This window comes from Nitrospirota bacterium, from assembly GCA_026387665.1.
Classification (GTDB): Bacteria; Nitrospirota; Nitrospiria; order Nitrospirales; family Nitrospiraceae; genus Palsa-1315.
Map to the genome: position 1 here is coordinate 1 of JAPLLG010000005.1, position 57,671 is coordinate 57,671.

At 57.7% G+C, this 57,671-nt stretch carries 52 protein-coding genes, 1 tRNA gene and 1 pseudogene (1 of these 54 running past the window's edge); 22 read left to right on the plus strand and 32 right to left on the minus strand.

What is annotated here, in order from left to right; all coding sequences use genetic code 11:
- From NT179_03285 to NT179_03295, 3 genes are all read right to left on the minus strand, one after another.
- Nucleotides 1-2,028, minus strand: a 2,028-nt coding sequence (locus tag NT179_03285) for a tetratricopeptide repeat protein (protein ID MCX5721039.1), incomplete at its 3' end; no start/stop codon positions are given.
- A 340-nt stretch (nucleotides 2,029-2,368) separates the two neighbouring features.
- Nucleotides 2,369-3,787: a sigma-54 dependent transcriptional regulator gene (locus NT179_03290; protein MCX5721040.1), complete on the minus strand. Its 1,419-nt coding sequence runs from the start codon at nucleotides 3,785-3,787 to the stop codon at nucleotides 2,369-2,371.
- A gap of 583 nt (nucleotides 3,788-4,370) precedes the next feature.
- The gene (locus tag NT179_03295) at nucleotides 4,371-5,078 is read right to left on the minus strand and encodes a response regulator transcription factor (GenBank protein MCX5721041.1); all 708 of its coding nucleotides are present in this window, start codon (nucleotides 5,076-5,078) and stop codon (nucleotides 4,371-4,373) included.
- A 515-nt stretch (nucleotides 5,079-5,593) separates the two neighbouring features.
- Here NT179_03295 and NT179_03300 point away from each other — a divergent pair.
- Both NT179_03300 and sthA read left to right on the plus strand, forming a co-directional pair.
- Nucleotides 5,594-6,463, plus strand: coding sequence for an HDOD domain-containing protein (locus tag NT179_03300; GenBank protein MCX5721042.1), 870 nt, complete (start codon nucleotides 5,594-5,596; stop codon nucleotides 6,461-6,463).
- Complete coding sequence (gene sthA / locus NT179_03305) at nucleotides 6,460-7,872, plus strand: Si-specific NAD(P)(+) transhydrogenase (protein MCX5721043.1); 1,413 nt, start codon at nucleotides 6,460-6,462, stop codon at nucleotides 7,870-7,872. The genes NT179_03300 and sthA overlap by 4 nt, the downstream gene beginning before the upstream one ends.
- A gap of 141 nt (nucleotides 7,873-8,013) precedes the next feature.
- On the opposite strand, the gene NT179_03310 is transcribed toward sthA, so the two are convergent.
- The 12 genes from NT179_03310 to NT179_03365 form a co-directional block, all read right to left on the minus strand.
- Nucleotides 8,014-8,610, minus strand: coding sequence for a ferritin-like domain-containing protein (locus tag NT179_03310; protein ID MCX5721044.1), 597 nt, complete (start codon nucleotides 8,608-8,610; stop codon nucleotides 8,014-8,016).
- Between the two features lie 108 nt (nucleotides 8,611-8,718).
- Nucleotides 8,719-8,794, minus strand: a tRNA-Met gene (locus NT179_03315).
- 251 nt (nucleotides 8,795-9,045) lie between these two features.
- Complete coding sequence (locus NT179_03320; GenBank protein ID MCX5721045.1) at nucleotides 9,046-9,297, minus strand: hypothetical protein; 252 nt, start codon at nucleotides 9,295-9,297, stop codon at nucleotides 9,046-9,048.
- Between the two features lie 20 nt (nucleotides 9,298-9,317).
- Nucleotides 9,318-9,863 (minus strand): transcriptional repressor LexA, encoded by a 546-nt coding sequence (gene lexA, locus NT179_03325; protein ID MCX5721046.1) that lies wholly within the window; start codon nucleotides 9,861-9,863, stop codon nucleotides 9,318-9,320.
- Between the two features lie 416 nt (nucleotides 9,864-10,279).
- Entirely contained in the window at nucleotides 10,280-11,374 is a 1,095-nt protein-coding gene (locus NT179_03330) for an ABC transporter ATP-binding protein (protein ID MCX5721047.1), read from the minus strand.
- Nucleotides 11,359-12,033: a molybdate ABC transporter permease subunit gene (modB, locus tag NT179_03335; GenBank protein ID MCX5721048.1), complete on the minus strand. Its 675-nt coding sequence runs from the start codon at nucleotides 12,031-12,033 to the stop codon at nucleotides 11,359-11,361. Before modB ends, NT179_03330 begins: the two co-directional genes overlap by 16 nt.
- A 68-nt stretch (nucleotides 12,034-12,101) precedes the next feature.
- Nucleotides 12,102-12,431: a hypothetical protein gene (locus tag NT179_03340; protein MCX5721049.1), complete on the minus strand. Its 330-nt coding sequence runs from the start codon at nucleotides 12,429-12,431 to the stop codon at nucleotides 12,102-12,104.
- Complete coding sequence (gene modA, locus NT179_03345) at nucleotides 12,409-13,185, minus strand: molybdate ABC transporter substrate-binding protein (protein MCX5721050.1); 777 nt, start codon at nucleotides 13,183-13,185, stop codon at nucleotides 12,409-12,411. Before modA (NT179_03345) ends, NT179_03340 begins: the two co-directional genes overlap by 23 nt.
- 30 nt (nucleotides 13,186-13,215) lie before the next feature.
- Entirely contained in the window at nucleotides 13,216-15,012 is a 1,797-nt protein-coding gene (locus tag NT179_03350; protein MCX5721051.1) for a porin, read from the minus strand.
- Nucleotides 15,013-15,056: 44 nt separating this feature from the next.
- Nucleotides 15,057-15,713 (minus strand): hypothetical protein, encoded by a 657-nt coding sequence (locus tag NT179_03355; protein ID MCX5721052.1) that lies wholly within the window; start codon nucleotides 15,711-15,713, stop codon nucleotides 15,057-15,059.
- Between the two features lie 47 nt (nucleotides 15,714-15,760).
- The gene (modA, locus tag NT179_03360; protein ID MCX5721053.1) at nucleotides 15,761-16,615 is read right to left on the minus strand and encodes a molybdate ABC transporter substrate-binding protein; all 855 of its coding nucleotides are present in this window, start codon (nucleotides 16,613-16,615) and stop codon (nucleotides 15,761-15,763) included.
- A 17-nt stretch (nucleotides 16,616-16,632) separates the two neighbouring features.
- A complete protein-coding gene (locus tag NT179_03365; GenBank protein ID MCX5721054.1) occupies nucleotides 16,633-17,832 on the minus strand; it encodes a helix-turn-helix domain-containing protein in 1,200 nt (399 codons plus the stop codon).
- Between the two features lie 219 nt (nucleotides 17,833-18,051).
- On the opposite strand from NT179_03365, the gene NT179_03370 reads away from it, so the two are divergent.
- From NT179_03370 to NT179_03410, 9 genes are all read left to right on the plus strand, one after another.
- Nucleotides 18,052-19,098: a hypothetical protein gene (locus NT179_03370; GenBank protein MCX5721055.1), complete on the plus strand. Its 1,047-nt coding sequence runs from the start codon at nucleotides 18,052-18,054 to the stop codon at nucleotides 19,096-19,098.
- A gap of 33 nt (nucleotides 19,099-19,131) precedes the next feature.
- Entirely contained in the window at nucleotides 19,132-19,311 is a 180-nt protein-coding gene (locus NT179_03375) for a DUF2292 domain-containing protein (protein ID MCX5721056.1), read from the plus strand.
- A 149-nt stretch (nucleotides 19,312-19,460) separates the two neighbouring features.
- Nucleotides 19,461-21,098, plus strand: coding sequence for a hypothetical protein (locus tag NT179_03380; GenBank protein MCX5721057.1), 1,638 nt, complete (start codon nucleotides 19,461-19,463; stop codon nucleotides 21,096-21,098).
- Between the two features lie 36 nt (nucleotides 21,099-21,134).
- Complete coding sequence (modA, locus tag NT179_03385; GenBank protein MCX5721058.1) at nucleotides 21,135-21,953, plus strand: molybdate ABC transporter substrate-binding protein; 819 nt, start codon at nucleotides 21,135-21,137, stop codon at nucleotides 21,951-21,953.
- Complete coding sequence (locus NT179_03390; GenBank protein MCX5721059.1) at nucleotides 21,950-22,666, plus strand: hypothetical protein; 717 nt, start codon at nucleotides 21,950-21,952, stop codon at nucleotides 22,664-22,666. Before modA (NT179_03385) ends, NT179_03390 begins: the two co-directional genes overlap by 4 nt.
- A 181-nt stretch (nucleotides 22,667-22,847) precedes the next feature.
- Nucleotides 22,848-24,407, plus strand: coding sequence for an ATP-binding protein (locus tag NT179_03395; GenBank protein ID MCX5721060.1), 1,560 nt, complete (start codon nucleotides 22,848-22,850; stop codon nucleotides 24,405-24,407).
- Nucleotides 24,404-25,762 carry a sigma-54 dependent transcriptional regulator gene (locus NT179_03400; protein ID MCX5721061.1) on the plus strand — a complete coding sequence of 453 codons (1,359 nt, stop codon included), beginning with the start codon at nucleotides 24,404-24,406 and terminating at the stop codon, nucleotides 25,760-25,762. The genes NT179_03395 and NT179_03400 overlap by 4 nt, the downstream gene beginning before the upstream one ends.
- 92 nt (nucleotides 25,763-25,854) lie before the next feature.
- Nucleotides 25,855-26,472: a pyridoxamine 5'-phosphate oxidase family protein gene (locus tag NT179_03405; GenBank protein ID MCX5721062.1), complete on the plus strand. Its 618-nt coding sequence runs from the start codon at nucleotides 25,855-25,857 to the stop codon at nucleotides 26,470-26,472.
- Between the two features lie 162 nt (nucleotides 26,473-26,634).
- The gene (locus tag NT179_03410) at nucleotides 26,635-27,237 is read left to right on the plus strand and encodes a GPR1/FUN34/YaaH family transporter (GenBank protein ID MCX5721063.1); all 603 of its coding nucleotides are present in this window, start codon (nucleotides 26,635-26,637) and stop codon (nucleotides 27,235-27,237) included.
- A gap of 24 nt (nucleotides 27,238-27,261) precedes the next feature.
- Here the strand turns inward: NT179_03410 and NT179_03415 are convergent, their stop codons facing one another.
- Complete coding sequence (locus NT179_03415; GenBank protein MCX5721064.1) at nucleotides 27,262-29,682, minus strand: Tex family protein; 2,421 nt, start codon at nucleotides 29,680-29,682, stop codon at nucleotides 27,262-27,264.
- A gap of 266 nt (nucleotides 29,683-29,948) precedes the next feature.
- Between NT179_03415 and NT179_03420 the strand changes: the two genes are divergently transcribed.
- A complete protein-coding gene (locus NT179_03420; protein ID MCX5721065.1) occupies nucleotides 29,949-30,848 on the plus strand; it encodes a DnaJ domain-containing protein in 900 nt (299 codons plus the stop codon).
- Nucleotides 30,849-30,950: 102 nt separating this feature from the next.
- Here the strand turns inward: NT179_03420 and NT179_03425 are convergent, their stop codons facing one another.
- A complete protein-coding gene (locus NT179_03425) occupies nucleotides 30,951-31,421 on the minus strand; it encodes a tRNA (cytidine(34)-2'-O)-methyltransferase (GenBank protein MCX5721066.1) in 471 nt (156 codons plus the stop codon).
- 398 nt (nucleotides 31,422-31,819) lie between these two features.
- Between NT179_03425 and NT179_03430 the strand changes: the two genes are divergently transcribed.
- Together NT179_03430 and NT179_03435 are read left to right on the plus strand one after the other, a co-directional pair.
- Nucleotides 31,820-33,445 (plus strand): radical SAM protein, encoded by a 1,626-nt coding sequence (locus NT179_03430; GenBank protein MCX5721067.1) that lies wholly within the window; start codon nucleotides 31,820-31,822, stop codon nucleotides 33,443-33,445.
- Between the two features lie 665 nt (nucleotides 33,446-34,110).
- Nucleotides 34,111-35,847, plus strand: a complete 1,737-nt coding sequence (locus NT179_03435) for a tetratricopeptide repeat protein (GenBank protein ID MCX5721068.1) — start codon at nucleotides 34,111-34,113, stop codon at nucleotides 35,845-35,847.
- A gap of 53 nt (nucleotides 35,848-35,900) precedes the next feature.
- Here the strand turns inward: NT179_03435 and NT179_03440 are convergent, their stop codons facing one another.
- The 4 genes from NT179_03440 to NT179_03455 form a co-directional block, all read right to left on the minus strand.
- Nucleotides 35,901-36,344, minus strand: a complete 444-nt coding sequence (locus NT179_03440; protein MCX5721069.1) for a phage tail protein — start codon at nucleotides 36,342-36,344, stop codon at nucleotides 35,901-35,903.
- A 10-nt stretch (nucleotides 36,345-36,354) separates the two neighbouring features.
- Nucleotides 36,355-37,851 carry a phage tail sheath subtilisin-like domain-containing protein gene (locus NT179_03445; protein MCX5721070.1) on the minus strand — a complete coding sequence of 499 codons (1,497 nt, stop codon included), beginning with the start codon at nucleotides 37,849-37,851 and terminating at the stop codon, nucleotides 36,355-36,357.
- A gap of 27 nt (nucleotides 37,852-37,878) precedes the next feature.
- Nucleotides 37,879-38,676: a peptidoglycan-binding protein gene (locus NT179_03450; GenBank protein MCX5721071.1), complete on the minus strand. Its 798-nt coding sequence runs from the start codon at nucleotides 38,674-38,676 to the stop codon at nucleotides 37,879-37,881.
- Nucleotides 38,677-38,924: 248 nt separating this feature from the next.
- The gene (locus NT179_03455; protein ID MCX5721072.1) at nucleotides 38,925-39,338 is read right to left on the minus strand and encodes a PilZ domain-containing protein; all 414 of its coding nucleotides are present in this window, start codon (nucleotides 39,336-39,338) and stop codon (nucleotides 38,925-38,927) included.
- A 239-nt stretch (nucleotides 39,339-39,577) separates the two neighbouring features.
- Here NT179_03455 and NT179_03460 point away from each other — a divergent pair, with 239 nt between their 5' ends.
- From NT179_03460 to NT179_03475, 4 genes are all read left to right on the plus strand, one after another.
- The gene (locus NT179_03460; protein MCX5721073.1) at nucleotides 39,578-39,781 is read left to right on the plus strand and encodes a hypothetical protein; all 204 of its coding nucleotides are present in this window, start codon (nucleotides 39,578-39,580) and stop codon (nucleotides 39,779-39,781) included.
- Between the two features lie 6 nt (nucleotides 39,782-39,787).
- Nucleotides 39,788-40,066 (plus strand): hypothetical protein, encoded by a 279-nt coding sequence (locus NT179_03465; GenBank protein ID MCX5721074.1) that lies wholly within the window; start codon nucleotides 39,788-39,790, stop codon nucleotides 40,064-40,066.
- A 14-nt stretch (nucleotides 40,067-40,080) separates the two neighbouring features.
- The gene (locus tag NT179_03470; protein MCX5721075.1) at nucleotides 40,081-40,293 is read left to right on the plus strand and encodes a type II toxin-antitoxin system HicB family antitoxin; all 213 of its coding nucleotides are present in this window, start codon (nucleotides 40,081-40,083) and stop codon (nucleotides 40,291-40,293) included.
- A 516-nt stretch (nucleotides 40,294-40,809) separates the two neighbouring features.
- The gene (locus NT179_03475) at nucleotides 40,810-41,100 is read left to right on the plus strand and encodes a hypothetical protein (protein ID MCX5721076.1); all 291 of its coding nucleotides are present in this window, start codon (nucleotides 40,810-40,812) and stop codon (nucleotides 41,098-41,100) included.
- 225 nt (nucleotides 41,101-41,325) lie between these two features.
- Here NT179_03475 and NT179_03480 read toward each other — a convergent pair whose 3' ends face one another.
- The 3 genes and pseudogenes from NT179_03480 to NT179_03490 all read right to left on the minus strand — a co-directional run bounded on the left by NT179_03480 (nucleotide 41,326) and on the right by NT179_03490 (nucleotide 44,932).
- On the minus strand, nucleotides 41,326-42,279 hold the full coding sequence (locus NT179_03480; GenBank protein ID MCX5721077.1) for an ATP-binding domain-containing protein: 954 nt from the start codon (nucleotides 42,277-42,279) through the stop codon (nucleotides 41,326-41,328).
- Nucleotides 42,280-42,327: 48 nt separating this feature from the next.
- Nucleotides 42,328-43,137, minus strand: a pseudogene (locus NT179_03485) (UvrD-helicase domain-containing protein).
- Complete coding sequence (locus NT179_03490; GenBank protein MCX5721078.1) at nucleotides 43,109-44,932, minus strand: AAA family ATPase; 1,824 nt, start codon at nucleotides 44,930-44,932, stop codon at nucleotides 43,109-43,111. The pseudogene NT179_03485 and the gene NT179_03490 overlap by 29 nt, the downstream one beginning before the upstream one ends.
- 455 nt (nucleotides 44,933-45,387) lie before the next feature.
- Here NT179_03490 and NT179_03495 point away from each other — a divergent pair, with 455 nt between their 5' ends.
- The 4 genes from NT179_03495 to NT179_03510 are packed head-to-tail and all read left to right on the plus strand — an operon-like array spanning nucleotide 45,388 to nucleotide 51,910.
- A complete protein-coding gene (locus NT179_03495) occupies nucleotides 45,388-45,957 on the plus strand; it encodes a response regulator (GenBank protein ID MCX5721079.1) in 570 nt (189 codons plus the stop codon).
- On the plus strand, nucleotides 45,951-49,220 hold the full coding sequence (locus NT179_03500; protein ID MCX5721080.1) for an efflux RND transporter permease subunit: 3,270 nt from the start codon (nucleotides 45,951-45,953) through the stop codon (nucleotides 49,218-49,220). The genes NT179_03495 and NT179_03500 overlap by 7 nt, the downstream gene beginning before the upstream one ends.
- The gene (locus tag NT179_03505) at nucleotides 49,220-50,485 is read left to right on the plus strand and encodes an efflux RND transporter periplasmic adaptor subunit (protein ID MCX5721081.1); all 1,266 of its coding nucleotides are present in this window, start codon (nucleotides 49,220-49,222) and stop codon (nucleotides 50,483-50,485) included. The genes NT179_03500 and NT179_03505 overlap by 1 nt, the downstream gene beginning before the upstream one ends.
- 42 nt (nucleotides 50,486-50,527) lie before the next feature.
- Nucleotides 50,528-51,910 carry a TolC family protein gene (locus NT179_03510; protein ID MCX5721082.1) on the plus strand — a complete coding sequence of 461 codons (1,383 nt, stop codon included), beginning with the start codon at nucleotides 50,528-50,530 and terminating at the stop codon, nucleotides 51,908-51,910.
- Here NT179_03510 and NT179_03515 read toward each other — a convergent pair.
- The 8 genes from NT179_03515 to NT179_03550 form a co-directional block, all read right to left on the minus strand.
- On the minus strand, nucleotides 51,896-52,603 hold the full coding sequence (locus tag NT179_03515; protein MCX5721083.1) for a hypothetical protein: 708 nt from the start codon (nucleotides 52,601-52,603) through the stop codon (nucleotides 51,896-51,898). The genes NT179_03510 and NT179_03515 overlap by 15 nt on opposite strands.
- Nucleotides 52,604-52,632: 29 nt before the next feature.
- A complete protein-coding gene (locus NT179_03520) occupies nucleotides 52,633-53,145 on the minus strand; it encodes a peptidylprolyl isomerase (protein ID MCX5721084.1) in 513 nt (170 codons plus the stop codon).
- A 20-nt stretch (nucleotides 53,146-53,165) separates the two neighbouring features.
- The gene (locus NT179_03525) at nucleotides 53,166-54,194 is read right to left on the minus strand and encodes a hypothetical protein (GenBank protein MCX5721085.1); all 1,029 of its coding nucleotides are present in this window, start codon (nucleotides 54,192-54,194) and stop codon (nucleotides 53,166-53,168) included.
- Between the two features lie 269 nt (nucleotides 54,195-54,463).
- On the minus strand, nucleotides 54,464-55,237 hold the full coding sequence (tatC, locus tag NT179_03530; GenBank protein ID MCX5721086.1) for a twin-arginine translocase subunit TatC: 774 nt from the start codon (nucleotides 55,235-55,237) through the stop codon (nucleotides 54,464-54,466).
- 48 nt (nucleotides 55,238-55,285) lie between these two features.
- Nucleotides 55,286-55,528, minus strand: a complete 243-nt coding sequence (locus tag NT179_03535; GenBank protein MCX5721087.1) for a DUF465 domain-containing protein — start codon at nucleotides 55,526-55,528, stop codon at nucleotides 55,286-55,288.
- 22 nt (nucleotides 55,529-55,550) lie between these two features.
- Nucleotides 55,551-56,093, minus strand: a complete 543-nt coding sequence (rimI, locus tag NT179_03540) for a ribosomal protein S18-alanine N-acetyltransferase (GenBank protein ID MCX5721088.1) — start codon at nucleotides 56,091-56,093, stop codon at nucleotides 55,551-55,553.
- On the minus strand, nucleotides 56,090-56,920 hold the full coding sequence (gene tsaB, locus NT179_03545) for a tRNA (adenosine(37)-N6)-threonylcarbamoyltransferase complex dimerization subunit type 1 TsaB (GenBank protein ID MCX5721089.1): 831 nt from the start codon (nucleotides 56,918-56,920) through the stop codon (nucleotides 56,090-56,092). Before tsaB ends, rimI begins: the two co-directional genes overlap by 4 nt.
- A gap of 165 nt (nucleotides 56,921-57,085) precedes the next feature.
- On the minus strand, nucleotides 57,086-57,671 hold the 3' portion of the coding sequence (locus tag NT179_03550) for a hypothetical protein (GenBank protein MCX5721090.1). The gene runs 197 nt beyond the window's last position; 586 of the gene's 783 nt are visible here — the last part of the coding sequence; the start codon falls outside the window, past its right edge — the gene reads right to left on this strand; it ends in the stop codon at nucleotides 57,086-57,088.

The window sequence follows — 57,671 nt, forward strand, 5'->3', positions numbered from 1 at the left end:
CGCGAGGGTTCGGAGAATCTGCAGGCGCGCCCATTCTGCCTGATCCGGCTCCGGGTTCGAGGCCAGGATCCGTTGATAGAGCTCCACGGCCTGCTGCGGTTTCTTCAGCGTCGTCAAAAGGTCCGCAAATATGAGCCGATCGCTCGGCGACTGTATGAACTTGTGGCGTTCGGCCTCTTCGAATGCCGCCACGGCTTCTCCACGTTGGTGATCGTCCGCCAACGTTTTCGCCAATGTCAGCTGCATCCAGCCTCTCTCCGGTTCGCGGGGGTGCGCACTGAGCCACCGCCGCATGAGCCGGATGGCGCTGCGGCGGTCTTCCTGCTCCAGCATGGCCGTGATCAAGTGCCGCAACACCAGCATCGATCGGGGACTCTGCGGATGCTGGAGACGGAAGCTCTCAAATACGTTCCGCGCAGCCGAGGAATCATGGTGGTCCAAATAACTCTCGCCCAGCCCGATGAGCGCGGCTTCGTGGAACTTGCCCGCCTTCCGATCCCGCACCAAGATTTGATAGAGGCGCGCCGCTTCGACGGAAAACCCCAGACGTTGATGCGCCTCGGCTACCTCCAATAACAGATGCGTACCGGCGTAGTGTTGCTCCGGAACCTGTCCGTGGCTATGAAAGAGCGTCACCACCTGCATATCGTTCTTGGCCTTGAGCGCAGCCTCAACCCGCGGTTTCAGCATCGCGGCAAGACGAACTCTGGCCACCTGAGGCCACGGATCATGTGCTGCGACACCGGCCCGCTGCGTCACCGCGAGATAGGCCTGTAGGGCGCGTGCGGTCGCACCTTGTAATTCGTAATAGGCGGCCACCTGAAAGAGCGCCTCGCTGCCGAGGAAGTCACGTGGATGGTCCTTGGCGATTTTTTTATAAAGGGCCTCTCCACGGGACGACTCCAGATAGGAGACGCGCGAGCCCCGCATCATGTCTCCCACCATTTTCTTCAAGGTAAAACTGCCTGCCGACGCCGCCGACGCCTCCTGATCCATCCGTGCCAGATGCATACTGGCGATCCCCGCTTCCTGCGAGCCTGAATACTGGGTCAGAGCGGCGATGTAGAACATCTCCGCCTGTTTGTACAAACCCAGCCGCTGGTGGTTCTTCCCAAGGCGAACGAGTGCCGCGCCTGCATAGGGGGAGGACGGATAGAGGTTATACAGGAGCGTATCGATGGCACGGGCCCGCTGCATCTGGTCCGTATCCGCCAGGAGTTCGCCATACTGCTGCAAGATCTGAGGGTCGTGCCGAAGGAGGTCCGGCCAGCGCTGATAGAGCAGGTCATACAGTGGTTGCGCCTCGCGCTTGCGCTGGAGCGTGCACAGGGCGTTGGCCTGGCCCAATGTCGCCCGCATCATGAGCTGGTCGTCGGTCGCGCGTTTCCTGACCGTTTCAAACGCCTGTTCCGCTTCCGCCACACGGCCACGAAAATCGAGGATGACGCCAAAGCTGAGCAGGGATCGGTCGGCATCGGCGCGAGCGATCACACGTGATGTGGCATATTCATAGGCGACGATGGCTTCCTGGAACCATCCCATTTCGACATAGAGGTCACCAATCCGCCAGAGCGCGCGGGACGCATTCGGGTCATTCGGGTGCAGACGAATGAGGGCACGATATTGCGCAATGGCTTCCGCCTGGCCACGGCCGGCCGGATTCTCGAGCAGCGGCAGTTCGGCCAAGAAGGCCTTCGCCGATGCCAACAATGCGCGGTCCTGCTCCTGTTTTACGATCGCGCTAAAACCTGCGTGAGCCAGGGCATGTTGCCCATGCTTGAATGCCTCAACCGCATCCTGGAACGGCAAGGTGACTGATCCCTCCGCAAGATGCCCGTAGCGGGGTCCCTCATCAGCCAACATCAGCCGTGTTGAGGAAACGGGCAAACTGGCACGAACCGGTCCGACCTGGATGGGCGATGTCGCGGGGGGTACCGGTCGCAGGTCAGCCGCAATGGCGACGTCCAGCGGGAGACCCTGCGCCAGCAGACAGGCGAGTAACCAATGGCAAGAGGTAGTGACTTTCATAGACAGGTGAGGGATTGAGCAATTCCCGTGCCCTTCGCAAGATGAGGGCAAATACTCATTCTGCGAGGGAAACCGTGACCTTGTCCGCGGCGCCTTCGTGACGTTCGTCAAATCTTCAACGCGTCGCCCATGGGACTGGTCAAACGATTGACAGGAAGAACGGGAGGAGGAAGGAATGAGAAATTCGGCGGGAGCGATTCAGACGTACAGGGAACGCACGAAACATCTGCCGGCATTCTTCAGGGCGCCAGGCGCTGCCCTTCCAGGCTCACACAATGGGCCGCCAGGCCAGAGGGGGCGCACCGGAAAGAAGATTTCATCAAGCAATCAGGAGCCCTCGCTAGAAGGACAGGCAGCCCTGGTCCTTGGTGGCCAACCCTTTTCGCTTCATTTTCTCCACCAGCGTAGTCCGGTTCACCTGAAGCAACTGGGCGGCTTTGCTCGTAATCCCGTTGGCTCGTCGAAGTGCACCGACGATGAGGCGGTTCTCAAGCTGTTCGAGTTCCCGTGACAGACTGACCCCCTGATCCGTAAATCCGATGAAATGCGTTTCCAGCTGTTCTGCCGGCGCCGCTGCCGCTGGCCGAGGAAACACACGCTCGGGAAGATCGGAGACTTCGATCGCTCCTGATTGTTTCAACACCACGAGACGCTCGATCATGTTTTCGAGTTCCCGAATATTGCCGGGCCATTGATGTTCCATCAAACAGGTCATCGCATCCGGGGAGCAGCCGGTAATGGCGGTCTGCTTCGTGTGATTTAACCGTTCCATGAAATAGTTCACCAATTGCGGAATATCACTCCTCCGCTCCTTCAGCGAGGGCGTGGTAATGGGAATCACGTTCAGGCGATAGTACAGGTCCTGCCGGAACCGCTTCTGCTGGACAGCTTGCTCCAAGTCTTGATTGGTGGCGGCTACGACGCGGACGTCCACCTCGATCGTTTTCGTCCCCCCCACCCGTTCGAACGAACGCTCTTGCAGCACGCGAAGCAGCTTCACTTGCAGCCCGAGGCTCAACTCGCCGATTTCGTCGAGGAAGAGCGTCCCCCCATGCGCCAATTCAAAGCGCCCGATTCGCGTCTGGGCGGCGCCGGTAAACGCGCCCTTCTCGTGGCCGAACAATTCGGACTCCAGCAGGTTCTCCGGAATGGCCCCGCAGTTGACGGGCACGAACGGACGGTCTTTGCGTACGCTGTTGAAATGCAGCATCCGCGCGACCAGCTCCTTGCCGGTTCCGCTCTCTCCCTGAATCAACACGGTGCTGTCGTGATCCGCAACCTTCGAGACAAAATCCAGGACGCGCTGCACCGGTTCACTCGTGCCGACCAACTGCTCCGCCCGATAGGGTGTCCGCGCAGATTTCCGCGGCCCGCGAGAATCCTGGCGGCGGCGATGCGTCTCCATGGCTTTATTGATGACAAGGGCCACCGCCTCGTTATCGAACGGTTTCGTGAGGAAGTCGAACGCGCCGAGCTTCATGGCCTTGACGGCGCCGTCGATCGAGCCGTAGCCGGTCATCACAATGCCCAGCACCTTGGAATCGATCTGAAAGATGCGCTCCAGGACGGCCAGGCCATCGATGTCGGGCAACTTCAAATCTGTCAGCAGCACATGCACGGGAATCTCTTGGGCCACTCGAATGGCATCTTGGCCATTCCCGACGATCGTGGCCTGATGGCCTTCTTGCGTCAACAATCTCCGGAGCAGGCTCTGCACCCCTTCATCGTCCTCTACCACAAGAATAGACAAGAGACTCATAGATGTGCTCCTCATGAAAAATGCTGATAGGTGACGACAACGGCCAATGCCTGCATGGGGCCTGCGTAGCGATTGATCGCCCCGCCATTGAGGGACGCGGATGAACAGTTTTTATCGCATTGAATGGTCTGGCAATATATGAAGCGCATCGATACTAATCGTAGACGAGATTCCTATAACGGAAAGTGCCTAATGGCCCATGCGCAAATTGCATTATGCACATATAGGCCTGGAGCCATTTAGCGCCAAGCATGGAGCCGAACAGCTCTATGCCCTATAACGTATCTTTACTAGCTCCGCTACCCAGTCTATTTCTATCCATACGCAGCGGCACTATAAACGGTTAACTATCTGAATTGATTACCTAGATAGCTGCATCGGCCGGCCTATTTCCGCACCGGTGGAACTATGCCGTCAAGGCCCCATGACCCCGCGAGGCAAGACTTACAGAGGGGAAAAGTAGAAGAGGAAGCAATCGACTGGAAGCAGCTAAGGCAGACGAATCGAGAGAGATGAGGCCCGTGGCATGAAGCCCCTCACCTGAGAGGCCTCGACAGAACAAGCTCAGCGCAGGACCGAGATCTCAGTAACCCTTCTCTGTCTTCAGCGACGATTGGAGGCTGACCCGCTTCTCGGAGGGAGACTCCCGGATGAAATAGGCAGCCGCTTGAGCGCGACGAGTCACTTTCAGTTTCTGGAAAATAAACCGGATATAGTTCTTCACGGTCTTATCGCTCAACTCAAGCGATGAGCCAATCTCCTTGTTCGTTTTCCCCTCGGCCACGAGCGCAAGGACCCGTTGCTGCTGAGAAGAAAGGGACGCGCGCTGAGGCTCCGAGGCTTCCTCTTTTTGCGACCGCATGCGGGCCAGGAGAGGCTGGGTAATGGCCGGATCCAGGATGGATTGGCCCAGGGCCACGGAATGAATGGCCCGCAGCAAGGCATCGGCATTGACTTGTTTCAACAGATAGCCATGCGCTCCCCCGATGACCGCAGCCAACACAGCCTCCTCGTCCTGGTAGGATGTGAGAAAGAGCACCCGCGTGTCGGGACAGGACTCGCGGATGGCGCGGCAGGCGTCCACCCCGCTCCCACCGCCCAAGCGGACGTCCATGAGCACCACGTCCGGCTTTAGGGCGCAGGCTTGCTGTATGGCCTCGTCGACCGTGGATGCTTCGCCGACGACATGGATACTCTCCTGCCGGCTCAGCACGGTCTGCAACCCCACCCGAACGACTTCGTGGTCGTCCACCAGCAATACTCTGACTGGCTCAGCTTTCGATCCGATCACAGGACGCCTCCTCTTCGAAATAAATACTCGCGCGACGCGCTGTTCAGAGCCACGCAGGAACCTAGGCTTCCTTCTATCTTCCTGCTCCACTGCTCCGGCGATGAGATCAAGACCATCACCACGACTCAACTTGCCCGTTATCGTAGTGGTTTCTGCCAGTTATCGCAATGCTGCCATGCAAATTTATTCCACAGGAGCAGCGTAAAGACAAGTAATCATAGATATATTTCCACATGCTCGGCCTGCCAATCGGCTACGTATCACTATCTATATTTCTGCGCCAGCGCGCACCAAAATCCTCGGCCAGCCGATATTGCCCTATTGCCGCACCAACAGACTAAGGGCATAGCGCTCTACCAGCACAAACCATCAGGCCCTCACGCAGATGCCCGTGCGACCAAGAAGTTCCCCACGATTTGCGCATACCATGCGATTAAGGTTCCACCCCAATCTACCGACAAGAGACTGTCCCCCAACACAGTGGACGCAAACCGCGCTTGAGGACTGCCTACCGCATGAATACTGAGACAGATCTATCCAAGAATATCGACATGCCTGAGCCGGTCGAGCGGGCCTTACTCCAACGGATAGACAAGGATCGAATCGAACTTCCGGTGCTGCCACAAGTCGCCGGTCGGGTCATGGCTCTGTCCAGTGATCCATCAGCGGATGCGGCCCGCTTGTCCGCCCTCATTCACCAAGACCAGGCACTGGCGGCCCATATCCTGCGAATCGCCAACTCACCGGCCTATATGCCGCGAACTCCGATTATGTCGCTCCAGCATGCCGTGGCCATGCTCGGCGTGAGTCAGCTATCGGAAATCGCCGTCACCATTTCTCTAAAGAGTGGGACCGTCCACGTTCCCGGGCACGACGCGGAAATACAGCAACTGTGGCGCCACGCACTAGCGAGCGGAGCCTACGCCAAAGAAATCGCCCGCCTGCGCCGGTATAACGTGGAAAGCGCCTACCTCTGCGGGCTCCTGCATGCCGTCGGAAAACCAGTCGTGCTTAAGACCGTCACCGCCATTGCCGCGGAGCTGCGCATCACGCTTAGACCTGATGCGATCCGCGCCTTCATTGATAGCTATCATTCCCGGATCGGCATCTTGATCGCCACGGAATGGGCCTTACCCTCGCAGGTCGCTGAGGCCATCGCCTACTACTGGGTCTATGAGCAGGCCCCGTCGCATCGACACGAAGCGATGATGACCTGCCTGGCAGACCGGCTGGCAACCTATGTACTCGTTCCCGAATCCTTCAATGACAGCACCCTGCGCGACCACAGCGTCTTTGCCGATCTCAATCTCTATCCCGACGACGTCGACACGCTGCTCGGTCTCAAGGACAAGGTCCTCTGCCTCGTGGATACGATGACACTATGAGTCCCGCAACTCACTACGACATTGTGGTGATCGGAAGCGGTCCGGCTGGCCAAAAAGCCGCCATCCAAGGCGCCAAAGCGGGTAAACGGGTGGCTGTAATCGAACGCGAACCAGGCATCGGCGGCGGGTGCGTGTACCGCGGCACGATTCCGAGCAAAACACTCCGCGAGAGCGCGCTGCAATTGGAGCGCACAAAACAATCCTCGACCACCTTGGACGTTTGCGTGCCGCCGAACATCCCGGTCGCCGCGCTGATGCGCCGTGTGGATGACGTGGTCAAGGCGCATGGCCTCTACATGGAAAATCAACTCCGGCGCAATGGCATTTCATTTTTCCATGGCCGCGCCAAGTTTTGCTCTGCCACCCTGATCGAGATGCTCTCCATCGACGGAGTCAAGCAACTCATCACCGCCGACACGATCGTCATTGCCACAGGATCCCGGCCTCGTGCGCCGGTCGGAATTCCAATCGACCACGAAAATATTCTGGACAGTGACTCCATCCTCTCCATGATCTACTTGCCACGCTCCCTCACCGTGCTCGGCGGGGGCGTGGTGGCATCGGAATATGCCTCGATCTTTGCCGCACTGGGCGTGCACGTCACGCTCGTCGATCGGGCTGATCGCCCCCTCCAATTTCTGGACGAGGAACTCGTGCGCATGTTCGTGCAGAGCTTTGAGCAGGGAGGCGGTCGCTATTGCGCGGGACAGGCCGTCAAGGACGTCCGCTGGGATGGGATCTCTCAGGTCGTGACGACGCTCCTGGACGGGCAAATGATCAGAAGCGATAAGATGCTCGTGGCCGTCGGTCGGCAGCCCAACTTAGAGGATCTCAATCTTAGCGCCACCGGATTGACGCTCACTGAAAAGGGAACCTTGGCCGTCAACGAACATTGCCAAACAGCCATTCCCCACATTTACGGGGTCGGCGACCTGCTTGGCCCCCCCGGCCTGGCCTCCTCTGCCATGGAGCAGGGCCGGCGAGCCGTGTGCCACGCCTTAGGTCTCCCGGAAGGACGTTCGTCCGACATTCCAATCGGAATTTACACCATCCCCGAGATGGCCAGTATCGGACTAGACGAAGCGGCAGGTCGAGCACGCTATCGAGAGGTCATGGTCGGCCGGGCACGCTTCGACGAAATTGCTCGCGGTCAGATCTCAGGCATTTGTAACGGCTTGCTGAAGCTAGTGGCCGATCCGACAGGAGAATACCTCCTGGGAGTCCAGATCGTCGGGGAAGGGGCAACGGAACTGATTCATGTGGGCCAAATCGCGCTGCAGCATGCAGGCACGATCGATTCATTCGTCGAAAATATCTTCAACTTTCCTACGCTGGCGGAGGGCTATCGCATCGCGGCTCTTGATATACTAGGCCAACGTCAAAAACGTCTCGCCTCGACCGCCGCATAACCATTGGGGCCCTGACCTGGGTGCGCGCCTCGCCCCTTCATCACACTCAACGGCTATTCCGTCTCGAAACAGAAAACCTTCCGAAGATTTATCCTTTTGCCACGAAACCGGAAGGCGCGCCTGCCTCCCCGACTGCAGGCGTCACAATGGGCGCACCCGCCCCTCCGACCTCGCCAACAAACCAACGGTCATAAACCGCTCGTCGATCGCATCAAGAATATGCCGTCTGAGCTCGTCGCGGAACGGTGCAAGACTCTCGTCTTCAACATAACGATCGACGGTTCCGGGCAACCGCCGCCTCCAAGCCTGTGCCGTCTGTCGCGCACCATCCGCAGCAGATCCTCCGTGAACCAGGATGGCGCGAACTTCGTCTTCGAAGAACCCCACATGCACTTCTTCATCTTCCAAAATCGAGACCAGATCCGGGCGCAACCCGATCAACAACTTGGCAAACTCCAATCCCAACGTTTCGTATCCGTAGAGATGCACGGCCAAGGCCCACCATTGGGTGGGCACACGAGGCAGCGCCGTCTTGCCGTGCGAACGTGTTCCCAGCAGCTGCTCAAACTGCTTGAGATGCTGCGCCTCTTCCTCCTCATGGCGACGCAAAAACTGCAACACCCCGGGAGGCACATCCTGCGTTTGCGCAGAGCGCACTGCCCACAAGGCCATCGCTTCCGCCTTGAGGAATCGCTCGAGGAGGGCTCGTTCGCAAGTGGAGGGAAGAGGATGGATCATGGCCCTAGTCTACCGGAGCGATGGAGTGGAACCAACCATCGCACAAGCTCATTCTCCGGCTTGAGCACGATGCGACATGGAAGGGAATGATGCGCACGAAGCGCGCGATGGTGGCGGTGTCCCGGATTGAACGGGAGACCCGCGGCTTATGAGTCCGCTGCTCTACCAACTGAGCTACACCGCCAGAACGGATGGTACGTAACCGGGCATAGAATACAGGAATGATCTGGAAAGTGTCTACAGGGCTGTAGCAGTCATTTTGCCAGGTTCCGTTAGCCGCAGCATCCGCCTGAAAAGACCTGCCGCTGCTGAGAAGCGGCCCAGCAACGCTCACAGAGTTCGACCGTTGAATGGGTCATTCCATCGACGCAGGCGATTCGTTGCATGACTACCGACCCACAGTCGGCACAGGCGCCGACGGCTGACCTCTCCGTCCTACGATCTTGAGTCAGCATGAGACACCATCTTTGTATTCGGACGAATCTGGCGATTGCAGACGGCTGACATAAACTCCTGCCCACCCTTGGGACTTACCAAGGTCCGCCACAACCGGACAGGGAGCAGATCTACTTTGGGCCGGCCCAGCTTCCATTGCACTTCGCGTAACTGCCCGTTTAAGAAATCCACCGTTCGTTCCAAATCAACCAGCCGTTCCGCCTCACAGGGTCTTCCTCCTGTATACATCATATCCTCCCTCCTCTCATGAATTAGACCGCACAATGCCGAATCACGCCGATGAGAATGCCTTCGATATGAAAAGTATCGGAAGGGGTCACGATAATCGGCTGCATCGCCTGATTCGCCGGATGCAGCTCAATGTGTGAATCCTTCTTGAAGTAGGTCTTGATCGTGGCCTCCTGATTCACCAGCGCCACGACGATTTGCCCGTTCTGCGCCGTCGCCTGCTTTCTCACCACCACGAGATCGCCCGGGAGGATGCCATCATCCTTCATGGACTCCCCTTTGACGCGGAGCGCGAAGGTATCGCCCCCCCGTAACATGCTCGGAGGCACATCGATGAGTTCGGACTGGGGGACCGGTTCGATCGGTGAACCGGCTGCCACCATTCCTGCCATGGGAATTTCCGATGCTCCACCCAACTGGTCCAGCGTGATTTGCACCATCCCGGGAATACGGCGCATCCCGGTCTCATACCGAGCAACTGATACGCGGGTTGTTCGCAAGGCATCCGCCAGCTGCTGCTGGGTCAGCCCGAGCTGTTCGCGAATTCGTTTCAGATCAGTTGGCTTCATAATGTAACCAATGGTTACATAGACAATGATGCGCCGTCAAGCCCCCTGTTCAAGATTTACGAAACAGATGAAGAAAACCCTATCCAGGAGAGTGATCTGTGCATAACTTGTCAGAAACATCGCTGCCAGTGCGGACGTTCACAATCAAAGAGGATGAAATATCGATATTTGCCTAGGTTTTGTTGTTTTTATCTTATATTTCAGCAAGTACCACTACATCTAGTGGTGGACCATCATCATGGACCAATGCCTATTTTTTAGGCAAAGACGTGTTATGAACGAAGAAATGCGCGGAATTTTGCTGGCAGGGTAATCTTATGAACAGACTTATCCACAGAAGCTGGGGAGGATGATTTTGTACACTTTCCTCTTAATCACCGGCCTGGATTTTTAAATATTTCACCGGCCCTTCCTCTTTAGACAACTGAGCAAGACACCAGATGCACAGATCCGGCCTTGATCGCTGCGATAACGGAGGCCCCAGGCGCCAGACGCAAATCCTCTACAGCGCCACGTGTAATCATCGCCGTGAGCAGAAAGCCGCAGTCGATCTTCACCTGCACCATCACGCCCTGGGGCACGATATCGACCACCCTCCCGGCAAGATGGTTCCTGGCGCTGGTCATACCGCTCCCCGCCTGTTCCAACACCACATCTTCCGCGCGGATACAGACATAGACCGACGAACCGACTCCTTCCACGGCCAGAGCCTTGATGGCCATGCCATTGACCACAACTGTAGCGAGCCCGTTCTCTGAATCACGCACCTGCCCCTGGATCACCGTCTCGACTCCCACAATCTGTGCCACCGATTCATTGGCCGGACGAGAAAAGACCTCCTGAGGAACGCCAATCTGAAGTATCTTGCCCTCGCTCATAACGGCAATGAGATCGCCCAGCGTCAGGGCTTCAGTCCAATCATGGGTGACCACGACGGTCGGGATTTTCAACCTGGTGAGCAAGGAACGTAGCTCGCTGCACAGTGCGCCTCTGGTCGGAGCATCCAAGGCTGACAGAGGCTCATCGAGCAAGAGTAGCTGCGGCTGACGGGCAATCGCGCGGGCCAAGGCCACCCGCTGCTGCTGGCCGCCGGACAACTGGCGGGGCTTCGACTGTTCCAATCCATGAAGTTGCAACAAGGCCAGCACTGCGCTGACTCGTTTACGCCGTTCTTCCTGCGGCAGATCACTCAGCCCATACTCGATATTGCCCGTCACGGTATGAGTGGGAAACAACGCATAGTCCTGCGACATATAGCCGAGATGGCGCGCTTGCGGCGGCATACTGTGATGGCGGGCGGCATCGACCCATATCTCCGATCCAAATCGGATCGTCCCCTCCTCCGGCTGTTCAAGTCCCGCCAGACAACGGAGCAGCGTCGTTTTACCGGAGCCGGACGGTCCGAACAGGATCAGCACCGATGGCGGATCAAGAGGGAGCTCCAGCTCCGCGGCGATCGTCAGCCGGCCGGGAAATATTTTCCGGCAGTTGAGGCTTAACGTTGCGGCCATACAGCCCATACCTTTCGATTCATTGCGTAGACACAAAGCAACACGAGATAGGAGACCACGAGGAGGAAGAAGGCCGTCTTCGCGGCCCCGGCATAGTTCAACGCCTGCACCTCATCGTAAATATCGATCGAGACCGTCCTCGTTTCACCCTCGATGTTGCCTCCCACCATCAACACAACACCGAACTCCCCCAACGTATGGGCAAAGCTCAAGACGACGCCGGTAATGATTCCTGTGACCGAAAGCGGCAGGATGAGCTTGAAAAATGTTTTGAACTTCGATTGCCCCAGGGTCCAGGAGGCTTCGATCAAACGACGATCTACTTGATCGAACGCCGCAGCGAAGGGCTGTACGGCAAACGGCAAACTGTAGAGGATCGACGCAAGGAGCAGACCTTCGAAGGTAAAGGGAAGCGGGTGCCCGACGAGATCGCTGTAGAATCGACCGACCGGGCTATGGGGACCGATGGCGACCAGAATATAGAAACCCAACACCGTCGGAGGCAACACAAGCGGAAGCGCCACCACCGACTCGACAAGAAACTTCCAGCGCCACTTTGAAAAGGTGAGCCAATAGGCGATGGGCATTCCGACGACCAGCAAGACACCGGCCGTCAGGCTAGCTAATTTAAATGTCACCCAGATGGCAATCCAGTTCACAATCCCACCTTCGTCATCATCGAGACCAGCGCCAACCTGACGAGAAGCCCGTCTTCGGTCGCCTGAGTTTACTTACAACGGAACTGTATGCCCCAGCGCCGTCCGCTCACTTCCCCTTCCGCTCCCTCCACGCTGGACATACTGCCGTATCCCCGCACTTCCCCATCTTTGAGGACTGTATAGCCGGAGGGACATTTTCGCTCGATGAGCGTCAGCGCCTCCCTGCGATGAGGCGACCCCATCGGGCCACCCCGGTCTTCCTTGAAGAGGTAGGTCACCACGCCTCCCTGCTCTGTTTCGTGAGTTAACAGAACTGCCTGGGAACAGCCAACGCAAGCCACAAACAGGGTCAACCAGATCGCCTGCGTCCAGGGCTTACTTGGGCGACGTAAAGCCATAGCGCTGCATAATCTCCTGTCCCTGAGGACCCTTGACGAATTCCAGAAAGTGTCTGGCGGTTTCCGGCTGTTTGGACTGTTTCAAGATCACGGCTCCCTGTTCCAGGGGCGCATGGGCCGCCGCGGGAATCTCCCAATACTGCCCCGCAGCCTTCATCGCCGGGGCAAGCGCCAAGGAGAAGGCAATAATGCCTGCGTCACAGGCGCCTGATTCAATGAATTGCGCCGCTTGCGAAATGTTCTCCCCCAAAATAAGCTTGTCTTTCACCGGCTCATAAACTTTGAAATATTCCATGGCTGCCACGGCCGCCCTGCCGTAGGGAGCATGTTTGGGATTGGCGATGGCGATCTTCTTGATCGTCGGGTCCCGCAAGAGCTCCAGCCCCTTGGAGAGATCCAGGTGCGACCCCTTGCCGGTCCACAGGACAATCCGTCCGACGGCATAGGGATAGAGGGAGCCAGGCACGACGAGGCCTGCCTCCTCCAGCTTCTTGGGGTAACCGATGTCGGCTGAAAAGTAGAGGTCGAACGGGGCGCCATTTTGGATTTGCGCATAGAAATTGCCCGAGGATCCGAGCGTCAGCTTCACATGGTTACCGGTCGTCTGTTCGTACTCCATCACCAGTTCCTTAAACGCAAAACTCAAATCTGACGCAGCGGCAATCGTGATGTCCGCGGCAAACGAGCTCGGAACGAGGCAGGCCAACAGGGCTGCACAGACCAGGACCATCGACAAACGACATTTCACTTTCATCGCAACCTCATGACACCGGTGAGCGAACGGTTAGAAAAATATTTGATATTGGAGCCGGACCGCATTTTCGATCAGCGTCCCTGCCTGGGCATCCAAGGGCACTGAGCCGGACGGGCAATTGGCCGGGCAAGCCCCCGTCGCTGGCAACGGAGCGCTTCGGCCGATCGCATAGCCACCCTGCCCCATGGCAATATTGCTATAGGTCAACATGACTTGATGGTCATAGGTTCCGCTCAAAAACCAGTTGAGGGAAAAATCCACTTCCTTGATAAGGTCTCCCCCCGAATGGGTATCGGGATCCCACCAGGCATAACGGGCGGCGAATTCCAGTTTTCGTGGAATGAGATAGTAGCCAGATTGGACATACCAGCCGGTCGTGTTGCCGAACTGATTTGGCGCATAGGTGGTGCAAGGCCCCCCGACTCCGTTCGTCACCATGCAAGGCATCCCTTTGTTATGCCGCGTCACCGTTCTAAACCAATATTCTGTTTGTAGGGAGAAGCCCCGATACTTGAAGGCATAATCCAACGTCCAGGTTGAAAAGTCGACCACGCCTTGTCCGAGGATGCGTGCGTTCCCATATTGGGCCAGCGCTCGTCGAACGGTCAAATTCGCCAGGTCGATCCCCACAAACGCATTACTTGTACTGGTATCGATCTCTGGATTGTAGGCATAGCCTCCACCGACCGCCATTTGCGGATTCTCAGAATAGGCCAAATCGCCTTCACCGTACCCGGCCCGGCCCATGATGTTTGCCTGGAGTCTGGCCACATACATCAACTGGTTGACGTTGCTTCGAACATTCGCGTTGAGGTTGCGCTGATTCGGTTGGCAGCCCCCCGGTGACGGATAGGGATTCCCACTCGTTTGTCCGCCAGGACAGCCGACCGTCGGCTCTTCGCTCGAAAATTGCGCAAAACGGTTCACAAGGGGACCGACTCCGTTGAACACGCCAACGTAATAATTGACCGGGTACACCTCTTCATCGTTCATGAAGGTGATGCCCACATCGCGACGGTTCAGACCGTTCGCCGTGAAGGCATCCATCGCGAGGGCGCGGTTCGCAAACTGCATCGAGGCCGTCGAATTGATCTGCGACCGACTGAAGTAGACCTTATACTGACCGAGCTGCACGTTCAGCCAGGGAACATGGGTGCTGGTCACGTTCATGTCGAAAACTGAGATAGCTCCCGGCGCCTGGGCATTTTCTGCCGTCTCGCCGGCAAGCTGAATGTAGTATTTCAAGTCCGGATTAAAGAGGTGCCCCATGAAATAGAGCCGGGCGGTCCTCAAGTTGAACGAGGAGGCCTCACCGATGGAGCGATTGGCCCGGTAATCGCCGAACACCCCGAGCAGTTCTGGAAAGTTTTTCGAATCGCCTGAGTTGCGATAGGCCTCATTGCGGGAACGTTGCGTAAACCGCATCGCAACGCGCGCCCGAATCTTCAACAAGAAGGCATTATCGTTCATGGAGAAATTAAAGCCCCGGTCGTACCAGGCCTTAAAGCTCGGCTGGAGCAGGTAGGCTCGCTCCTGCGACTCTCTCACGACTGCATCATATTCTTCCCGCGTGATGATGCCTTGCTTAACGGATCGCTCCAGCAGCAATTTAGTCGCCGGGTCCATGCTCTCCACGAAGACATACTTCCCATCCTTCTCCACCAGTTTCCCCGCATCAGCGGCACAAACCAGCTCTGGACCAAACCAGGCCGCACACAGCACATACAGCGCGAATCCAATATTCTTGCTCCACCGCGGCCCAACATTAAGAATGACGGATAACACCCGCTTGGACAGCACTGCCTTCCACCGGCCACTACACTTCATAGATCCCCCATCCATCAATACGTTAGGCCTACAAGAGCAAGCGATTAGGGTGACGGAATCGTTTTCAAAAACGTCAGAAAGTCCACTCCTCGACGGTCGATTGTGGGATCCATCACATAGAATCGACCCGGCTCGAAATAGAGCAGGTAGGTCTTCTCGGGAGTCCAGGGCGTTGGATAGTTGTAATCGTAAGGATCTGATTGCGTGACTGGCTGCTGAACATGAAAGTAATCGATGGTCAGATGGAGCAGTTGACCATGCACGGCCACCCATCCGCCTGTAACATCGCGCCGGTAACGAGGGTTCATGCCAGGTGCGAAAAGCTCGAAATAGACCCGCTCTTCCGGCCCGGCCTTCCTCAGCGCATCGGCCAGCTGCGGAGCCAACACTTGCAACTCGTCATCCCTGAACAACTTCTTCGGCAATGCCTCTTCGGCAAACCACCGAAGCGGCAGGCGCTGTTGCTCGCGCAGAGAAAAGCCGCGGAGTATAGCCGCCACCTGCTGCGGAGTAATCTGGACCGGATGCATATATCCAGCCAGCGTGATTTCCCGTTGCAGCATGACGGACAGCCGCTGCTCCTCATGCACCACCGTCGTCGTATAGGGCATCCGCGCACAGGCCCCCTGAGACAGGCCGCCCAAGGCCAACAGGATAAATAGCCCCCTTGCTGATTTCTTCGCCACCATCACCAGGGACATGAGCAACCTCCCCACCGTTTAGCGCACGCAACACACAACAGCTCCGACTACCGCCCTCGTTCAGGCAGACCGTACCCCAATCCTTTGAGGATGCTTCGGGCCTCAGAGGATTGGACAAAGGCCAAAAACTCTTCACAAAGTGGACGATCGGGACAATACCGTTCCATTGCCAGCGAATGGACGATCGGATGGCTAACCTGTTCAGAGGCGACAGCGACCACCCGAACTCGCTCTCGTTGTTCATAGGCGTCCGGACCAAAGATAATCCCGACATCGGCCTGTCCCTGTAACAGGTGATCCAAGACGGCGCGGGCATCCGTCGCCACATCCAAGCGACGTGTCATCGCCTCTGCGATTCCCAAGGCCTTCAACAGTTCGTCGGTCTTTTGCCCAACCACAGTCAGCAACGGATCTGCGACGGCCACTCGGATCCTGGTATCCTGGGCCAGCGCCTCAAACGACGACGGCGCATCGACAAGCGATTCCGGCACGACCAGCACCAACGAAACGGTGGCATAAGGCCGGCGCGTCTGTGGGAGCACGTAATATTTCTGTTCCAAGCGAGTGAGCAGCTCATCGCCGCCCGGCGCAATAAGGTGAATGGGGCCTGAGCCAATAAAGTATTGTCCCGTGGGATGGTTCTCCATCGCGGCGATCGTGCGACGCAGATCCAGCCCTGAGTCGAAATAGAGTCGGACCTTCACCTGTTGGTGGGACGACTCAAAGGCCCTCGCCAGCGCCTCAAGCGGTTGGGCCAGACTGGGAGAGGCAGCAATGACCAAGGGCTCAGAAGCCTGGGCGTGAGACGCGAAACATGAAGCGAGCGGTGAGACGAGGAAGGCAAGACACCAGCCGAACAGACGTGCACGAACCCCATATCCGCTGACGCGCAGCCAACCCACTCTACGCCTGAGGCCCCTCACGCCTGCCCCTTTACATCTGACGATTGACGAAGGTCATGGACCCTTCCGGTTTCCCTCGTGTCATAGCCCCCCAGCGCGTCGATCTCCGCGCGAAAAGAGCGGCTGACGATGGTCTCGAACAGGTGAGCCAATGTCGGATGGGATTTGAGATAGGCTTTGGGCACCACAAGATCGTACCGGGCTGCTTGCAGCGGCACGAAATCGAGGCCGAAGAGTTGCGCGGCGGATCGAATCCCGATCCCGATGTCGGCCTGATGGCTGGCGATGGCCCTGGCCACTTCGAAGTGAGACGACACCATCGTCTCGTATCCGCGTACGTGAGCCGAGTCGATCCCTGCTGCTCGCAGCCTCTGATCGAGCATGAGCCTGGCTCCCGCCCCCTCTTCGCGATTCACGAGAGTCACTAGAGGGTCCGCCACATCAGCGATCGTTCGAATGGACTTGGGATTGCCTGGACGGACGAGGAAACCTTCCTCCCAGGTTGCGAACGTCACCACGTCGTAGTTCGCACTCTTCAGCGCCCGTCTGAGGAAGGGCAGGTTCGATTCCCCAGTCGTCGGGTCGAAGAGATGAAGTCCTGCGACATGCACCTCGCCCTGCTGCAAGGCCCGCAACGCCGCCATGCTCCCCATCGTCCAGCCGACAATGGACGTCTGATCCTTCCCCTGCCGCAAATGCGCGCCGGCAAGAAAGATCGCGGGATCGCAGCCAGCGACGGAAATTTCCTCTTCGATCGCCTGACGGTCACGCGACAGAGCCACGCTCACCCTGGCGCCAGATTCCTGGCCCTGCACATCCGTGGCATACCCATCGGCCGGCACACTATAGGAGAGGACCTCGCCAAGTTCCGTGACCGGTCGCACGATCATACGAGCCCCGACCCTCGAGACCTTCACGCGAACTGTTGAAATCTTCTCATCGCGCCGGGGAAGATGACCGATCAGCCTCCCTTCGATGACCTCCTGTTCATCCGCCAGACTGAAGAGATCTTCCACACGACAACTCAACGCAGCTGCCAGACGAAGCGCGACCGCCGTCGTGGGTAAATAGAGATGCGATTCGATGGCAGAGATAGCCTGCCTGGTGATCCCGGCTTTTCCGGCAAGCTCACCCTGTGAAAGATCGTGAGCGATGCGGATCGCTTTCAGATGATTCTGGAAATGTTCGACAGATTCTGCTTTGTGCGGCTGCCCCATGATAAAATGTGCATAGCATGAATACTTGCTAATAGCAATAATACAATTCCATCATATTTATGGCTGGCCACATATTTCGCTGACTTAGAAAGCTGAATGATTCTCCATCATAATAATTAAATGATAATAAACAGCAACATATTCAATTGTTGACAATCTAGATTCATATACATTATACATATCTCATCATTTACGACCGGAATAATAGGAATTGAAATTATGTTTGCGTTAATCCGACAGATTCACAATCGAAAACTCTTCCTGAGCTCCCTCGCCTTCTTCCTCCTGACGGCTGCCGTTGCCCCTCCCTCATCTTCAGCGCTGGACTGGGTCCCGACCGATGAGGAGATCAAAAAGTATCGCCAGAGCTGGAATCCACTCTCCCATGGTCCAGTCCTCCTCCAGGCTGTCGATACGCAGCCGAGGGGGCAGCTCTCAATCAGAGAATTCCTGTTCTCACAAATCGGAGAGAGCAGCTTCGGCAATCGCCTCGGCGGTCCGACCGACAGCAAAAATGGGCCGGTTCATCTCTACCAACTGTCACCCTCGATCAATACCGCCTACGGATTGACCAACCACATCGAAGTAGGCGCCGCCATTTCGATCAATTCATTCTGGGCCACCCAAAACGGGCAGAGCACGAGCTCGACCGGCTTCGGCGACACCTCGCTCATCATGAAATACCGGCCCATCATCCAAGACCCTGGAGGCTGGCGCCCCTCCATTACTCATTACACGCAGATTGTGCTTCCCACCAGCCGCTGGGCCGATGCGGAGAAGCCACCAGGAGGATTCTCGCCACTTGGCCGGCTTCCCAGTACGCGATTCGGCGAATATGGGCTGACGCAAGGACTCATGACGAGAAAGAACCTCGAACCCATTCGCATCAGCGCAGCCCTGTTCTATACCTACGCCGCGCCAGGAGAGAACAACGGAAAGAACACCTACACCGGCGACATCGTCAATACGCGACTGATCTTCGAGCACATACTCAATGACCAGAACGGGTTCGGGTATAACATCGAAGTCAGCACCTTACACGGGCTCACCTGGCGGGCAGATGGACATGAAGTCAACGCAGGACAAAAAAGCGGCTTTACGATTATCGGGGTGGAGCCGGCGCTGCAATGGAACTTTTCTCAGAACTGGCTGGTCGCCGTCGGTTGCCAGTTTACCGTTGCAGGCCAAAATGCCGTTAATGCCATCTATCCGAATCTGTCCGTCTTCTGGTTCTGGGACAAGAGCGGAAAGATTGTCATGCGTTAATCCCTTCACGCGAGAGCCAACAGGACCGTCTTCATGGGAAACACCGAACGATCAGATCGACAGGACCATCAAACCATTGAGCAGGCGATTCGCCTCGCGCTCAAAGACATCCGCTTTGGATCCATTGAAATCATCGTTCACGATTCCAAAGTCGTGCAGATTGAACGCAAGGAAAAGATCCGTTTTGGCAGCGAACCTTCGACCACACGCTGAGAGCACGATGAGACGCCTTACCTGCTGTCACAACTAAAGGAGAACGACCGGCCGACCAGATGACTGGAGGCCCAAGACCGACTATTTCAATCGTCAAATTGAGAGCTGACCGGACCACCGGAAGTTCACATGTCACGGAGGGAACCGACATGAGAATTTCCGGTTTGCTGTTTGTCACACTCGCAGTCGTGCTGCCGCTCGCAGGCCTCACACCACCAGCGCTGGCCGTCGAGGAAGGCCAGCTCGTCAAGAAAGAGGGCAAGTGGGAATACTATTCCGGCGAGGACCCTGGCCTTAAATATCTCTATCTCAAAGGAATCATCACCCAAGAGGAGTACGACAAAGGCCTCAGGGTGATCGAGACGAAAGAACGTGTCTCCAAGCCGAACTTCAATATCGACGTCAACAACGGCCTGAATATTCGAGTCGGAGAGAAATTCTTTCTGAAGCTCCGGCTGCTCACCCAGGTGCGCTACACCCACAGTTCTTACAATTCAGCCTGGGGGTCGGTCGGAGACTCAAGAAATCCTGAGATTCTCGGGGGCCAGGTCGAGTTTCGGGCCATCAAGAAACAGAGCGACTCAAGTCTGTTTTCAGTCCCCCGCGCTCGCCTCCAATTCCTGGGCTATGCGTTCGATCCTGACTTCCGCTACAACTTTTCTGTGGCCCTGGATCAAACATCGACGGATCAAGAAGGTGGCAGCGGCAGGGCTAAACTTCTCGATGCCTATGTCGCCTCCTGGCATATCCCCGTGGCAACAGTGCAGGTCGGTCAACAGCGGGTTTGGTTCAATCGCGCCCAGATCAGTTCGATCGCCACGTCAACCTTCTCAGACAATATGATTGTCCAAAGAGCCTTTGCCGCCAACCAGATCGACAGTCGTGACGTCGGAATCAGCATTCTCAGCGATGAGGATCAATACAAATTCAACTACGCGATTGGTATTTGGGGAGGGGTCGGACCAAACTTGACACGGGAGGGCACTTCCGTCAGTCAACGGGTGCTGCCCCCCAGCGGCGGTGGAGGTCCCGCGTCAGGAACAACTCGAACCTATAATTATGACACCCGTTTCGCAACCGGCGAGATGTTATACACGGCCCGGCTGCTGTACAAGATCTCAGGCAATCCAGGGTATGGCCAGGGAGATATCTTGAACTCCCGTACGCCTCAGGTGGCCATTGCAGCGGGCTATGCCTACAACCCGGCCCAAAACTACTTGAGTGCCATCCGATCAGACATTGTGGACCGTGCCTATCGCCAGAGTGTCACCAAAGCGGGAAACGGCCGGCTCCTCGGTGGAGGGATCTACGACTTCCAGACCTATGCAACGGATTTCATCGCGAAGTACCAGGGGTGGTCCATCCAGTCCGAAGGATACTTCCGGCACCAGCGGGTGAGGAACAAGGACAGTGGAGCCACACCGTTCGACCTCGCCACCGTACCGGCGGCCCAATATACCGGCCCCCCAGTGGATTTGGGCCAGGCCTGGGGCTGGTATGCCCAGGTCGGGAAATATGTCATCCCCCGAAAACTCGAGCTTGCCGTCCGGTATGGGGTGATGGATCCCTCAACCAAACAGAAGCACGATCTCACGAAGGAATTCGGCACCGCCATCAACTACAGCTTCGACGGCACCTACAACAACCGGCTCGTCGTCGATTACTCCAATATCACCATGGGAAGCGGCGGGCGCGCACCGGACCGGTATCCGTTCGAGAGCCAAGCAGGATTTGGGCGCGATCTCATCGAAAACCGGATCAATGTGCAGTACCAGTTCTATTTCTAGAACGACACGAATTATTTCACTGTCAGGAGAACAATTATGAAACACGAATGGTTCAGGTCTTTACTCTTCTTCGGAGTCGCGACGGCATCGCTCTGGGTCACCCCATCCGTGCAGGCGCAACCGGAGACCCTCACCATCGCAGCCGCCAACAGCCTCAGAGAGGTGTTTCGTCACGTGCTGCCGCTTTTCGAGAAGCAGCACCCCGAAATCAACGTGCGGGTCATCTATGGCCCCTCGCAAACGCTCCGCAGTCAAATTGAACAGGGTGCGCCCGTGGACATCTTCCTGCCGTCGCTGTTTGAGGAAATTGAACAGCTCGAACAGAAGGGTCTGATCATTCAAGGCACTAAGCGGGCCTATGCCGGCACGTCGCTGGTCTTGATTACCAGTGCCACCCACCCCGCCCCCATCGGCTCCGTTCAAGATCTGCAGACAGTCCCGGTCCGACGGATCGCCGTCGGGGATCCCAAGTCCTCCTCTGTGGGAAAAGTGGCGGCACAGTTCATCAAATATACCAAGCTCGATGCCCAACTGAAGTCTCATTACGTGTTCGGCGAACATTCCCGTGCCGTGCTCGATCTGGTCGCTAACGGCGAAGCTGAAGTCGGCGTCCTGTATCGGACAGACGCCGTCGAGAATGCGAAGGTCCGCATTCTCGATACAGTCCCGGCCGGTTCCCATACTCCCATCCGCTATGGCGTTGCCGCGACCTGGACCGCCAAGAACCTTTCAGGCGCGGGAGACTTCATCACATTTTTGCTGACGCCAGAAGTGCAAACCCTCTTGCAAGAGCACGGGTTCGATCGCGCAGCACCGCAGGCAGGGTCCGCTCAAGGAAAGGAAGGGCAAAAATGAATCGCTTCAATAAGACTATGACTGAGCCGTCTGCATGGCCGCTTCGCGCCCTGTTGCTCATTGCCGGAATATCCATCATCACCGGTTGCGCGAACAAGCCCGTCCCACAGCCGAAATCCATCTATGAGTCGGGGCTGAGCACGGTCCGATTGGAACAGGACCCCGACTCGATTTCCAATTCTCACCCCGCCACGCTGACCGCCACCGAGGTGGGCACATTGCTTCGAGGGGTTCGCGCTTGGGAACGGCGGAACGTCATTCACCGGCTGTTTGCCGGTGAAGCCGATCGAACCAGAGCGTTCCGGAACGAAGAGATTGCCGTACTGGCACCTCCTCTTTCCAAAGCGCTGGCTCAGGCCGCTCCGACAGAACGTGTGTACTTCCATTTGAGTCATGCTACAGATCAGGGGGATGAGGAAACCACCACGGGCTGGATCTCCATCCGGGGACCGATTCTGCACCTGACCATCAGCGGCGTGCACGACCGACACAGCCCCGGTCCAGATATCAGCAAGTACGACCGGCAACTGCCGAACATTCCGGGAACCTCGGTATTGCACGACGTGACGTTCGAGCCGGAGGAGTTCCTGGCCAAGTCGGCGTCGAAGGCGCGTTTCTGGGCGCCAGATCAGCAGGAAGAGTTGCAGATACGATACCGGGAAGCATTGGGATCAATACCGGCTCAACCTGGTCTAGAAAAAGGCAAAAGATAACCCCGTCAATTCACGAATTGAGGTCTCCCGAAAGTCCGAGGCGGCAGGGGATTCAATCCCCCGCTGCCCTAGACGGGAATAGGCAGACTAACCGCACGAGGCCTGCGCGCTGGCATCCCACGACCGAACAATCGGAAAGAGGGACGCTGGTGTGCATCATGTCGCTATGATACCTTACGCCATGCGTCGTACCTCCGTCAGCTGGATCGCCTGCCTCTCCATCGGCAAAAAACTCGCGCTGTCGTTCAGCCTGATCCTTACCCTGCTCATCGGCAGTCTCAGCGCGTCGTTTTTCTACCTCTCCCGTGTGAATAGCTATATCGATCGCCATCAACGCATCACCATTCCCGGCGTCGTCACGGCCTCGGAAATGCTCCGCAACCTCTCCGCCATGCAGACCCACATGCACCAGCTTCTTGAACATCAACGCCCTGCAGTTCAGACCGTCAGCCTGAAGGCCCTCGCAGAGATCGAGCACCGAACGCTCACGGCACTGGACACCTATCAAACCTCCCACGCCGCCCGAACGCATCCGGTCTTGTACGGCATGTTGCAACAGCACGGACGAGGCGGCCTGGCCGACCAGGAAAACCAGACGATCGTCGCCATCGCCAATGGCCTGAGCGCCTTACGTGCGCAGCGGGAAGACTTCGAAACGGCAACCAGCCAACAGACGAAACATCTGCCTCCCGCAGAGCCCCTGTACCAACAGACGGTGACCACAACCACAGATGCGATCGCCTCACTCATCGAGCTGCATCGCAAGATCGATGTGGAAATGAAGGTCGAGGGCGATCGCCTCGTCGAACAGGCGCGGCTCATCGTCCTCAGCATCGTCGGCCTGCTAGGGCTGCTCATCCTATCGATCTCCCTCATGATGCAACGGCTCGTGGCCGGACCGCTGAAGCGACTCGCCTCCACAGCCGATCGCGTTGCCCACCATGACCTCACGACCCAGTTTGAACCCTGGCCCACACAGGATGAGGTCGGCATCCTGACGAGCTCTCTGACGACCATGCTGGCGAATCTCCGCGAGCGAGGGACCGCCCTCATCCGCAAAACCAAGGAGCTCGAAGCCTTCACCTACTCAGTCGCGCATGACCTCAAAGGGCCCCTTCGCGAAATCGAAGGCTTCTCCTCGCTCTTGAAAAAACGATTTGAGGGAACCGGAGACCCCCAGGTCACACACCAGCTCGATGTCATCCGAACGTCGGCGCTCCGGCTCACCACGATGATCGATGCGCTCCTGAAGTATTCACGATTGGAACAACAGAATCTGCCGCGATCCCGCTTCAACGTGCTGGAAATGATTGGCAGCCTCATCGTCGATCGGTTCAGCGGCGCGCAAGGCCCCAAACCGAAAATTCATGTGGACCTGCCCTTCGCCGATCTCTATGGTGAGCCGGTCGGCATCCGTCAGGCCGTGGTGAACTTGCTCGACAATGCGGCCAAGTTTTCCCGACCTGCCACGACGCCGGATATCCGCATCGGCGGCACCAGGACTGCAACGGAACGGATCATCTGGATCCGCGACAACGGGATCGGCTTCGGCCCAGAGGATCGCGAGAAAATCTTCGGCCTCTTCGAACGGCTACACCAACCGGCCGACTATGAAGGCACTGGCGTCGGATTGGCGATCGTGAAAATGGTGATGGAGAAACATAGTGGGCGGGCCTGGGCTGAATCCACCCCAGGCACAGGCAGCACATTTTATTTGGCCTTTCCGGAAACAACCGCATGATGCACATCCTGGTCATCGACGACGAGGAATATATCCGATTGGTGCTGGAGCAGGCGATCCGCGAGGAAGGCTGCGAGGTCACGACCGCCTCACGGGGACAAGAGGGCTTGGACCGGCTTACCTCCGGCACCTTCGATTGCGTGGTCAGCGATCTCCGTATGCCTGGCATCGACGGCCGCGCCGTGCTGCGCTGGATAAAAGACCATCAACCGGATGTGGATGTCATGATCCTCACCGGCCATGGAGACGTGAAGGACGCGGTCGAGGCCATCAAAGAAGGTGCCTGGGATTTCCTCATCAAAGATACCCCCTTCGACGGAACGGTCATCAAGGCCGCAATCACGAAACTCCGCACCGTTCGCGCTCTCCGACGCGAGAATATCGCAGCGAGGCTGGGTGGATTCGCGCATACCCACGATCAGATTGTGCCAGGACAGAGTCCGGCCTGGCAGAAGCTCATGGCGCAGGTCGCGCAGGTGGCGCCGGCGAACGCCCCGGTTCTGATCCAAGGTGAGACCGGATCGGGAAAAGAAGTCGTGGCCCGCACCCTCCATGCGCAGAGCCGGCGCGCCACCGGCCCCTTTCTCGCCGTGAACTGCGGCGCCGTCAGCCGGGAATTGCTGGAGAGTGAACTCTTCGGCCATGAGAAAGGCTCGTTTACCGGAGCAACCGCCGCAAAGCCAGGGCTCATTGCCGCAGCAGAAGGCGGCACCCTCTTCCTGGATGAAGTCGGAGAAATGCCGGGACCGATGCAGGTGAGCCTGCTGAGATTTCTTGACCGCAGAGAATACCGGCCAGTCGGCAGCACGCGCACCCTCCAGGCCGATGTCCGCATCGTCGGCGCCACGAATGGAGACCTCCAGGAACTCGTGCACCAGGGCCGCTTCCGGGACGATCTGCTCTACCGCATCAACACCGTCACCCTCCGGGTACCATCCCTCCGCGAGCGGACGGAAGACATCCCTCGCCTGGCAGAATACTTCCTTGCCACGGTCCGGACCCCGGGAACGGCCGCCAGATCCTTCGCACCGGACGCCATCGCGCGGCTAGTGAGCTATGCCTGGCCTGGCAATATCCGCGAATTGCGAAACGTGATCGAGCGAGTCGTCCTAATGAACCCCGCTGCCGCTAGCAGGCCTATCTCACTGGAGGACATCGCCCAGGTCTTGCCACAGCCAGCAGCCAACAACGACGCCTCACACCAGACCAACCTGTCGATGGACGACATGGAACGGGTCCATATCCTGCGAGTCCTCGACGCGCACCGCGGCAATAAAACCCACGCGGCTAAAGCCCTTCAGATCGACTACAAAACGCTGCTCACGAAACTCAAGAAATACGGGCTCGCCCCATAATAGAGGAAATGGTGCAGCCAAGCGGCCCCTCATGTAGAATGAGGAATCCCCCTCTCGTGGAGGCGCCAGCGAAAGACGAAGGAACGGCAGCCATGAAACGCCCGGTATCAGCAGCAGCAGAACAACAGGCACAGAAACGGTTTGGCACCAGCACACGCGCCGCGTCGTTTTACGCCAAGCAGATGCTGGATCACCTGAATCCCACGATGCAGCAGTTCATCGCTCGGCAGGAAATGGCCTTCATTGCCACCGCCGATGCCAAAGGCTCATGCGATTGTTCCTTTCGAGCCGGTGCGCCTGGATTCGTGCAGGTGCTCGATAAAAAAACACTCGCCTACCCGGAATATCGGGGCAACGGCGTCCTGGCGAGTGTGGGTAATATCCTGGAGAACCCGCAGATCGGCATGATCTTTCTGGATTACTTCCAAAGCACAGTCGGCTTGCACGTCAACGGAAAGGCGCGCGTGCTCTCCCCCGATGAGATCACCAGCCTCCCCCATCTGCCGGCGAGCATGGTCGAAGCGGCTAAGCTGAAAAAGGGCCGCCGCCCGGAGGCCTGGATCGTGGTCGACGTGGAAGAATCCTATATCCACTGCTCCAAACATATCCCCCTCCTCAAGCGGCTGGACAAAAAGATCGATTGGGGCAGCGACGACGACAGCAGCAAAGGCGGAAACTACTTCAAAACCAAACCGGTCCCTAAGCCCTAACACCGGCCCTTCCCATCAACAGCAGGTCCCTCACAAATAGCCCCCGGCACGCCACGCTCCATTCCTCAAGTAATGTTGCTTTTCCCACTGCCGCTCCTGCATGCTGCCGAGGTTTGACCATCACCTCTGCGTCATGCAGCTGAATCTATGCAAGGAGTTCCCATGGCCGATGAATTACACCCGCGACGAATCGATGTCTTGGCAATTGGATTGTTCGGACTGGCGGTCGGCGCCCTCACCCTCGGCTCTGCACAGCTAGGTGTGATTCCGGAGCGAGATCATATCGGCACACTGGTCATCGCCCTGGCCTTCGGCGGCATCGTGCAAATCCTGGCCGGCATGACCGACATCCGCTATCACGAGCAACTCGGCGGCACGGCACTAACGATGTACGGATTCTTCTGGACCACTGTCTGCACCGCCAAGCTGGTCAGTGCGAGCACCAACTTCCAGGTCGATATGGTGCTGTTCGCGCCGATCAATCTGGTGTATTTTTTCTTTTCCGCCGTCATGGTCTACCTCACCGCCTACCGGAATATGACGCTCTGCGCCCTACACCTCGTCATTACTGCGACCTTCTTCCTCACCTTCCTGGCACGCCTAGGTCAAATCGGTGAATTGTTTCCCGGCATCTTCCACATCCTCGTGGGACTCATGGCGTTCTATCACGCAATAGCCAGCCTGACCTTTGCCTTTACCGGCCATGCCCTGCTTCCGTTGGGTCCGGCGCTCTTGCACCATCGGGCGGATAAATCGCACAGCTAGGACCGGTCGTCCCAGCGCAGCTTGCTACGGCTTCTGCTTGGCGCGAGCCAGGGCGAGCGCCATCGCCATTGTGCCAGCCGGCTGAGGCTGCTGACGCTCCGGAGCACGCTGGGGCGCGGACGGACGCCGCTCACGCTCGTCACGCGCGATGCCGGACGAGGCCTCGGCAGATCCACGGCCTGCAGCCGCCATACTGCCAGGCGCATCGTCGAGACGCATAGTCAACGCGATGCGCTGACGTTTCACATCCACCTCCAGCACCTTCACCTTGACGATCTGGCCCGGCTTCACAACCTCATGGGGGTCCTTGATGAATTTGTTGGCCAACGCCGACACATGCACGAGACCGTCCTGATGGACGCCAATATCGACAAAGGCGCCGAAGGCTGCGACGTTCGTCACCACACCTTCGAGGACCATGCCTGGATGCAGGTCCGTCAGAGACTCAACTCCCTCCTGGAAGGTGGCAGTCTTGAATTCAGGGCGCGGATCACGGCCAGGCTTTTCTAATTCTGTCAGGATATCGCGCACCGTCGGCACGCCAAACTTCTCATCGGTAAAGTCAGCGGGAGACAACCCCTTCAACACCGCCGGCTGCCCCATCACCTCCATCATCCCTTTGCCGATCCGCGCCAGAATCCGCTCGACCACTGGATAGGCTTCCGGATGGACCGAGGAACGATCCAACGGATTGTCTCCATCGTTGATGCGTAGAAATCCGGCCGCCTGCTCGAAGGTCTTATCGCCCAAACGAGGCACCTTGCGAATCGTGCTACGATTCGGAAAGGGCCCATTCGCATCCCGGTATTCAACGATATTCTTCGCCAGCACCTTGTTCAAACCCGACACCCGCTCCAGCAATGGAACCGAGGCCGTATTAACGTCCACCCCCACGGCATTGACGCAGTCTTCGACGGTCGCATCAAGCGAACGAGCCAGCGCCCGCTGGTTCACATCATGCTGATATTGACCGACGCCGATGGCCTTGGGATCGATCTTCACCAGCTCCGCCAGCGGGTCTTGCAACCGCCGGGCGATGGAAACAGCCCCGCGCAAACTCACATCCAACTCGGGAAACTCTGCCGCAGCGAAGGCCGAGGCAGAGTAGACCGAGGCGCCTGCTTCGCTCACCACGATCTTGGCCACTTTCTGTTCCGGCTTATGAGCCGTGACCAATTTAATCACTTCAATGGCCAGCTTGTCGGTCTCGCGACTGCCGGTCCCATTCCCGATCGAAATCAGCTCTACGCCATGTTGCACGACCAGCCGCGCCAGCGTCGCCAGCGATCCCTGCCAGTCATTGCGAGGCTGAAGCGGGTACACGGTCGTAGTTTCTAATAGTTTGCCGGTTGCATCGACCACTGCCACCTTACAGCCGGTACGGATGCCCGGGTCCAGGCCGAGCACGGCCTTCGGTCCTGCCGGCGCCGCCAGCAACAATTCATGCAGATTGCGCCCGAAAATCTTAATCGCCTCGGTTTCCGCTGCTTCACGCAACTGCACCAGCAGTTCCACCGTAAGATGTAGGTGCACCTTCACCCGCCAGGTCCAATCGCAGACGCCCATGAGCCACTTGTCCGCGCGACGGCCCCGGTCCTCGATCCCGACATGAGCCGCGACTGTCGCGATGCAGGGATGCGGCACGACGGCTTCCAGCGCCTCGCCCAGGCCCAAGTCCATCTTCAACACACCCAGCGTGCGGCCACGGAACAGCGCCAACGCGCGATGCGAGGGGATGGTGCGAATGGTTTCAGAATAGGCGTAGTAATCCCGGAACTTTTCTTCCTCGGCCATCTCCCGGCCCTTCACCACGGTGGACGTGATGACGCCCTGATCCCAGAGGCGAGTCCGCAATTTCGCGAGCAGCTCGGCCGTCTCGGCAAAACGCTCGACCAGAATATCCCGCGCCCCCTCAAGGGCTGACTTGGCGTCCGGCACATTGATCGCTTCCACGCCCTCGGCAGCAGGCTTCACATTCAGATACTTCGCCGCTTCCTGTTCCGGATCGAGCGTCGGATCGGCGAACAATGCATCAGCCAAAGGCTCCAATCCCGCCTCGCGCGCAATCTGCGCGCGCGTGCGCCGCTTGGGCTTGTAGGGCAAATAGAGGTCTTCCAACGTTTGCTTAGTCGCAGCCGCTTCAATGGTGCCACGCAGGACGTCCGTCAGTTTGCCCTGCTCCTCGATCGAAGCCAGAATCGCCGCGCGCCGCAGCTCCAGCTCACGCAGATATAGCAACCGCTCTTCCAACGTCCGCAAATGCGTATCGTCCAGATTGCCTGTGGCTTCCTTGCGATAGCGTGAGATAAACGGCACGGTCGACCCTTCATCGAGCAGGGCGACCGCAGCCGCGACCTGATGCGCGCCTACACCGAGCTCCTTCGCGATGAGTGGAATGATCTTCAACTGCGCGGTGGCTGAAACTGGCTGAGTCCCTGGCAACATCATCTCTCTCTGTGACCGATCTTTCCGAAAACGCAGCGCGACGAGCCGACCCACTCGACGTGACGCGCGCTTTCTTTTTATTATGGTGCGCTGAAGGTCTTGGCTTGCGGAATGAATTCGTCCATGCCGGCATCAACAAGTGGCGGCGAGTTTACTGCAAAAGCCCCCGCGTATCCACCCCATCACGCTCAAAGCCGCACGAGCCACAGATCGCCTGCTAGATCTCAGCCCGAGACTCCGTTACACTTCCAGAAAAGGAGAGACCGATGCGGGAGGAACGGACTATCAACTATTATACGCTGCTTGAACTCTTGCCCACCGCCACGGAGGCGGAGATCAAAAAAGCCTGGCATGAACAGGTCCAGGTCTGGCACCCGGATCGCTTTGGCCATGCCCCGACCCTGCACAAGAAAGCGGAAGCCAGGACGCAACTGCTCAACCAGGCCTATCAAACCCTCAGCGACCCGGCTGCACGCGCCAGCTACGATGCCAAGACGCAATCCTCGACCGCTCAGAAGCCGGCCGCGCGCCCGACGCCCACAGCCCATCCCTCGTCCGGAACCTACTCCAGCACCCCGCCCCGCGCTCAACAGACCGCGCAATCCAACCAAGGGCCCCGCGGACCGCAATCGCTCATCATGCTGCTCTCTCAGCAAGGCCAGCCCAAAACCATGGTACCGGCCATTCATCTCTACGTCGACCCGCGCGAGCACCAGCCCTACGACTTTCACGGCTTCGTGCGCATTGCCGGAACGATGCGCGAAACATTGCCCGTCAGCGGCTATGCCATTGCGGAAGTCCCCGAGCTCCTGTGTATCAAGCGCATCGGCGTCGAAGACCTCTATACGGTCTTCTCGAATCCCTCCTACAATCGCCCGCCCTTTCTCCAGGAACTCGAACAGGTTCTCGCCTTCCCTTCTCGCTTCCTCGTCGTCGAAGGCACGCTCCAGCATCGCAAGGCCGGAGGCCGTCTCAACCAGTACCACAAGATCGGACTGATGGATTTCCTGGACTCTCTCACGGCGAGATATGGCATCCAGGTTATTTATACGGACACGCGCGACGAGGCTGAAGAACGCATCGCCAACCTTGCAGCCCTGCACTATGCCTATTATTTTGCCGAGCAACAGGGACTCGGACGCTGTCTGAAAGAGGGAGACCTATAGGAACGGGATTGAAGAGCAAATAGCATATGGCTGATGGCCGATAGCAGGTGCAAGACAGGCAGGATTTTCTTTGCTCCGTTATAAGCCCTACGCCATTCGCTATCAGCCCTTCACCCCTGTGCCAAATCCCAGCTGCCGCCAGGCTTCGTAGATGACCACCGCCACGGCATTGGAAAGATTGAGGCTCCGGTTTCCCGGGATCATGGGGACGCGAATACATTGCGGCCCTGCCACCAGCCCCAAAATCTCAGGCGGCAACCCGCGACTTTCCGGACCAAACACAAAGGCATCGCCGGCTGCATATTCCACCAAGTCGTACCGTTGCGTCCCTTTGGTCGAGACGGCAAACAGGCGGCGATCCTTGAATCGATCGGCGCATTCGGCCCAGCTTTCATACACCGTGATCGTGGCGAATTCGTGATAGTCCAGTCCCGCTCGCAGTAACTGCTTGTCCTCCAGCGTAAACCCCAAGGGCTTCACCAGATGCAGCCTGGCCCCGGTATTGGCGCAGAGCCGGATGATATTGCCGGTGTTCGGCGGAATTTCAGGCTGATACAAAATGACATCGAACATCCTGCCTCACCAGTCGGTCCTCACCAAGTCTGCGCAGTATACCACGGAAGGATGGCCGATCTGATGCGAGGCCAGCCAGTGGGATCTGGATCGCCATCGACAGGACGCTCCCTCCCTCTGCCTGGTCTCCCAAATCGCTCCAGGATGCCGGCCTCTCTGGTTTCATCACCATGACAGACGCGCCCATCAGCATCGCAACCCCCTGGCAGCTGCTTAAAGAAACTGAGCAAAAGTGAACAGCGTGAAAAGAAGAGATGTGATGATAATAACCCATCTGTTAAGGTCGCCCCTAAGCAGGGAATCGAGGTACACGGCAGTACCAACCGCGACCGGTGACGGTAGCCTGGCTGGATGTCTGGAAATCGTCCGGAGCGACCTATTATGAAAGAGAGGCGTGCATGTTGGTGTCTTCGACGCTCCTTGCTCCGACGGTCAACGTCCGGACATTCCGCCCGGCGAATGTACGGCGGATCCTTTGCGTCTTCCCCGCCTATACAAAGGCCTTCGGCACCTTCGATCACGCCTTTCCCCTGATGGGACCCGTCAAGGCCTTCATGCCGCCCCAGGGGATACTCCTCATCGCGGCGCTCGTGCCAAGGGAATGGCAGGTCCGGTTCGTCAACGAAAACATCCGCCCTGTGGCGGAGAGCGAGTTCGCCTGGGCCGACGCCGTCCTCGTGTCGGGCATGCACATTCAGCGCAGGCAGATTCTCGACCTCGCACGCCGTGCGCACCGCGCAGGCAAGGTGATCGCTCTCGGCGGGCCTTCGGTCTCCGCGGCGCCCGAGCTCTATCCGGAAATTGACCTCCTGCACTGTGGCGAGGTGGGAGACGGGACGCTCGATCTATTCCACCGGCTCGACGAGACTGCTGCACGCCCCGAGCAGCAGATCGTGTACCGCACCGTCGACCGCCTTCCGATGACCCAGTTCCCGACGCCCGCCTATCGCCTGATCGACGTCCGTCAGTACCTGCTCGGGTGCGTCCAATATTCCAGCGGCTGCCCCTTCACCTGTGAATTCTGCGACATCCCCGCGCTCTACGGGAGAAACCCACGACTCAAGAGCCCGCAACAGATTCTGACCGAACTCGATGAGCTCGCGGACGGCGGAACGCCGTCGATCTACTTCGTGGACGACAACTTCATCGGGAATCCCGGGGCCGCGTTGAACCTCCTGCCGCACCTTGTCGAGTGGCAGCGGCGCCGCGACTATACGGTTCGCCTCTCCTGTGAACTCACGCTGAACGTCGCCGAGTACCCGGAGATCCTGACGCTCATGCGCGAGGCGTTCATGACAAATGTCTTCTGCGGCGTCGAAACGGTGGAGCCGGACGCCTTGCGCGCCATGAGCAAGAAGCAGAACCTCCGCACACCGATCCTCCAATCCGTGGACACGATCAACAGCTACGGGATCGAGGTCGCTGCCGGGATCATCCTCGGCCTAGACACTGACACCCCGGAGACGCCGGACGCGATCCTGGAATTCATTGAGGCGGCCCAGATCCCGATCGTGACGCCGAACCTGCTCGTCGCCCTGCCACATACACCGCTCTACGAGCGGCTCCAGAAGGCAAGTCGCCTGAACTCTGGCGAGGGGCGCGACTCGAACATTGAGTACCTACAGCCTTACGAAACCGTGGTGGCAAACTGGAAGCGAGTAATCCAAGAAACGTACGAGCCGAGAAAGATCTACGCGCGCTACGCCACGCAGGCGAAGAAGACGTACGTGCACCGCAAGCGGCCGGTACGCCCGCTGGACCAGCTCACCTGGGCCAACGTCCGGCGCGCAGTCGAGATCTTCTCGCGCACCGCCTGGCGGGTCGGAATCTGTAGCGATTACCGGAAAGAATTCTGGAAGATGACCTGGCGTGAGCTGCGCCAGGGTAACGTCGAGTCGGTATTCCAGATCGCGATGGTCGGGCACCACCTGATCACCTTCGGGCGCGAGTGCCTCACCCGCGACGTACAGGCCTCTGCCTATTCCGCCCGCGGACGCGAGGAACCAGCCCTGGTGGCCCAGTAACAGGACCATGCCTTTGAACAGTGGGCTTGAATACCCTCAAAAATCCCTCATACGATCATCGACTGTCCAAAGTAAGAATCCCCTGCCTCGTAACATGTTCGGGAACAGATCGACCAGGTACTGGCCGAGGAGGGATTGCGAGAGAAAGGATGAACAAGAAAATGGCTACGATTTGCTGACTACCCCTACAAGAAGTCTTGGGAGAAGGCCCGCCACACACTGCAAAAAGTCTCTCGTTCTTCTCCTCGCGAATCCTTCCCTCCTGCTGTGCCTCTCAAAGAAATAGGACCGACCCAAAGCCAGGGTCCCCCAAAAGTGACGAACAACGCATCGCCTGGTCGACGGATGGCTCGCGAGAGGCTGGTTCTGCACGGCCTGCCGAATCTCCTACTGAACGATGAAAACATTCGTGCTGAAAGCAGCAACCAGTCCTGCGACTGCCGAGGTCCCACGCGATAAAAAAGGCCGCGTAAGCCACCTCACTAGAAGTCAAATTGGTGTGAATCCACATCATTCGATATCAAGCAGCCTCTCCACACCGAAAGATTTGCCTCTATGATATTAGGCGATAACGGCGGTAGCTTATTTCACCATCACAGGGCCTCTTGGTATAATGAATCTCAATCATTACCCCCCTGTTTATGAATAAATCGCTGCCTGCTCACATGCAAAATACTGCTGTCCGGCCACGATACCGCCCCCTCGCCAGGTTCCTGAGCCTATCACTTGCCGCGGCGTTGACGATGGGGGCCTTTGCGTCCGCGGAGGACCTACAGCCGCGTTCGGAAACGACTGTAGCCGAACGTGCGAAAGCCGTCTGGGAAAGTGGCGCGATACATGCTGCGCTCGAGATTCTCGATCAAGGGATTCACGACCATCCCTCCGCGCTCACGCTCCACAAATTACGCGGTGATATTCTCGCCACCTCCCGAGACCCCCGAGAGGCGGTGGCGGCCTATGAAACGGTCCTTGCCAAGACACCAACCGCGCTGGATGTCCGATGGGCCAAGTGGAGTGTGTTGACACGGTGGGGACAGGGAGAGGAATCCGTCGACGAATTGCGGCATATGGCACAGGTCGACGTCCAGAATCCCTTGATTCATTTACGGCTGGCACAGGAGCTCAGAAAACTCGATCGTCTGGAAGAATCACTAGCATTCTATGCCAAAGCCGTCGAACTCGTTCCGGATATGCTCGGCTGGCGATTGGCGATGGCCCGGGCGCGGTTTGACCTCCTGAATTACCAAGACGCGGAAGCTGACGTGCAATATGTGCTGCACCAGCTGCCGCCTGACTCTCCGCTGGAGCTCCCTGCCGCGAATCTGCTCTCACAAATCCGTGGCATCTCCATCGATCGAGGCCGGCGCTTCGACCCGGTCCTCTCGCGAGACATGACTGCGGCACAACGTAAGGAATGGGCCGCCATTCGCGCAGAGGCCTGGAGACTCTTCTCGACCGGTCACTACCAGGAAGCCGAGCCGATCTATCGACGGCTGTTGGCACTCAATCCCAACGATCCCCTCGCCAATCATCAATTAGGGCTGACCCTTATGCAGCTGAGCCGGTGCAAGGAGGCCCTGACTGTCTTTGGCAAGATATCCAACCTGAATCCCAGCGACGAAGACTATGCGGACACGGTCTTTCGAATGGGCCAATGTCTCGTGGAACTGGAACAGTGGGAAGAGGCCTTCGTCCATTTTCAAATTCTCTATGAGGCAGCAGTCGAGTTTGAGAAGCACAACAAAAACATGCCACTCCCGCCGGACACCAGGGTGCTCGATAAAAAGAAGATCACCCGGTGGATCGAGAAGGTACGGCCCCATGTTCCCGAACTGGCAAAACTGACGGATGAGGCCACGAACTCAGTCCCATCCAACGATCCCTCTCCCGCCACAGTCCCTCCGGAAGAAGACCTCTATCTGAAAGTCGTCGAGCAGCTGAAACCGCAGAAACCCCTGGACCAACAGGCCTCGCTCATGGGCCGAGATGCCGATTTCAGCTGGTTTCGATTTGTCATCCCCACTGGCAAGGTCGTGCGGGACGACTTTCCCACCGGGGCTCATGAATTTATTCCCCTGTACCCAGGCGATAGTTTTCCCACTACACAGAAAGAGATCTACCTGGTCTTTAGGCTGGTATCGTCCTCCTATGATGCGGTGCCCCTCACGGCACAATGCTCTCCGGAGGCATCAGGGATCACGGGAGCACCACGCGCCATCGCACAGGATCACGTCATGACGACCATGAACGACCAGTCCGGCTATTTCCTGTTATCCCCTCCTGAGACGGGATGGACCGTTGGTCTCTACCACTGTGGGTTGTTTGCGGGAGAACGAACGTCAGCAGACACGCTTGTGGATGATGTCCGGTTCCGGATCGTGACGCCAACCGGATCGCCGTAGGGAGTAGAGAAACATCTAGCGGGTAGCAGAGAGCTGAGGGAAGGGGCTGCCGCTCACTTCCGATCAAGCGCGAGCCCTTCACAAGTGAGCTCCAACGTTTCTACCGTCACGTCATTGCCGGTCGCCTTAAAATCAGGCCCCTGACACTTGACCGGCATGCCATTCGAAAACTTCCAGCGCAGCTTCACGTGACGGGCTTCATCCAACAGAACAATCGACCCACTCACCAGCTGTCTCTCACCCTTGAGAGCAGCCAGGCGCCAATCCAACAGCTTCTTGCGCTGTGTCCGACCTCTCCTGAGCGTAATCGTGGCAGCCTTCCTTGCGCCGGGAATCTTTCGCCCGACTTCACGCACCGGCCTGCCATCCCGATAGTCACCGGCATCGACTTCAGCAGTCAGCCCGCTCGCTTCGCTGAAGCCGCCAATAATCACTCCATCAATCTCAACCAAAAAATTGAACTGCCGATAGGGATCGCTGCCAGGATAATCCGCCACCAGAGGCTCCTTATGCACCGGTCTGTAGTCCGATCTTGAAGATGAGGAATTCGGCAGGTTTGAGCGGCGCAATCCCGACTAACGCAACCAGTCGGCCCTTCTCGATATCATCTTGGGTCATTGTCGTGACATCACATTTGACGAAAAAGGCTGCCTCCGGCTTGGCGCCTTGCAACATCCCCTTTCTCCACACTCCAGTCAAAAACTCGTCAATGCTACGGCGCACCTGCGCCCACAAGGGCTCATGGTTCGACTCAACAGCCACCCAATGCAGGCCTCGCGCAATTGATTGCTCAAGAAATATAGCCAACCGGCGCACATTGATATAACGCCATTCCGGATCTGCACTCATCGTCCGAGCCCCCCATACGCGATACCCTCTCCCGGGAAAGCATCGCAGAACATTGACGCCTCGAGGATTAAGCACATTTTGCAATGCCGTGGAGACTTGCACGGCCAGTCCTCTCCCCTGATCGTGTGAATCCACGAGCAGGCCTCGAATCATTTCATTCGCCGGAGCTTTATGCACGCCTCGCTCACTGTCCGTCCTGACATAGATCCCCGCGAGGTGTCCTCCTGGCGGAATCATTTGCTCCTTCTTCGTTTCAGGATGTTGAATCCGCAGCCATGGCAGATAGTAGGCGCCAAATGTCGAGTCGCGTGGCGGCTGATGCTGGCCGATATCGGCAATTGCGAGCGGGGCTTGAAGAATCGCGAATCGATCCCGCAATTTTTCACATTGATCCAGCAAATAACCTGTCACGCGAGGAAACTGATTCTCGTCCGGAGCGCAGAGGAGACTGATCTCCCCGATGCCCTCCAGCCGGTCCAGTGCATCCTTGAAGTCCTGCTCGGCTGGACCTGGGCCATCACTCCCCCCCTGCAATAGAACTGGAGCTGAATCTGCCGGGCGTCCCGCAGCGCCAACCCAATTGATCGTCACAAGGCACGATGCCCCCATGATCAGATCCTCAGAGCTGCCGGCTGCGCCTTGCGCTGAAGAAAGAATGGTGTAACCTTCCTGGACCGTTGGCTGCCCATTCCCTGGAACCCCCGATGCCCAGTACCGGACAATGAGCTTGAACGGCCTGGCGCCGGACGCGCTGGCACTCGCGCTTGCGCTCGCCCCACTCGAAATGGTCCTGACCTCGACCGAAATCCTGTTTCCCCATGCTCCCGGACCGGTCGCCTCCACTCGTATCGTGCCGTCAAGCGTGCAGGCCGCTGCCGTCGCACCCTTCGACGCCACACGCGCGATGTAGCACCGCTTACCGCCATGCAGAAAGAATCCGTCTAGGGCATAGGCTAAATAACGGTCCTGGCTCCCCTCGCGCAGATAGCCCCCGAACAGGCGGCCATATTCCTGGACGCTGGTGATGAGGAGCGGCCCCATCGGACCTCGCTCTGCGATTCCCACAAAGCCAACCGTACTGGTCCCCACACCGGCAATTGGGCGGAAGCTTGGAATTTCTTCAACATACACACCCGGCGCAAGGTACTCTGGCATCTCCAACTCCCTCCTAGACACGAACCATCACGCGATCAGTCTCTCTCCAATCGTATAAGCCTCAGAAAAACGATCCAGGCCATGGCTCCCGCCATTCACCAGACGGCGCGCAGCCTTAAGGTCGTTTTCTAGCAGCGCCTCTCTGAGCGGCACTTCCTTGTCTTTGAGAAATGCGGCCAACAACTGGGCGGCAATGTGGGGGTCGGACGCGCGCTCAGGATTCTTCGACAACTGATCGCTCAGACCGATGATCTCGCCATACTTTCCATAATTGAAGCGACCGGTCAGTTGAATGTAGCCCCTGCCCCGGAACCGCTCGCCATCGGGCGGTCCTTGATTACCCAAATCCTTCCGGTTGTCGTAGAGGTCAAAGGGATGACCATTGGGAGAAGAATTGAACCGTGATCGTCCCTCCGCAATCGGCTCAAACCCCTCGGTCTCAGCCCTGATCGTGGCGAGGGCTGCCAGGACCAGAGGCGTCTCGATCAAGTCCGCCGCCACCAACGACTCCAGCACAGGAGGCAAGTTCGCTTTGATGTTCCCGATGGGCGTATGCGGAAACATTTGGGAGACCACCGCCACGGTGACTCCAGGGATGGCGCTGGGAATCTCCGCCGGCTTGGCAAGATGCAGCGCCGCAAGCGTGCGCGGTCCCGCAACCCCGTCAGCCAACAACCCTTCGCTCTTCTGAAATGCAAAGACCGCCGCCTCCGTTCCGTTCCCATATTCCCCATCGATAAGCCCCGGATCGAAACCTGCCGCCTTCAGCTTCTGCTGTAACTCGCGCACGTCCGGTCCCGTTGATCCAGTCTTTAACGTCGCCACTGCACACCCCCTTTGACATGACCAATGCTATTTTACGAGCCCTCGCTCCCTCTGCGATTCGATCCTCCCGAAAAACAACATGCCACGAGCAACCAGACAGACAGTCCGCCTGTTGCGCGCAGATATACTCCCGCGATCGAAACGATGCAAAAGGTTAGTCTTTGAAAAGAAACCTGTCAACGGAGGAACCGGCTGGTTCGTGTGAAGTATCTCCGAGCTTCGCTGAAAGGCGAGAGGCGAGCAACAAGTTACGAACGCCGGGGAACGGACTCTGCGGGGGGACTGGGGTTTTCTGAAAAGACTGCTGGCACCATGGTTTCATCCACCCGGGACTTCAGCAATTGAATGAGTTCAACACGCAACGTCCGGTTGAGCCGTTGCCGTGCCACCAGTGGCATGCGCAGAAACTCCACCCCGAACTGATCGCCCTGAACCCATTTGACCGTGCCGAGTTCGATGGACAAAGCCTGCGTCTGGTTAGGGAGCAGCATACTCACCCGCACCTCGCTGCCACAAAGGACCTCTCGATCGCACAGGATGGAGCAGCCCTTCAACGACAAGTTGGTCAGCATGCCTTCGCCGACGAACGGCGCCCCACCGAAGATGACAGGATAGTGGAGCGGGAACCGATGATACGTTCGAAAATACCGAGCTGGCGCCATCACAGCCTCCATGACGCCGAATAGTACCGCAGCAGCAGGATGAGCGATACCCTACCTTTGGAGGGGGATTGAGTGCGTGAAACGTAAGACGTGAACAGTGAAACGTTTTGGACGTTTAGCCAGCGCCGAACGACGAAGACCGAGCGCGGAGGCCGCTACGCCTTAGACTCCCGCACTTTGCTTGCCTCTCGGAAGTAAATAGGAGACAATACTCTCGATTTTAAAGAGGGAGAAACTCCATGGGTCACGCATTAGCCGCGAATGTCGTGAAGAAAACAAAAGACAGCCTGCAGATCAAAATCACGAAAGAAAACTTCGAAACGTTCTGTGATTCGATCGGCCTGTATCGGAAGGAATTCCTCGACGCCCTTGACGCCTCAGCGCAGGACCATCGCGCAGGCCGAATAACAAAGCGGAAGTCACTGCGAGAATTAGTCGACTAATCGGTCATGATCGATATCTCGACAACCGCCACGTTCGACCGCCTCTTCGACAAGCTCCCCAAAACCATCCAGCGCAAAGCCGCAACCAAGACCGACCTGTTCCAAACCAATCCTTTCCACCCGTCACTCCATGTGGAAAAATTGCATCCGAAACATCACGAAGTCTGGAGCTTCAGGATTGACCGGGCCTATCGCGTCATCTTCAAGTTTGTGCGCCCCGATCATGCCGAACTCCGCTACATCGGCCATCACCACTCCATCTACGACTACGACATGTTCCGATAAGGGAGCGAACTAGCATGCGTTATGCCGTTGTGATCGAAAAATCCCCGTCAAACTACGCGGCGTACGTTCCGGATTTGCCAGGCTGCATCGCCACCGGCTCCACTGTGGCCGAAACCGAATCGCTCATTCGCGAAGCCATCGAACTTCATCTGGAAGGTCTCAAAGAAGACGGCCTTCCAATCCCTCTCCCCAGCAGCCAAGTCGAATACATCGACATCCCCGCCTAAGATCCCGGCAATCCCGAAAGATCTCTCGTGAAACGTAAAACGTGAGACGTGAGACGTGAAACGCGCGCAAAAGACCGGCGCTCGTGAAGCGTATCTCGTTGGGGAGAAGAGCGTATGAAGGAAGGAAAGAGCTTATGGCCGATGGCTAATAGCTGATGCAGGAAACGGGATGTTTCCTACTCACGCTATCAGCCATAGGCTATACGCCATCGGCTCTTCGTTTTCTGGACGCGGTGGGCGGCTAGCGAGGCAAGACCTTCCGAATAAGCAGCCTGCCACTTTTCTTGCCCCATTCACAGAGAGTTCAGTCTTCCAATAGGGCTTCTGATAGGTCATGCACACGCTTTCATGCGCATGCTAGGATGAGCGGTGCATACCATTATCTATCCAGAAGCACCTCACCCTCATAAATGACATCCCATACAAAGGAAGGAACTTCGGTCATACCTGTCCATGAGACCCCCAACAGGGGGCAGAGTGCCGTATCAAACCTCTAGTTAATCAAGGAGAGAGATCATGAATTTCAAGAAGAACGTTGCAGTCGCCGTTATCGCAGTGGGACTGATGTGCGGTGCAGGGTACGCTCAGGCAGAGGAATCTTCCCAGACTGCCCCAGGCAGCCCCTTTGCCGGAGCGTTCGGCGGTGTGGTGGACCTGAGCGTCCCAGGCGGCGTCAGGAACATGAACAGCGTCAAGCCAGCAAAAGCGGAAGCAGCAAAGGTTCAGCCTGCTGCAGCGAAAGAGAGTGCACCTGCTAAAGCAGCAGCAACCAGCGCCCCCAGCGCTGCAGTCGGCGCAGCCAAGTAACAAGAACGCGGGTGGGCTCGGCGCTGTCATACATGGCGCCGAGCCCACGTACACGATCCTGTGCGCTTCGCTCGTGAAAAGTGAAACGTAAGACGTGAAATGGTTCAGACGTTCAGCGCAATACAACCAGAACGCGGTGGCCGGCTGACAGGGTTGAACTTTCGAAGCAGGGCTTCCACTCACTTTCCCCCTCCTCACCCCCTGCTCACGAAGTCCAGCCTGACATCAGACTCTAAGTTTGGCTTCAACCTCACTAACGAATCGTGATCTGCCTTTCTTCCAAATTCTTCCGAAACGGTCTTGATACCAACCGGAATAGACCATATGGACTTCGTGACGTGCTCGGGTGAACCCCACATAGAACAGCCGCCTTTTCTCACGAAGGGTTTCTCCTGAATCGTCATAATAAGGCATTCGTCCATCTTCCAACCCAAACATGATCACGACATCGTATTCCAGCCCTTTAGCTGAATGAAGGGTGGTAAGACTCAAATGATCGGGTGATCCACCTTGCCCTCCAAAGAACCCAACTGTAAAAGCCTCTAATGGGCCATTATTCGAGGTAATCTGAAACAGATTCAGAACTTTTTTCTTGTCATCCAGTAACCTAGGTTCTCTTCCCAGAGTAACTTCCAACCCCTCTTTGAGGAGCTGAGATAGCCATTCATTAAACGATCGATTGGGGTCTCGCCAGTCCTGCAGGAAACTAACCAAAGTTATCCGCGCTAGACGCTGTTCCTTTTCCGTTCGCAAGCTCTCATTAAATGCCAACCACTGTCGCACTAGTTCAGATAAACGAATTTCTCCGGTCTTCCACGCCCCGGCACACCACGCAGCACAATCCTCAAGCCAGTATGTCACGGTCGAGGGCTGGTATGGGTTATTGCCATCGACACGAATAAACTGCCACCCTTCATTCTTTACAGCCCGAGCGATATTACTACCATCACCTTTGTCCAGATAAAGCACTGCGATATCACCAAGCTTGCGACCTGCTCTACGCTTGAGCGCCTCAGGTATGAGCGTTCGACAAATGAAGTCGGCCTGATCCTCACTGCCTTTCGGCCGCTCATGAAAATATATGGCCCCTGGTTCATCTATTGCGGACTCAAATCCACGCTCCTCACCAAGCGCGACCTCTGATGCTTCGATGATCGCAGCCCCGCAACGATAATTCATTTGCAGCTGCACCATCTCGACATCCTTCCTTGCGGCAAGATTACGGAGCAGCGATGGATCCGCACCAGTGAAACCATAGATGGACTGATCTGGGTCCCCGACTGCCACAAGTCTTATTCCTGCATCAAAGCAAAGACTTTGAACGATTCGATCCAAGGCATGTCCCAGATCTTGATACTCATCAACAACCAGCACAGGAAAGCGAGCAGCCAGCGCCTTTCGAATCCAGCTGTAGTTCTGAACGAGATGTAATCCGATTAAGACCATTCCGTCAAAATCAATCAGGCCTAGCTCGTCCAGGAGGAATTCATATTGTTCAATGGCACGCGCGGCATCTTCATCGTCAGAATTCCATTCAGGAGTGTTTCTATCCAGGTGGTCCCGCCGATACCTATCAAATCTTGCCGTCCAACGTTCGTCACCTATGGTCATACGTAAAGCTTGATCGCGGAGCCGATCGACTTCGTCTACGGAGGCCACGTTTATCGGAAACTTCTTGGGCAATGGCGTGAGATGGGCATATGGCGAAATGATGTGCTGCAAGCAAAATGAGTGAAGCGTTCCGATCGACACTCTACCACCATCTTCGACACCCAATTTCGACAACCGGCGCCTCAGTTCACGTGCGCACTGATTATTGTACGTAATACAGGCAATCCCACGAGGCGGCTGGACGTCTTCAGCTAGTATTCGGGCAAGCTTGATGGCAAGAGTCTTAGTTTTTCCACTTCCAGGACCGGCGAGAATAACGCAGTTACCGACAGAGTTGTACGCCTGCCACTGCTTGGCATTCTTGCGAAGCTGCTCTGCAGCCGAAATATATGCAGGTTTAATCCCGCTTGCATTTTTCGTAGACATATTTCAGAGCTTGAGCGACATAGCTAGGGCACGAACTTGTTCCAGACTCCGCAAGGATACTAGAGAGACGCTGGGCAACGCGCCCTTTGCCCACATGCTCGATGTCATTGAGAAATGATTCGACGTCAAAAGATTTTAGATCTTTGGCCCAGCCCTTTACCCTTTTCTTCATTGCCTCATTTGTACTGACATCATCCATCACTTTAGACAACTCATCTTTTAGACCGGACTTGAACAAGTCCACCTCAAAGGTATGGGAGCCCATGAATATTCCGTTTTTCGAGGCCATCTTCAGCAACGATTCAAAATCATTCTTCCCGTAGGTCTTCTCATCAAGCAATGCTCTCATCATCTCGTTCACAACACGCCCTGGACCAAGAGGCTCCTTGGGAGTACCATCATCTTTCGGCTTTCGAGGATCAAAATCAGTCAATGCCACGACAGGCATATCCAAATTTTTCAGGCCCAATAGCGTGAGATATGGATAGAAGTTAGTCCCTGAAATCGAACAGACGGAAATACCAAGCTCATCAAGGTCGTAGCCTTGGTTTTTTGCCAACACGGGAACTAGAAACTTTTCGGCATCACCCTCTACCAAGATCACACCTTTGGCAAAAAGGAGTTCACCTCGATTTACATCAATGTACCGCTCGAGGTCTGCCACCTCGTCATCCTCTAAGGCAATACAAGCCGTTGATACGGCCTCAGTCGCATTACCCTCTTTATTCAAACGCAAGAGTAGGAAGTCTTCCAGAGGCGTTACGCTGGCGATATGAGGCGAATGGGTTGTCATCAAAATCGTTGCAGCATGATCCACATCCTTACCTTCTTCCTCACCACGAACCCGTAGGTAGTTTCGAAAAATGAGCCTCTGGAGAGTTGGATGGAGATGTGCCTCCGGCTCCTCAATCGCCAAAAATGTGTGATCGCGGTCTCCATCCTCAACGAGCAGGTCATATTCTAGACTCTTCAACGCTAGGTACAGCACATTGGCCGAACCAAGACTTGCGTCAGCAATACCACGGCGTCCGCCATCGATGAAAATTCGAAGCGCCCGAACTAATTTGGCTGAGTCAGTCGGGGAAAAACGAAGAACCGTTTCCAATGATTGTGCAGAACCGACCATTGCGATGAGTTTCTCCTTGATAGATAGAGCAACTGATTTCACTTCTTCTAGCTCGGTCAACTTGTCGGTCGATTTATCGACAGCTTTAGCGAGCTTCTCAAGCTCACCACGATCAATCTCTGCTGCCGCCTTGTCCAACAAAGGACGAAGTGGTGAGCGTGTCCACCGAGCGAGATCGCCCTCACAATCTCGAAGTGCTGGCATTAGCTCCATCGGCAAACGCCTGCGCAATTCATAGCTGATCTGCTTCTCTGGTCGGACCCCGCCATACACCAAGAATTCATAGTCAGCCTCCTTCTTCGGGGCACCAAGCAAAGTTGGCATGGGTTGCCAGACATAAGTAAGCTGAGAAACCATTGGCTTTGGATTGATCAAATGCTCTGAAAGAAGTGTGAGCTGACTCTCATCGTCCTCAAAGTCAGCCACATCAACAGAAATCGTGATGCGATCATCCTTACCGAGGGGTCTCTCCAATCCATCCCAAAAGTCTTCTTCCCGTAGCCTTCGCGCAGAATCCGGCAATGAAGGGTCAAGAATCAAACGTAGCGCGTGTAGTAGGTTTGATTTGCCAATTTTATTTTCACCTACAATGACCGCATGTGTACCAAGCGACACATCCAGCTTGGCAAAGTTCCGAAAGTTTTGAATCTGAATCCTAGAAATACGCATAGATGTAACACTCAGAATGGTTTGGCACAGGCTACGACTCGATATCACTAGTGTCAACCCACTAAATAGGTAGACCGCGATAGCTCGGCTTGGCCCTCGCCAAGCAGTATCCAATGCTCCTTCCAAGCTTGCTCGTCTCTCCCCTCCCCACTAGGGCGAGATGATCCCTCTTGCGGGTGGCGCTGACATGGGAGCCCAGCCGCCTGCAGCGGGGCCCCACACCGGGCGGGGTGCGAAGCCGGCTGGGCTGGTCAGCGACAGGACCCGCTCTTTGGACCTTATGGAATTTCTCCCCTCCCCTCTGGAATTCCTCCCCATCCTTCAACTCGTCGCTCGTATCTCGTTGTTCGTCGTTCGCACGGCGCCACCAACTCAACTCCCTGTTATCGCTAGTCATTCAATCCACGTGTTCTCATTCTTCAAACCCGGCACAATCCCTGCGATGTCATCTATATATGACGACGCATCCCTCCATCCTCTTGATCGACGACAGCCCAGGCGAACGCGAGCTCTTTCGCCTCGCGCTCGCTCAAACAGGCCTCGACGTCACCCTCTATACCGAACAAGACGCCGAGGCTGCGTTCCATTTTTTCGAGACTCAGTGGATGGCACACGCGGCTATCCAGTCCTATTCGTTAAATCATGACCGGTCCCAAGGCGAGGCGGGTGGCATGGTCTCCACTGCGCGCGTCGAACGAGGGCCTTCTCAGGCCGCGCGTTCCGCGAGCACAGAGACCATGCCACCTGCCTCGCCATCCCTGATTCTTCTGGACCTAAATCTCTGCAGTCAAAACGGCTGCGACCTACTGAAACGGCTCCGATCCGATGCCCGATTTGCGGCGATCCCCACCCTCATCTTTACCACCTCCGACGATCCGGCCGATCTTGCGAATTCCTATAGCTGCGGAGCGAACGGTTATGTGATAAAACCAGGCACCTTTGATGAACTTGTCCACTGCATAACGGACCTCTGCCGCTACTGGCTCACATGGAACCGCCCGCTAATGGTTGAAACAGCATGCTGACCCGCGCTGCCCTCAGGAATCCCTACGCTGTCTTTGCCCTCTGCATGATCGTGCTCGTGCTCGGAGCCGTCTCCTACCAAAAGATGCGGGTGGACATTTTCCCCGAGATCAAGATCCCGACCATCCTCGTGACGACGTTCTACCGGGGCCTGAGCCCCAGCGAGATGGAGGGGGCAATTACGCTCAAGATGGAGCAGCGGTTCGTCGAAGCGAGCTATGTCGAACATATCGAATCCCAGTCGCTCGCCGGGATGAGCTACATCAAAGTCTTCTTCCAACCTGAGTACAGCATCGATTCGGCCCAATCAGAACTGACCAGCCTGGCCTACAGCATCATCCGCCTGCTCCCGCCGGGCGTCTATCCTCCGTCCGTCTATAAGTTCGGCGTGGCGAGCCTGCCGGTGGGGCTCCTCTCGATCAGCAGCGACACGCTAGGCGCGAAAGAAATCCGCGACCTGGCCTATTTCACCGTGCGCCAGCAGATCGCCACCATCCCCGGCATTTCGTTCGGCCCCCCGCTGGGCGGCAAGGTCCGGCAGATCACCGTCTTCCTCGACCAGCAACGGATGGTCGCGCGCGACGTCTCCCCCTCGGACGTCGTCAAAGCCATTAACACCCAGAGCGCCATCATCCCGGCCGGCGATATCAAGATCGGCGACCTGGACTACTACGTCTATTCGAACAGCCTCATCGAGGCGGTTGAGAAGATCAACGATATCCCGATCAAAATCGTGAACGGCACGCCGATCTTCGTGCGCGACATCGGCACAGCGGCGGATAGCGCGGCCATTCAAACCTCGATCGTGCGGGTGAACGGGCGCGAGGCCACCTATATCCCCATCACCAGACAGGAGGGGGCCAACACGCTGGAGGTGACGGACGGCATCCGCGCGAAGCTCTCGAAGCTGACGGAGATTCCCGCCGGCACGACGGTCAAGTTCATCTACGACCAGTCGCTCTATATCCGGCAGGCCATTGCTAATCTGCAAAAAGAAGGGCTCCTGGGGGCTGTGCTGGCCGGCCTGATGATCTATCTCTTCCTCAGCAGCTTCAAGGCTGCGCTCGTCGTCGGATTGGCGATTCCCCTCTCGCTCACGTCCGCGCTCGTCGCGCTCTATTTGACCGGCCAGAGCGTGAACATCATGACCCTCGGCGGGTTGGCGCTCGTAATCGGGACCTTGCTGGACAACAACATCGTGGTGCAGGAAAACCTGCATCGCCATTTGGAAATGGGCAAGGACGGACGCTCCGCCGCCGAAGACAGCGCGACCGAGCTGACGCTCCCGATCCTGGTCGCCACGATCTGCATCCTGATCGTCTACCTCCCCATCATGTTCTTCACCGGCATCATTAAATTCCTCTTCGTGCCGCTGGCCATGACCGTGGCCTTTGCCATGCTGGCCGACTATGCCGTCTCGATGTCCGTCACGCCGGTGCTCCTCGCCAGTTTTTACCAGAAGGGCCATGGAGGAGACGGCACAAAGGAGAGCTCTGCCTCCAGCGGCTGGTTCCGCTATGTCCTGGCCCTCTATCTCCCGCTCTTGCGGACCAGCCTGCGCCTCAAGCCGGTCGTGATCGGCCTGGCCCTCCTGGCCCTCCTCGGCACAGCCCTCCTCCTGGTCCCGCTCCTCCACCAGGAGTTCTTTCCCCGGATCGACGCGGGCAATTTCACCCTGCACATCGTCGCCCCGGAAGGGTCGCGAATTGAAAAGACCACGGCGATTGTGGCGCAGATCGAACAGCTGGTGCAGGAGACCATCCCCAAGAGCGACCTGGAAGAAGTCATCTCCAACACCGGTCTCTATTTCGGCGATGCGGCCCGTTTCGCCCCCAACACCGGCAGCCACACGGCCTTTGTGCTGGTCAACCTCGTGACGGGCCACCAAGGGCGCACGGACGACTACATCACGCAGTTGCGCGCCAAACTGCACGATTCCCTGCCAGGCGTTGAGGTGGCCTTCCAGACCGGCGGCATCATCAGCGACGTGCTGAACTTCGGTCTGCGCGCGCCGATCGACATTCAGGTGAAGGGGCCGACGCTCGATATCATCCGGTCGGTGGCGGAAGAGATTCAGCAGAAGGTCGCGCAGGTGCCAAACACGGTGGATGTGCGGATCAAGCAGGGCAAGAGCTATCCGGAGATGCACATCGACGTGGACCGGACCAAGGCCGCCTATTACGGCATTACGCAGGAGCGCGTCATCGTGGACGTGATCACCGGCATCAGCTCGAACATTGCCTTGAGCCCCAACTTCTGGCTCGATCCCAAGACCGGCAATGGCTACTACTTGCTGGCCCAATATCCGGAACAGTCCCTGACCAAGACCGAAGACCTCCTCAACACCCCGATCATCGGCGCCCGCACGCAGCTGCGCTCCGCCTCCTCCCTGACCTCGAGTGCGACGAGCGGCTCGACCCAGGCGCTCCAGAACACGCCCTTCGCCGGACGGCAGCTGGACCTGTCCAGCGGCCTCTATGCGTCGGGAGACGAGCGGCGCGGCCCCCCTGTGCTCCTCCGGGATGTAGCCTCCCTATCCTTCAAGACCGGCCCCGATTCCGTGGACCACTACGATCTCTCCCGGATGATCGACGTGCTCATCACGCCGGTCGGCAACGATCTGGGCCACGTCGCGAAAGACATTGAAGCGGTTCTGGCCACCATCCAGCTCCCGAAGGATGTGACGCTGCAACTCCGCGGCGAGGTGGCCAACATGCGATCCGCCATCGGCAACTTTGCCCTCGCGCTGCCGCTGGCCGTGCTCTTGATCTATCTCGTGATGGTCGGACTCTTCCGGTCCCTGATCGATCCCTTGATCATCCTGGTGGCAGTGCCGCTCGGCTGGATCGGCACCGTCCTCTTGCTGCACCTGACCAATACCTCGGTCAACGTGGAATCCATGATCGGGACCCTCATGATGATGGGCATCGTGGTCTCCAACAGCATTCTCTTGGTGGACTCGGCCAACCGCAGGGTGCGAGCCGGCGCCACCGCGGAGGAAGCCGTCTTCCAAGCCGGCGCCAGCCGCGTCCGCCCGATTCTCATGACGGCCCTCGCGACGATTCTGGGATTGCTGCCGCTGGCGATGGGATTCGGCGAAGGGAATGAAACGATGGTCCCCTTGGCCCGCGCCGTCGTCGGGGGCCTGGCCGTCTCCACCATCATGACGCTGCTCGTCGTGCCGGTGCTGCATAGCCTGGTCCTGACCAATCGTGTGCATGTCGCGCACTCTCCCACACCTCAAGCCACCTCTGAGGAGATTTGATGGACGACCTCGACGAACGGACCCCTCTTTCGCCATCCACGCCGCGCCGCTGGCTCATCGCAACTCTAGCGGCGATGACGGCGCTGTCCATCGGAGGCTATCTCTCCCTTCACGGCACCGGGGAACAGACGACGGCCCTGCCAGGCGACAGCCATCCCTCGTCCTCGCAGGACGCTCCGAAAGCCGGCGCTCACGATGACAGCCAGCCGGTGGATGCGCAGGTCACGAAACCGACGAGACGGGAGCTGGTCTATACCGTCACCCTTCCGGCGAACATCTCGCCGCTCTATCAAACGACGCTCTACGCCAAAGTGTCCGGCTATTTGAAATGGATCGGCCCGGATAAAGGCGATCCGGTGAAGAAGGATCAGATCCTGGCCATCATCGATGCGCCGGAAGTGGAAGAGCAGTTCCATCAGGCCCTGTCCGACTACCACATCAAGAAGCTGACGTTCGAACGGCTGGCCAAGGTATGGAAAGAATCGCCGGACGTAATCGCCAAGCAGGATGTCGATGTCGCGGAGGCCTCCGCCCAGGGAGCCAAACATCTCGTAGAGCAACGAATGGCGCTGCGCGACTACACGAAGGTGCGCGCGCCCTATGCGGGGATCATCACGGCCCGTTTTGCCGATCCCGGCGCGCTGATCCAGGTCGCCACGGCCTCGTCGGCCGGAGCGATTCCGCTCTTCACGATCATGGATCTCGATACCGTGCGGGTCTACACCAACGTGCCCCAGGACGACTCTCCCTGGGTGGTGCCGGGCAAGACCAAGGCCACCGTGATCGTCAAGGGGCTCGACGGACGATCCTTCACCGGCACCGTCACTCGGTCGACTCTCGCGCTCGATCCGTCGACGCGGAGCCTCCTCGTCGAAATCGACATCCCGAACAAGGACCATGCGCTCCGCCCTGGCACCTATGTGGAAGTGTCGCTCGGGCTGCGGGAGATTCCCAACGCGCTCGTGCTGCCGCCGCAAGCCATCGTCAGCGGGCCAAAAGGCAAGTCTGTGTTCATCGTCGAAGGCGGACGCGCGAAATCGGTGCCGGTGCAAACCGGCATCAGCGACGGCCGCTGGATGGAGATTACGGAGGGACTGTCGGGCGACGAAAACGTCGTCGTCGTCGGCAAGCGCAGACTGGTGGAAGGGGCCCGCGTGACTCCCGCGCCATTCAATCTGCCGGACGCCAAGCTCTCGCAACAGAAATTCGAACGGCGGTCACCGGGGAGCAGCCCGGAGGCTCCACCAGCCGCCACCAGTAAATAACCGATGTCGGACCGTCTCACACCCATCATCAGGAGAACGACCATGACAGCACTCAACACCAGGCTCCTCATCGCGGCAGGTCTCGCGCTCGTCACACTCGGCGCGCTCGATCCTCACGCAGGTTTTGCGCAGCCGGCGCAGGACGCTCCGCCAGTCCTGCTACAAGGCAGCTTCCTGGCCCTGCAACAGGCCGTCGATGCGGGACTCAAGAACCATCCCCTTGTGCAAGAGGGAGGGGCCAACCTCAAGATGAACGAAGCGCGAACCGAGCAGGCCCGCTCGCTCTACTATCCGCAAGTCTCCGCCAATATGGATGCAGCCAATGGGGCAGCCAGGATCAACCCGCGCTTCGTCACGCCGGCCGGCGGCCTGCTGCAACCCAACATGAGCGCCTACTCGACCGGAATCTTAGCGAGCCAACGGCTCTACGACTTCGGCTACACACAGAACATGGTCCAGGCGTCGGAACTGTCGCAACGGGCCTCCGCGCAGGATGTCGCGGCCCGCCGCGCCCTCATCGTCGTCAACATCCAACGGACCTACCTCAACAGTTTGAAACGGCGCAAGCTGGTGCAGATCGCCGAAGAGACCGTGCGTGAACGGGGGCTCATCACCGGCCAGATCGAAACCCTCTACCGCCAACAGTTGAAATCGAAGCTCGACTTCGACCTGGCGCGGCTGGAATTGGTCAATGCGCAGTCGCTGCTGGTGAAGAGCCGGAACGACCTCAAGTCCAGCTTTGCCGACATCAATCGCGCGATGGGTGTCGTCGGCGCGGCGGACTATGTGCTGGAGGATGTCTCGGTGGAAGTGCGCGTGCCGCGCGAACTCCCCTCGTTGATCGCCGACAGTTTGACCCATCCGGAACTGCAACGGGCCAAAGAACAGAGCGCCTCGGCGGAAGCCAAGCTCCGGGCCATGAAGAAGCAGTACCTCCCGACGATTTCCGCCATCGCCAGCGGCGGCCAATACGACACCTTCGACTCCAGCCGGAACGTCACGACCGGCGGCTGGTGGGCCGGCGGCGCCTCGGTCTCCATGCCGATCTTCACGGGGTTCATGATCGAAAACCAGGTGCGCGAAGCGAGCGCGCAACAGGTGGCGGCCCAGTCCGTCAGCCTCAGCATCGAACAGGCCCTGACGCAACAGGTCACGAATGCCTACCTCGACACCCTCACCTTCGCGCAACAGATCACGTTGTCAGAAGAACAGGTAAAAACCTCGCTGGAAGCGCTGCACCTCGCGAAGCAGCGCTATAAGCTCGGTCTCGGTACGGTGGTGGAAGTGACGCAATCGGAAGTCGCCGTCACGGGAGCGCAGACCAGGCTGGCGGAAGCGCAATACGATTACAAGATCGCGGAAGTCACCCTCGCCTATGCAGCGGGAAGACGGAGCCAGCTGGAGATCGACTCAGCGCTGCACTAGCGAGGCGGTGGGGCCTGGCGTGAGTTTCGTGAGGTCGATGACAAGTTCATCTCTGGTGTTGGCCAGCACCGTATCCAAAAAACTATGGTGCTGCTCGACGATCGCTTCGTTCGGATCGAAGAAAATATCGAACCCCTTCGCGGCCGTCGCTCGCAGAGGATAGCGCCGATCGTAGATCATCCCATAGGTTGGAATGCCGTAGAGCACCTGCCAATTCCCTAACGTGAGATGCAACTCCGTGCCGTGAAGATAGAGGCCGCCTGACGTAATGATGCGCTTGACGGACGTTTGCGGCTGACTGAGATAAAACGTCACCCGTTCATCCGGTTGGGCTTCGGCCAAGGCCGCGGCAATCTGCCGGGACAAGAGGGCCAGCTCCTCAGGACGAAACGCCGGCTCGAGCGGCGCCTCGCCTTGCATCCATGTCTGCAACCAAATCCGATGCTCCCTGACCGAGATGCCGTCAAGGATGCGAGTCAGATCCTCGACAGGCATCGTGATCGGATGCGCATGGGCGCTGGGCGACCACTCAGGCAAAACCGTTTCATCCCGTTCCAGCCGGACGTAATTGACCGGGTCCTCATAGACCGCGCGATACGGCACCATGGGAATGGCACAGCCGGCGGCTAGAACGGCGAATGAAAAAATCAAAACGCAAAATGAAAAATGGATGCCGCCGCGGGAAGTCTTCATTTTGAATTTTCCATTTTACATTGTGACGATCAGCTCTCGCTGATCGTCACAGTCATCTCGACTCGCTCGAACGGATTGTCGCGGCCGTCACGCTTCATAGCGACGACCTTATCCACCACGTCCATCCCGCTGACTACTTCGCCGAAGGCCGTGTACTGCCAATCGAGAAAGTTTGCGTCCGCGACGCAGATGAAAAACTGCGAACCGGCGCTGTCCGGCTCGTTCGAACGAGCCATGGATACGACTCCGCGCTTGTGCGGCTTGCTGTTGAACTCGGCCTTGATCTGATAGCCAGGCCCACCCATGCCGTGCGACGCACGGTCGGGACTCTTGCTGTTGGGATCGCCGCCCTGAATCATGAAACCGGGGATGACCCGATGAAAGGTCGTGCCGTTATAGAAACTTTCTTGGGCCAGCTTCGTGAAGTTCTTCACATGGCCCGGCGCCACATCATGGAAAAATCGCAATACGATCTCACCCAGCTGGGTTCCCTTGCTGCTGACAGTAATAGTGGCTCGCGTGTTTTCGGTCGGCTCTGACATCGTCCTCTACCCTTTCTTGGTTAACGTAAACGGAAGGGAGCCGGAGACTCCCCCCCTTCAAGACCCTGATTAATGGAATGCCACGTCTGCCCGTCGTCATCGCTGCGGAAGGCCCCTTCGCTCGTTCCGGCATAGAGCAGACCTGCGCCGGACTCGATCAGCACTTGGACCGACATGCTCGTCAATCCCTTGTTAAGCGGCACCCACTTCTTCCCTTTGTCTATCGTTTTGAAAATCCCATGGCCCGTCGCCACGAAAAGCCCCCGGCTATTGAAGAGAATTCCGCGGATCGAATCGTTCGGCAAGGCCCGGCTAATAGCGCGCCAGGTCACCCCTGCATCGACACTGCGAAAGACCCCTCCGTCGAAGGTCCCGGCATAGATGCTCCCCTCAGGATCGATCGTCAGCACCCGGATGAAGTTCTCGACCATGCCTTCATGGTCTTTAAGTCCCTGTTGCTGCCGCACCCACCCGGCCGCTTGCGCCTTAAATCGCAAGATGCCTTTCCCTGACGTACCGGCAAAGAGCGTCCCGTCGGAGGAGAGGGCCAAGGCATGAACCAGAATATCGCTCAAGCCGGTGGAAACCATCGCCCAACGGTCGTTGGCCGCGCTCAGCCGATAGACCCCATCGGCCGTTCCGGCATAGAGCGCATCCCCCGCCGAGAGCAAGGATTTAATTTCCAGATGTTTAAGTCCGCTGTTGATCGCCTGCCAACTCTTTCCGCGATCGCGCGAGCGAAAAACTCCGCCACGGAAGGTGCCGACATAGATTGCGCCGTCTTTCCCCGTCGTCAGGGTCAGAATGAAGGGGTCCGTCACGCCCTGTCCGGACCTCGTCCAGGTAGCGCCACGATCCTCACTGCGGAAGAGGCCATGGCCGAACGAGCCGGCATAGACCAGATCGTTCCCGACAGACGTGAGGGCCTGAATGCTGGTCAACTCCCGCCCGGTTGGCTCATTATGCGGCGTGCCTGACTCAGCAAACACAGGCCCGGCAGTGCCTGCACAGAGACACAACATGACCAACCACATTCCAACAAGCTTCATCTCAATCCTTCCCACTTCACGCTTTCTAGCAGACTGCGAAAAATTCGGCATATGCAACATGCGCGATAATCTTACACCGTTTGGCCTTGAGGCTTGAAGCACCGCAGGATGCTCAAACAGTTCGTCCAGCAAGGCCGCAACGAACTATCACTTTTTAAGGGGTGGCTGGGATGATCCCAACTGCGCGCGTCCAACGAGGGCCTTCCGAGGCCGCGCGTTGCGCGAGCACGGTGATCGTCCCAGCTACCCCGCCCCTTTTCAGCATCCTGCTAGCGGACACGGTGGCCGGCCGGTCCCATCGGCAAATCCGGATCGAGGGGCAAGCTGATTTCGGTCGGGCCTCCCCGGCCAAAGATGCGGGCGCCAAGAATCCCGATCTCATACAACACCATCAAGGGCACGGCCATCAAAAGCATGGTGAAAAGGGTCGCGTCTGGCGTCACGATGGCCGAGAAAATCAAGGCGGCCATGATCGCGTGCTTCCGATACTTCGCTAATGTCGCTCCGGTTACCACGCCAACCCGCGCCAGAATGGTAAGCACCAGCGGCAACTCGAACGCGCAGCCGAAGATCAGCAGGAATTTGACGTTGAAGTCGATATAGGTCCCGACGCTCAGGAGCGGAGTCACGTCGTGATCCATGCCGAAGCTGACGAAAAACTCGATGACCAGCGGAAGAATGACGAGATTGCAAAAGATCAAGCCGAGCGCGAACAGCGCCCCGGCCAGCGCAAACAGCGGGAAGCCCCAGCGTTGCTCCTTGGGCAGCAACGCTGGCTCAATAAATTTCCAGCATTGATAGAAGATGACCGGCATGCTCGCCAGGATCGCCGCCAGAAACGACACCTTGATGGAGGCGAAGAGCGCTTCAGTCGGTCCGTAGAAGACCAGCTGGTTGGGAAAGGGGCGGTTCAGCCAGGCGACCATCTCCCCGGAAAAGGTAAAGGACACCATCAGGGCCACCAACAGCGTGGCCCCGATGATGATCAGGCGATGCTTGACGGTCCGGATATGCGCGGCAAGGGGATTGAGAATCTGTGCCATGACTCCGGTCCCGGTTGCTGGTCTACCCCAGCCCCGCGACGATGCTCCTCAGCGTATAGCGGCCTGCAGTTCCTGATCTCGATGGGCGCGGATCAGCTCGGCCATTTTATCTTTCTTCGCCAGCTTCTCTTTTTGCAATTGCTTCTTCGATTGTTCTTCGGCCGGAGTCAGCACATGGCGCTTCTGCAAGTCGGTCAATTCCAGGTCCAAACGGTGATGGGATTCCTCCAGTGTACGGAATTCGTAACTGGATCGGCGCAGCCGTTCCGCAATCATACTGTCTGTCAGCATGTCGCACCTCCTGGTGATGAAATTACTGCAGTGGCGTGATACGTCCTCCGTCGCGACCGAATGCTTCTGTCACTCGAGCAGACTCCGATACAATCGGGTCCAGTTCCATCAATACCGCATCTTCTAGGGGATTGGTGTAGTAAGCCGGTCTGGTCGTCACGTCGCGAAACCCCAAGCTTCGGTAGAGGGCCTGCGCCGCATGGTTCGACGCCCGCACTTCGAGCAGGGCGCGCATCCCAGCCTGTGCCGCCCCCTCCTCCAGGGCCTGCGAAACCAAGGCTTTGGCGATGCCCTTGTGCCGCATCGACTCGATGACCGCGAGGTTCATCAGCCTGACTTCCTCAAAGATAACCCAAAAACAGAGATACCCGATAATCGAAGAGGAACCAGCGTCGCCTGGCGTCGTCCGCTTGGCTAACAGAAAATGTGCGAAGCGATTCCCGCTCAGTTCCGCCTCCAACATTTTGCGCGTCCAGGGGGAGGAGAAGCAAGCTTCTTCGATTTGCAGAATATCCGGCAATGATTCAATCGTCGCCGGCTCAATCACCCATTCGACACTCATCATGCTCCGCCCCGCGTCCCGCCCTTGCCGCTCTCGCGTATCGCCTTCGTGCGCCCGGATGGAGTCCGTACCACCGCAGCCCGCGCCTGCACTTTCTTCGCGACCCGTTCCTGCCGCAAAAGCACAGGCGAAATGCCGCCGGATTCTTCATACTTCAATTCCGCGGCGGTCCGTTGCACATACAGGGGGCTGATGCCGATTCCTGCTCGTTCACCTCGGCGGAGCCGTTCAATCCCTGCCAACCCGATCGACACGGCCGAAGGTTTCATCGCCTGGCCCGGCGCCTCGATAATCTTGACGGAGGGAGGAAGCGACGCACGGATAGCTGAGGCTTCGACCGTCCAACCCTCTCCAAACAACAGAACCGATTCCGTGAGGCTGCCCCCCAGCATGACGGGCGTGCCCACCTGTTCCGAGGCCGCTCGCTCCAACCGGTCTTCGCTAGTCCAGCGAAAGAGCGCCCAATAGAGTTCCCCTCGGCGGCTGTTGAGCACAGGACAGAGCAGCGTCGAGGTTCCCCGGAGATTCCAGGCCATGCCCTCAAGGGTCGGGACGACGGCCAAGGGAAGCTGGCTGATCGTGCGGAACCCGAGAAGCGTCGCCAGGCCGACGCGAAGTCCTGTGAAGGACCCGGGCCCGATCGACACCACCAGCCCATCCAACTGCTTCAGCGTCAAACCAGACTCGCTGAATAACCGGTCGATCACAGGCAACAGGAGCTTGGCATGAGACCCGCCCGCATCCTGGTCATGCCGGGCCAGCACGCGCGTCCCATCGAGGATCGCCACACTCTGCCAGGAGGTCGCCGTTTCAACTGCTAGCACCTTCATCGCTTCTACCCGTTCTACAAAAAAGCTACATTGCGTCCCACAGGATACTCAAACCGTTCGTCCAGCAAGGCCGCAGGCGAGTCGAAACCGGAGGCGTACCCTCAGGGGTACGTTGAGGATTTCGATGAGCCGAGAACGAAGCTGGCGAACGGTTTCAGCATCCTGTTAGAACTGCGCGAGATCAGTGGAAGCCAGCGGTTGATTCGGGATCATCTCGTGAAACGTCATCTCCACGCTCCCCTGCCCCTTCCCATCAACTAATAAAACCTTAAACGGCCGCCGCAACTGCCCCTCGCTGGTGGTGGAGACTGCCGCGGCTCCACCGATCGCGCGGAAGTCCTCATACTGAATGGTCGCTTCCACAGAACCGGACTCCGTGAGGCGCTCCTCCCTCACGACGAGCCAGGCCTGCCGCTCAAACCACAGTTTCCGGCGTAGCGCCTGCGCCCCGTTGGATGAGGGACCTGAAACATCCAGCCTGTACCGATCCCCGTCCTCTACCAATGTGGCAGTCTCATCCTTCGCAATCGTGCGAGTGCCCAGCAGGCCGCCCATCGCCCAGACGCTCAACTGAAACGGCCTGGCCAGCTTTCCCATCTCGCCCATATCGGACGCATTGCCGGACAGAACACGGCGCATCGTCGGCAACCGCAACGTGAACTGCTCGCCCGTCTGCACGAATTCGAAGAGCTCGCTGCCGACTGCGGTAAACCCACGCAGACGCATCGCATCAGGACGGCGATAGTAGAGG

Bases quoted from the DNA above. Each gene is read 5' to 3' on its own strand.
- NT179_03350 (MCX5721051.1), bottom strand. From the start codon at position 15,012: ATGAAGTGTAGTGGCCGGTGGAAGGCAGTGCTGTCCAAGCGGGTGTTA.
- NT179_03420 (MCX5721065.1), top strand. From the start codon at position 29,949: ATGCGGGAGGAACGGACTATCAACTATTATACGCTGCTTGAACTCTTG.
- NT179_03405 (MCX5721062.1), top strand. From the start codon at position 25,855: ATGAAACGCCCGGTATCAGCAGCAGCAGAACAACAGGCACAGAAACGG.
- NT179_03515 (MCX5721083.1), bottom strand. From the start codon at position 52,603: ATGAAGACTTCCCGCGGCGGCATCCATTTTTCATTTTGCGTTTTGATT.
- NT179_03470 (MCX5721075.1), top strand. From the start codon at position 40,081: ATGCGTTATGCCGTTGTGATCGAAAAATCCCCGTCAAACTACGCGGCG.
- NT179_03400 (MCX5721061.1), top strand. From the start codon at position 24,404: ATGATGCACATCCTGGTCATCGACGACGAGGAATATATCCGATTGGTG.
- sthA (MCX5721043.1), top strand. From the start codon at position 6,460: ATGAGTCCCGCAACTCACTACGACATTGTGGTGATCGGAAGCGGTCCG.
- NT179_03320 (MCX5721045.1), bottom strand. From the start codon at position 9,297: ATGATGTATACAGGAGGAAGACCCTGTGAGGCGGAACGGCTGGTTGAT.
- NT179_03290 (MCX5721040.1), bottom strand. From the start codon at position 3,787: ATGAGTCTCTTGTCTATTCTTGTGGTAGAGGACGATGAAGGGGTGCAG.
- NT179_03455 (MCX5721072.1), bottom strand. From the start codon at position 39,338: ATGGCGCCAGCTCGGTATTTTCGAACGTATCATCGGTTCCCGCTCCAC.
- NT179_03445 (MCX5721070.1), bottom strand. From the start codon at position 37,851: ATGCCAGAGTACCTTGCGCCGGGTGTGTATGTTGAAGAAATTCCAAGC.
- modA (MCX5721050.1), bottom strand. From the start codon at position 13,185: ATGAAAGTGAAATGTCGTTTGTCGATGGTCCTGGTCTGTGCAGCCCTG.
- NT179_03375 (MCX5721056.1), top strand. From the start codon at position 19,132: ATGGGAAACACCGAACGATCAGATCGACAGGACCATCAAACCATTGAG.
- NT179_03430 (MCX5721067.1), top strand. From the start codon at position 31,820: ATGTTGGTGTCTTCGACGCTCCTTGCTCCGACGGTCAACGTCCGGACA.
- NT179_03330 (MCX5721047.1), bottom strand. From the start codon at position 11,374: ATGGCCGCAACGTTAAGCCTCAACTGCCGGAAAATATTTCCCGGCCGG.
- NT179_03480 (MCX5721077.1), bottom strand. From the start codon at position 42,279: ATGAATTATCGTTGCGGGGCTGCGATCATCGAAGCATCAGAGGTCGCG.
- NT179_03310 (MCX5721044.1), bottom strand. From the start codon at position 8,610: ATGATCCATCCTCTTCCCTCCACTTGCGAACGAGCCCTCCTCGAGCGA.
- rimI (MCX5721088.1), bottom strand. From the start codon at position 56,093: ATGATGAGTGTCGAATGGGTGATTGAGCCGGCGACGATTGAATCATTG.
- NT179_03300 (MCX5721042.1), top strand. From the start codon at position 5,594: ATGAATACTGAGACAGATCTATCCAAGAATATCGACATGCCTGAGCCG.
- NT179_03500 (MCX5721080.1), top strand. From the start codon at position 45,951: ATGCTGACCCGCGCTGCCCTCAGGAATCCCTACGCTGTCTTTGCCCTC.
- NT179_03365 (MCX5721054.1), bottom strand. From the start codon at position 17,832: ATGGGGCAGCCGCACAAAGCAGAATCTGTCGAACATTTCCAGAATCAT.
- NT179_03415 (MCX5721064.1), bottom strand. From the start codon at position 29,682: ATGTTGCCAGGGACTCAGCCAGTTTCAGCCACCGCGCAGTTGAAGATC.
- NT179_03340 (MCX5721049.1), bottom strand. From the start codon at position 12,431: ATGGCTTTACGTCGCCCAAGTAAGCCCTGGACGCAGGCGATCTGGTTG.
- NT179_03370 (MCX5721055.1), top strand. From the start codon at position 18,052: ATGTTTGCGTTAATCCGACAGATTCACAATCGAAAACTCTTCCTGAGC.
- NT179_03355 (MCX5721052.1), bottom strand. From the start codon at position 15,713: ATGTCCCTGGTGATGGTGGCGAAGAAATCAGCAAGGGGGCTATTTATC.
- NT179_03395 (MCX5721060.1), top strand. From the start codon at position 22,848: ATGCGTCGTACCTCCGTCAGCTGGATCGCCTGCCTCTCCATCGGCAAA.
- NT179_03465 (MCX5721074.1), top strand. From the start codon at position 39,788: ATGATCGATATCTCGACAACCGCCACGTTCGACCGCCTCTTCGACAAG.
- NT179_03495 (MCX5721079.1), top strand. From the start codon at position 45,388: ATGACGACGCATCCCTCCATCCTCTTGATCGACGACAGCCCAGGCGAA.
- NT179_03435 (MCX5721068.1), top strand. From the start codon at position 34,111: ATGCAAAATACTGCTGTCCGGCCACGATACCGCCCCCTCGCCAGGTTC.
- modA (MCX5721058.1), top strand. From the start codon at position 21,135: ATGAAACACGAATGGTTCAGGTCTTTACTCTTCTTCGGAGTCGCGACG.
- NT179_03425 (MCX5721066.1), bottom strand. From the start codon at position 31,421: ATGTTCGATGTCATTTTGTATCAGCCTGAAATTCCGCCGAACACCGGC.
- NT179_03460 (MCX5721073.1), top strand. From the start codon at position 39,578: ATGGGTCACGCATTAGCCGCGAATGTCGTGAAGAAAACAAAAGACAGC.
- NT179_03475 (MCX5721076.1), top strand. From the start codon at position 40,810: ATGAATTTCAAGAAGAACGTTGCAGTCGCCGTTATCGCAGTGGGACTG.
- NT179_03520 (MCX5721084.1), bottom strand. From the start codon at position 53,145: ATGTCAGAGCCGACCGAAAACACGCGAGCCACTATTACTGTCAGCAGC.
- NT179_03505 (MCX5721081.1), top strand. From the start codon at position 49,220: ATGGACGACCTCGACGAACGGACCCCTCTTTCGCCATCCACGCCGCGC.
- NT179_03380 (MCX5721057.1), top strand. From the start codon at position 19,461: ATGAGAATTTCCGGTTTGCTGTTTGTCACACTCGCAGTCGTGCTGCCG.
- lexA (MCX5721046.1), bottom strand. From the start codon at position 9,863: ATGAAGCCAACTGATCTGAAACGAATTCGCGAACAGCTCGGGCTGACC.
- NT179_03410 (MCX5721063.1), top strand. From the start codon at position 26,635: ATGGCCGATGAATTACACCCGCGACGAATCGATGTCTTGGCAATTGGA.
- tsaB (MCX5721089.1), bottom strand. From the start codon at position 56,920: ATGAAGGTGCTAGCAGTTGAAACGGCGACCTCCTGGCAGAGTGTGGCG.
- NT179_03535 (MCX5721087.1), bottom strand. From the start codon at position 55,528: ATGCTGACAGACAGTATGATTGCGGAACGGCTGCGCCGATCCAGTTAC.
- NT179_03490 (MCX5721078.1), bottom strand. From the start codon at position 44,932: ATGCGTATTTCTAGGATTCAGATTCAAAACTTTCGGAACTTTGCCAAG.
- NT179_03510 (MCX5721082.1), top strand. From the start codon at position 50,528: ATGACAGCACTCAACACCAGGCTCCTCATCGCGGCAGGTCTCGCGCTC.
- NT179_03525 (MCX5721085.1), bottom strand. From the start codon at position 54,194: ATGAAGCTTGTTGGAATGTGGTTGGTCATGTTGTGTCTCTGTGCAGGC.
- NT179_03390 (MCX5721059.1), top strand. From the start codon at position 21,950: ATGAATCGCTTCAATAAGACTATGACTGAGCCGTCTGCATGGCCGCTT.
- tatC (MCX5721086.1), bottom strand. From the start codon at position 55,237: ATGGCACAGATTCTCAATCCCCTTGCCGCGCATATCCGGACCGTCAAG.